Here is a 56,938-nt window from a genome sequence, read left to right as displayed (position 1 = left end):
GCGACGTCACCGACGACGCCCTCACGCGCGGCACGGACGGCATCAAGGCGTCGTACGACAAGTTCGTGAGCAAGGGCCGGCTCGCGGCCGGGGACGCCGAGGCGGCCCTCGCCCGCATCACCCCGACCACCGATCTGGACGCGGTCGCGGACGCCGATCTCGTCGTCGAGGCGGTCTTCGAGAAGCTGGAGATCAAGCACGAGATCTTCCGCGCGCTCGACAAGATCGTGCGCGACGACACGGTGCTCGCGTCGAACACCTCCGCCATCCCGATCACCAAGATCGCGGCCGTGACGGACCGTCCGGAGCGCGTCGTCGGCGCCCACTTCTTCTCGCCGGTGCCGATGATGCAGCTGTGCGAGCTGGTCCGCGGCTACAAGACGAGCGACGAAACGCTCGCCGTCGCGCGGGAGTTCGCCGAGTCCGTCGGCAAGACCTGCATCGTCGTCAACCGGGACGTGGCCGGCTTCGTCACCACCCGGCTCATCTCGGCCCTCGTCGTCGAGGCGGCGAAGCTGTACGAGTCGGGCGTCGCCACCGCCGAGGACATCGACATCGCCTGCAAGCTCGGCTTCGGCCACGCGATGGGCCCGCTCGCCACCGCCGACCTCACCGGCGTCGACATCCTGCTGCACGCCACCAGCAACATCTACACCGAGTCGCAGGACGAGAAGTTCGCCCCGCCGGAGCTGATGCGCCGGATGGTGGACGCCGGTGACATCGGCCGCAAGAGCGGGCAGGGCTTCTACAAGCACGGCTGAACCGGCAAGCGGGCCTGGACCGGGCCCGCCTGACGCGACATCACCCCTCAGGGTGAATTCGATATCGGTTCGCTTACAGACGGCAACTTCTGGCGCCTTCGGCCAGTCAGTTGCAGTGACATACCCAGATCACCTGGAAACCTCTCGTCACTACTGATCGCACGGGGAGCGCATATGCACATCAGGGGCGACCACGCCGAGCTGGTCGTCGGGGGCCGCCTCGACGTCCGGAGCGCGGCGGACGCCCGTACGGTCCTGCACACCGCCGTCGACGACGGCCTCGGAGACCTGGTCCTCGACCTGTCCGAACTGGACTCGTGGGACGCGACCGGACTCGGTGTCATCATGGGCGCCCACCGGCGGGCCGGCCGCTGCGGCCGCCGGCTCGTGCTGCGCGGGGTCCCGGACCGCATGCAGCGCCTGCTGGTCGCGACCCGGCTGCACCGCATCCTGGCCATCGAGGGCGGCATCGGGGTCGAGTCCCTGCCCCGCGTGTGAGGCACGTTCCCTGCGCCACCGGGTGAATCCCCCGTTCCCGCGGAAGCGCCCACAATCCTCACGAGACTGTGACGTCTCGGGCGGCGCGGCACCCCGGCTGTTCGGAGATACTGCGACAAGGTCTAGGGTTCGGTCGCCCGCGGTATGACGTACCCGCCTCGCGGGCACCGGACCAGAAGCGACAGCGCAGTGTGCACAGGCCGGGAGGGGCAAGCGGCACACCACGCTTTTGGGGGGCTTTGACCATGGACCCGACGACCCGGGGACCCGAAGACTTCGGCCAGGACCGGCGCGCCGACGCCACACCCGCGCAGGGCGCCCGCCAGCGCCCGCCCCGCGATCCGCTCACCCAGGACTTCGGCCAGCCGGCCCCCGCCCTCGCACGCACCGTGCGGCTCGTGTCCGGCGACCACCTGCTGACCGTCAACCCCGTCGACGGCAGCGAGATCGAACCCTGCCCGCCGGGCGAGCGCCGGGGCACGCCCGCCAAGTACGACGACGCCACCCGCGCCGAGCTCGCGCGCGCCGCCCGCCCGCCGCTGCCGCCCGGGCCCGCACTGCCCCGGCTGCCGCTCCTGGAGCGCCAGGACGACCGCGAGAGCCTGGTGCGCCTCCTGGCCCGCGGCCGCTCCGTGCGGCTCACCGGACCGTCCGGATCCGGTCGCACCGCCCTCCTCGACCAGGTGGCCGAGGACTGCCTCGGCCTCGCGCCCGACGGCGTCGTCCGGCTCTCCGGACACCGCCGCTCCGCCGACGACCTCCTGCACGACCTGTTCGGCGCGGTCTTCGACGCGCCGCTGCACCGCCCCGACCGCGCCCTGATGCGCGCCCTCGTCCACGAGGTCGGCGCCGTCGTCGTCCTCGACGACCTGGAGTTCGGCGGCGCCCAGCTCGACGAACTCCTCGACGCCACCCCCGAGTGCGCCTACCTGCTCGCCTCGACGCCCGACGTCCCGGCTCCGTCGGCCGGCGCCCACGTCGAGCAGGTCGTCCTCGGCGGTCTCGGCCGCGGCGCCGGCCTGGAACTCCTGGAGCGCGTCGTCGGCCGGGTGCTGACCGACGACGAGGCCCAGTGGGCCGGCGACCTGTGGTTCGAGTCGGAGGGCCTGCCGCTGCGCTTCGCCCAGGCCGGCGCCCTGCTGCGGCAGCGCGACCAACTGCGCGCGGACCCCGACGTCTTCGAGGACTACGACTACTTCTCCGAGACGCCCGCCGACGCGCCGGCCGACTCCGCCGACGGCGACGACGTCCCGCTGCCCTCGCTCGCCGAGGGAGCCGCGCCCGCCGCGCTGCTCGCCTCCCGGCTCAGCGCCTCGGCCCGCGCCACCCTGCGGTTCGCCGTCGCGCTCGGCGGCGAGATCCCGCACCAGGCGCACCTGCCCGCGCTCGTGGGCGACCAGCACGCCGACGCGGCCCTGGCCGAGCTGGTCTCCAGCGCGCTGGTCACCGCGGTCGGCGCCCGCTACCGCCTCGCGGCCGGGGTCCAGGTCCAGCTGGAGGCCGTCGGGTTCGGCGACGAGAGCGTCGAGCGGGCCCGCGCCGCGGCCCGGCACTACGCCTGGTGGGCCGGCCACCCGTCGGTCGGGCCCGGGCGGGTCGCCGCCGAGAGCGACGCCCTGCTGGCCGCGCTCGCCGTCCTCGTACCGGTGACGGCCGACGACGGGGAGACGCCCGCCTCCGTGGAGCTGGCCCGCGCCGCCGCCCCCGCGTTCGCCGCCGGGCTCGCCTGGAGCGCCTGGGAGCGCGCGCTGCGCTCCGGGCAGGAGGCGGCCCGGCTCGCCGGACTGGTCTCCGACGAGGCCTACTTCCACCACGAGCTGGGGATCCTCGCCCTGCTGGAGGGGCAGCTCGACCGGGCCCGCGCCGAGCTGGAGGCCTCCATCGGCCTGCGCGGCGCCCTCGCCGACAAGCGCGGCACGATCGCCGGCCGGCGCGCGCTCGCGCTGGTGGCGGACCGTTCCGGCGGCGCCCTGCCGGGCGACCGCACGACGGCCGGTGAGGAAGTCCCCGACGCCACGTACGAGGAGTCGCAGTCGCCGCCCCGCGGCGTGCCGACCGCCTTCCCGCAGCTCGAAGCGGCGCGCGGGGCCGAGACGCTGGTGAGCCGGCCCCCGGCGCCGCCCGCCCCCGCCCCGACGGTGATCGGCGGCGGCCGGGCGCCCTCGCGCGCGTCGCTCGTCAGGGGCACCCGGCGCAATGTGGCCGCGGCCGGTGCGGGCGCCCTGCTCGTCGCGGTGCTGGGCACGGTCGTCACCCTCGGCCTCACGTCGGACAACGACCGGCCGTCCTCCGACCGGGTCGACACCAACCCGTCGGCCACGGCGGGGGAGAGCGGCGGGGAGCTGGGCGCGGGCGAGGCCGAGGGCGGCGCCGCGGGCGGTGCCGGGCCGGGCTCCTCCGCGCTGCCGGGCGACCCCGGCGCGGACGGCATCCCGGGGACGGCGGACGATCCGTCGCCGTCGGCCACCGGCTCGCCGTCGGACGGCCCGAGCGGCAGCACGTCGCCGGACGGCCCGACGGGGTCGCCGTCCGACGAGCCGTCGAAGTCGCCGAGCAGGACGCCCTCGAAGACGCCGACCAAGCCGTCCACGAAGCCGCCGACGCCGAGCGACGACCCGACCTCCACATCGCCCTCGCCGGACCCGACGGAGCCGTCGCCGACGGACACGGAGTCGACCACCACGGCGGGCGACCCGGTCGCCCCGAGCGTCTCCCGCACCGTCGTGTAGCGCGACGGCCCGCCCGTCCGGGCGGGCCGTCGTCCGGACGGGCGGGGCTAGAACAGCCGCAGCTTGTCGTCCTCGATGCCCCGCATCGCGTCGTAGTCGAGCACCGCGCACCCGATGCCGCGGTCCGTCGCGAGGACCCGGGCCTGCGGCTTGATCTCCTGCGCCGCGAAGACGCCCCGGACCGGCGCGAGGTGCGGATCGCGGTTCAGCAGCTCCAGATAGCGGGTGAGCTGCTCCACGCCGTCGATCTCGCCGCGCCGCTTGATCTCCACGGCGACGGTCCCTCCCTCGGCGTCCCGGCACAGGATGTCGACCGGACCGATCGCCGTCATGTACTCGCGGCGGATCAGCGTGTAGCCCTCGCCGAGGGTGTCGATGCGGTCGGCGAGCAGCTCCTGGAGGTGCGCTTCCACGCCGTCCTTGATGAGCCCCGGGTCCACGCCGAGTTCGTGCGAGGAGTCGTGGAGGATCTCCTCCATCGTGATGATCAGTTTCTCGCCCGCTTTGTTGATGACGGTCCAGGTGCCTTCGTCGTCACCCGTGCCCTCCTTCAAGGTGCAGGGCGGCGACATCCAGTTGAGGGGCTTGTAGGCCCGGTCGTCCGCGTGGATGGAGACGCTGCCGTCCGCCTTCACGAGGATGAGGCGGGGGGCCGACGGAAGATGGGCGGTGAGCCTGCCCGCGTAGTCCACGGAGCAGCGGGCGATGACGAGACGCATGGTGGGCAACGCTACTCGACTGCCGCCGCTCCCCGCACTTCGCCCGCCCGTCGCGCGGCACCACCCTGTCCGGGCCCTTTCGGGTGCCCCTTTTATTAAGAAGAACCCCGTTCGTTATTGGCTGGTTGTGTGCGACCGCCGCCTTGTACGCCCTGTTGCGCTCCGGACGCGTTGCATACCGTAGAAGCAGGAGGTCGCGGTGCGCGCACGCTGAGTGTTCGAGGAACCGCGTGTACCGGGGACTCCCGGCCTGTCCGTCAACCCCCGCTCCCCGGGGGTGCGAGAGGAGAACCCATGTCGCTCGACGTCTCACCGGCACTGTTGGAACAGGCCGAGCGAGGCGAGGTCGACGAAGCGGACTTCGTCGATTGCGTCCGGACCTCCCTGCCTTACGCATGGGAGATGGTCAGCTCGCTGGTGGCCCAGCTGAAGGTCGACGGCGGAGACTTCGCCGACAACCAGACGCCGCCGCCGGACGAGCAGGCACGTGGACAGCTGTTGCGCGCGCTCGCGAGCGACGCGATACGCGGCGCTCTGCAACGGCACTTCGGTGTGCGGCTCGCGTTCCAGAACTGCCACCGGGTCGCGGTGTTCCCGCTGACTCCGGAGGTGGACGACACGCTGACCCGCTTCACCTCGGCCCGCAACCAGCTGCTCAACCAGTCACCGGAGTTGCGTGACTGCTGACGGCTCACGCCGTGGCTCCGGCCTGCCTGCCGTCCCGTGCGCGGGAGGTGCTTCTGTACGGGCGGCAGGCACCGGACCCCGAGGGTGACCGACGGGCGGGATCAGCCGAGTTGCGGGAGGACCTCGGCTCCCAGCCGCCGCACGTTCTCCTCCGTGGCCGCGAGATCCCCGGAGCCCTCGACGAGCAGTGCGTAACGCCCGATGCCGGTGCGCTCCGCCGTGGCGGCGAGCCGGTCCGCGGCCAACTGCGGTGTCCCGACCGGGTGCAGACCGCACAGCAGCTCCGTGTAGGCGCGCGCGTCCCGCATCGAGCGGACCCGGCCGTCCACCGTCACATGGGCGTCCAGCCCCTGTTTCAGCCAGCCCGGCATCGCCTTCAGGAGCGTCTCGGTGGCGTCCGCGGTGCTGTCCCCGATCTGGGCGACGCCGGCGGAGACATGGGGCGCGGAGAGGATCTCGTCGGGCGCGCGTCCGGCCTCGCGCGCGTAGCGCCGCCACAGCGCGACCATCTCCGCCTTCTCCTCGTCCCCGCAGTGCATCCCGAGCAGCATCGGCAGGCCGCGCTCGGCGGCGGTGCGCACGCTCTTCGGGGACGTGCACGCGACGACGACCTCGGGGCCCGCCGGGTCCGTGTCGCCTATCGCCTCGGCCGGACGCGGCACCACGGGCACCTCGCGGAACGGGAACCGGTCGCTCCCGCCCGCCACCCGTGACTCGCGCAGCCAGCGCAGCAGCAGGTCCAGCGCGTCCGGGAACCCCGACTCGTACGCCTCCAGACCGGCGCCGAAGACCTCCAGGTCCACCCACGGCCCGCCGCGTCCGACGCCGAGCGAGAACCGGCCCCCCGAGGTCAGGTGCAGCAGCGCCGCCTGCTCGCCGAGGGCCACCGGGTGCGCCGTCGGCAGCACGCTGACGGCCGTGCCGACCCGCAGGGTGCGGGTGCGGCCGAGCAGCAGCCCGGCCAGGGTGACGGCCGACGGGCAGGTCCCGTACGGCACGAAGTGATGTTCGGCGAGCCAGGCCGTGTCCAGGCCGGCCTCCTCGGCGACCTCGGCCGACCGCACCGCCCGGTGCAGCGCCTCCCCCTGCCCCTGACCCGGAAACTGTGCCGCCAGTACAAACGTTCCTACGCGCATCGCGTTTTTGCCTCCTTGGCGCCGACGCGGGCACTCCCCATACAGGCATGAACGATTGGCAAGTGCCAAGGACACGGCTCCGCAGGAAGATTGGCAGATTTTCTCCGGAGCCCGGTGCCGAGGAGGCCGGCGCGGGCCGTGGTGAGGGCCGATCGCCCCAGCTCCGTCGGCGTACGCTGGTCGGGTTCCCTTTTCCTGAATTTCCCGAACCAGCACCCCACGAGGTGATCCGTGTCCCCGCGTCGCAACCGCCCGAAGACCGGCGGATCGTTCGGCAGCAGCTTCGGCGGCGAGGACGAGGGGCGGCGCTACGGCGGGTTCCAGTCCACCGAGACGTGGCGGGGCGAGGCGTGGAGCGTGCGCCACGTCGCGGGCGCGAGCGCGGTCGGCAAGACCTACCGCTGCCCCGGATGCGACCAGGAGATCGCCTCCGGGGTCGCCCATGTGGTGGCCTGGCCGGAGTACGGCGGCGTGGACGACCGGCGCCACTGGCACAAGGCGTGCTGGAACGCGAAGGACCGCCGCACCACGAAGGTGCAGCGGTCCCGGAACGCGCCGCGCTACTGAGGGCCCCGGGCCCTACACGTCACGGCTGTTGAGGCTCGCGAACGCGGCGGCCAGCGCCACGCCGGTGACACCGAGGATGATCCACAGCGGGTCCCAGCCGGACGGTCCCGAGCCGCCGGCCACCGAGTTGTCGTAGAGCACGGCGAGCTGGCTCGGGATCGAGTACTCCAGCAGGGCCTGCTGGAGGTCCTTCAGCGACTCCGCGAACATGAACAGCGCGAGGACCAGGGGCAGCAGCACCACGCCGATCATGATGGTGATCGCGCCCGCCGAGTGCCGCACGAGGGTGCCGAGCGCCAGTCCGAGCAGGCCGAGCAGCGCCACGAACAGGCCGACGCCGACGGTCGACTTGAACCACATGGCGCCGGTCGGCGACTCGCCGCCCACGATCCCCACCTGGATCGCGCCGACCAGCGCGGCGACCACCGTGGTCAGCACGAAGACCAGCGCGAAGAACACGATCGCCTTGGCGGCGAGCACCCGGTTCCGGCTGGAGCAGGCCGTCATCGTCGTGCGGATCATGCCGGTGCCGTACTCGGACGCGATGGTCAGCACACCCAGCGTGATCACGCAGATGACACCGAGCAGCACCCCGAAGAAACCGAGGCCCAGCGTCGCGTCGCCGTCCGTCGACGGGGTGTCCGCGGAGGCGACCACGGCGGCCGACGCGATGCCGATGCCGACCATGAGCACGATCATCACGCCGAGCGTCCACATCGTGGAGCGCACCGATCTGATCTTCGTCCACTCCGACGCGAGCGCGTCGCCGAGATGGGCACGGCGCACGGGGATGGGGGAGTGGTACGAGGCGCCGGGCGGGGCGTAGGGCGGGGGCGGCGTGCTCATCGGGCGTCGTCCTTCTGCGTCTCGTCCGTCGTGTTCGTCGTGTTCACCGTGTTCGCCGTGTTCGCCGGGCTCGGCGTGCTCGGCTTCCGCAGGACGGCCGTCGCGTTCACCGGGAGGGGCTCGGCGGGCGGTGCCGCCGGGGGAGCGGCGGGCGGTGCCGCCGGGGCCTGCGGGGTGGCGTACGGGTTCGCGCCGGGAGCCGGCTGCTGCTGCGGTGCGCCCTGGGGCGGCGGCGGGGCGTACCAGCCGGGCTGGTCCTGGCCGGGAGCGGGCATCGGCGGTGCCTGCGGCGGCAGCATGCCGGGCGCCGGCTGCTGCTGGAGGCCCGCACGCTGGTCGACCGTGGAGCGGTAGTCGACGGCGCCCTGCGTCATCCGCATGTACGCCTCCTCCAGCGAGGCCTGGTGCGGGGACAGCTCCCACAGCCGGACGTCGGTCTCGTGCGCGAGGTCGCTGATCCGCGGCAGCGGCAGGCCGGTCACCCGCAGCGCGCCGTCCGGCTCGGGCAGCACCTGGCCGCCCGCCCCGGTCAGCGCCGCGCTCAGCTTCTCGCGCTGCGCGGGCTCGGTGTCGGGGGTGCGCACCCGGGCGAAACCGGCCGAGTTGTGGGCGATGAAGTCCCGCACGCTCATGTCGGCCAGCAGCTGTCCGCGGCCGATCACGATGAGGTGCTCGGCGGTCAGCGCCATCTCGCTCATCAGGTGCGAGGAGACGAAGACCGTCCGGCCCTCGGCGGCCAGCGACTTCATCAGGTTCCTCACCCAGAGGATGCCCTCCGGGTCCAGGCCGTTGACCGGCTCGTCGAAGAGCAGCACCTGGGGGTCGCCGAGCAGCGCCGCCGCGATGCCGAGCCGCTGGCCCATGCCGAGCGAGAACCCGTTCGACCGCCGCTTCGCGACCTCCTGGAGGCCGACGACACCGAGCACCTCGTCGACCCGGCGGGCCGGGATGCCGGAGAGCTGGGCCAGGCTGAGCAGGTGGCTGCGGGCGGTCCGGCCGCCGTGCACGGCCTTCGCGTCGAGCAGCGCGCCGACCTGGCGCGGCGCGTTCGGCAGCTCGTTGTACGGGTGTCCGCCGATGGTCACCCGGCCCTGCGAGGGCTTGTCGAGGCCGAGGATCATCCGCATCGTCGTCGACTTGCCCGAGCCGTTCGGTCCCAGGAAGCCGGTGACGGTGCCCGGCCGGACCCGGAAGGAAAGGTTGTACACGGCCGTCTTCGCGCCATAGCGCTTCGTCAGGCCGACTGCCTCGATCATTCTCCGCACCCATCGGAAGGTCTGAACGGTTCTGAACGGTTCAGGACGTCGGGGCGGACGCCCCCGTAAGGGTTAGGAGCGTATCCGAGCGCTGACGGTTCCGGCCAAGAGTGAGCAAAGAGCGGGCAGGGGCTGGTGGGGCGCCTGGTAGCGGCGGTCGCGCGGAGGTCTACGCGTCCCGCTTCTTCAGCAGCGCGTAGGCCACGATCAGGGCCACGGCCACCCACACCAGCAGGATCGCCAGGCCGCCCCACGGGCCGTACGCCGTGTCGTCGTCGGCCGGGGTGATCACCTGCATGATCCGGGAGCCCGCCTGGTCGGGGAAGTACTGGGCGACCTTCTTCGTCGCCGAGACGCTGCCGAGGATCGGCGAGATCAGGAAGAAGAACGGCATGAGGATGCCCAGCGACAGCATCGGCGAGCGGAGCATCGCGGCGATGCCCATGGAGAACATCGCCACCAGCGTCATGTAGACGGCGGCGCCGAGCACGGCGCGCAGCACGTTCGGCGCGCCCAGGTCCGTGCTGTGGTCGCCGAGCATCAGCTGGCCGAGGAAGAACGACGCGAAGCTGGTCACCAGGGCGACGGCCAGGACCAGCAGCGAGGCCACCGCGATCTTGCCGAACAGGAACGTGCCGCGCTGCGGGACCGCCGCCAGCGAGGTGCGGATCATGCCCGTGCTGTACTCGCCGGCCACGACCAGCACCCCGAACACCACCATCGCCAGCTGCCCCAGCGAGAGCCCGGAGAAGGAGATGAACGTCGGGTCGAAGGTCAGCTTGCTCTGAGTGGAGAGGTTCTTGAAGTCGTTTGCGGACAGCGCGCTGACGAGCATGCCGAGCCCGGCCGAGACGACGACGGCGAGGCTGAGGGTGAGGGCCGTCGAGCTGACCGACCTGATCTTGGTCCACTCGGAGCGGAGGACCTGTGCCACGGCCATCTCAGGCGCCCTTCCCTTGGTTCTTGTCGCGGTTCCAGGACGCGCCCCAGCCCTGCTGCGGGCCCTGCTGCTGGTCGAGCGGGGGCGGTGGCGGCGCCGTCTCGCCCGAGTGCGCGTGGTACTCGACGGAGCCGGCGGTCAGCTGCATGAAGGCCTCTTCGAGGGACGCCTGCTGCGGGCTCAGCTCGTGCAGCACCAGTTGGTGGCTCGCGGCCAGCTCGCCCAGCTGCTCGGCGGAGCCGCCGTCGACCTCCAGCGTGCCGTTCCCGGACTCCACGACCGTGATGCCGTTCTCGTGCAGGACGTCCAGCAGACGCTCGCGCTGCGGCGAGCGCAGCCGCACGAACGACCGCGAGTTCTCCCGGATGAAGTCCGCCATGGAGGTGTCGGCGAGCAGCCGGCCCTGCCCGATGACCACGAGGTGGTCGGCGGTGAGCGCCATCTCGCTCATCAGGTGCGAGGAGACGAAGACCGTACGGCCCGCGGCCGCGAGGGACTTCATCAGATTGCGGATCCAGTGGATGCCCTCGGGGTCGAGCCCGTTCACCGGCTCGTCGAACATCAGGATCTGCGGGTCGCCCAGGAGCGCGCCGGCGATGCCGAGCCGCTGCCCCATGCCGAGCGAGAAGCCCTTCGACTTCTTCTTCGCCACCGCGGTCAGGCCGACGGTGTCCAGCACCTCGGAGACCCGGCTGCTCGGGATGCCGTTGGACTGGGCGAGACAGAGCAGGTGGTTGTACGCGCTGCGGCCGCCGTGCATCGCCTTCGCGTCGAGGAGCGCGCCGATGAACTTGAGGGGATCCCTGAGCCGGGCGTACTGCGACCCGTCGATCCGGACCGTCCCCGCGGTGGGGTTGTCGAGCCCGAGCATCATGCGCATGGTCGTCGACTTGCCCGCGCCGTTCGGACCGAGGAAACCGGTGACGATGCCCGGCCGGACGCTGAAGGTGAGGTTGTCGACGGCGGTCTTGTCGCCGTACCGCTTCGTCAGCCCCTCGAGCTCAATCATGGAGGCCACGCTAGAGCGCGGACAAGCCCCCTGCCACTTGTTTGGGGCAGGGGGCTGACAGAGCTGCGCAAGGGGCGCGGACTCAGCGGGACTGCTGCGCCGGGACCCCACGCGAGATGGGCTCGTCCTCGACGGGCGCGCCGGCGGCGGCGACCGCCGCACCGGTGAGCGTGGCCAGCATCTCGCGCACGTTCGTGAGCTGCGCGTTGATCGAGTCGCGGCGGTTGGTGAGCGCCGCCAGCTCGCGCTCGGACTCCGAGCGGATGCGGTCCGCCTTGGCGTTCGCGTCGGCCACGATGTCCTCGGCCTGGCGCTGGGCCGTCTCCACCGTCTGCCGGGCGCGGCGCTCGGCGTCCGTGCGCAGCTTCTCGGCCTCCAGCCGGAGCTGCTCCGCACGGTGCTCGATCTCCGCGAGGCGCTTCTCCGCCTTGGCCTGACGCGAGGCCAGGTCGCGCTCGGACTGCTCGCGGCGCTTGGCCAGGTTCGTCTCGAAGTCCGCGGCGGCCTGGGCGGCCTTGGCGCGGGTCTCCTCGAAGAGGGCGTCCGCCTCCTCACGCTTGGACTGCGCGTCCTTCTGCGCCTCGGAGCGCAGCGTGGACGCCTCGCCCTTGGCCTTCTCGACGATCCGGACGCCCTCGTCCTCCGCCTTGGCCTTGCGCTCGGCGGCGAACGACTCCGCGTCGTTGCGCACCTGCTGCGCCGCCGACTCGGCGAGCTCGCGGTGCTGCTCGGCGGCCCGGCGGGCCTCCTCGCGCAGGTCCTTGGCCTCCTCCTCGGCGAGGCGGAGGATCTTCTCGACGCGGGCGCCGAGACCGGCGTACGACGGCTCCGCGTCGTTCACCTGGGCCTGGGCGTTCTGCGTCTCGAGGTGGAGTTCCTCGATGCGCTTTTCCAGAGCAGTGATGCGAGCGAGAGCGCTGTCACGGTCGGAGACGAGCTTGGAGATTCGTTCGTCCACCTGAGCGCGGTCGTACCCACGCCGCACAAGCTCGAAGCCGTAGGGGGAAGTGTCGCTCATGGGGTTCCTGTCGAATGAGACCGGGTGAGGTGATAGAGGGAATCCTAGGGGCCAAAGCGGCGTGTCATCGAGCAGATGCCTGTTTGATCTGGAGAATGACACCCCTTTTGAGTGGCGTAGCTGCTGAGCACTTGCCAGGAGTAGGGCCGAACGACCTTTTCAAGCACGTTACTTGGTCTCCTGGCTAGCCCTCTGCCCCCTTGCCACCCGATCGGGTAGCCCCTGCCGCAGCGCCGGCCTTGACGCCGCCGTCCTTGCCCGGTCCGGACGGAGCCTCAAAAGACTCCAACGCTTCCAACACGTCCTGGACACGGGAGATTTCGGCGTTGATGTCCTCGCGGCGTCTGACCAGCACGTCCAGGTCCCGCTGCCCCTTCTCGATCATGGCGGCGGACTCCTCCTCGGCGTCGGCCCTGATCTTCTCCGCCTCGCGCGTCAGCACGGCCTTCTTCTGCTCGGCCTCCTTGAGCAGACCCTCGGCCTTCTTGACGGCGGCGATCCGGACCTTCCCGGCCTCCGAGTTGGCGTCGTTGAGGATGTCCTTGGACTTGGCGGTGGCCTCGGCCAGCTGCTCCTCGGCGGCCTTGACCAGGGCGTCGCAGCGCTCGCCCGCGTTCTTCATCGTCTCCGCGGACTCGCGGCGCGCCCGCTCGTGCAGCTCCTCGATCTCGCCCGTGATCCGGTCGCGCAGCTCCTCGGCCCGCTCCCTTATCTGCGTGGCGTCCCGGCGGGCCCCGACCAGCAGCTCGTCCGCGTCCGTGCGGGCCCGCTCCACCGTCGTATTGCCCTCGACGGTCGCCTCCGCGATCAGCCGGTCGGCCTCGGTGCGGGCGGCGCCGACCATCGTGTCCGCCTGCGCCTCGGCGTCGGCGGTCGTCTTCTGCGCCGCCTCCTGCGCCTCGCGCGTCAGCTTGTCGGCCTCGGCGGCGGACTCCGTGATGAGCGTGTCGACCTGCTCGGCGGCCTCCGTGCGGCGCTTGTTCGCGTCCTTGCGGGCCTCGTCCAGGGTGCGCTCGGCCTCGTCGCGCGCGGCGGCGGTGACCCGCTCCGCCTCCTCGGCGGCCGCGGCCTTGACCCGCTCGGAGTCGGTACGGATCCGCTCCGCGTGCTGCTGCGCCGAACCGACCGTCTCGGCGGCCTCGGCCCGCAGCCGCTCCGCCTCGCCCGACGCGTCCGCGACCAGCTTCTCCGCCTGCGCGGCCGACTCGGTGCGCAGCCGCTCGGCCTCGGTGGTGGCGTCGGTGACGCGCTGCTCGGCCGCTGCGGCGGACTCCGCGCGGACCCGCTCCGCCTCGGCGTTCGTCTCCGCCGTGAGCCGCTCGGCCTCGGCGTTCGTCTCCGCCGTCAGCCGCTCGGCCTCGGTGCGGGCCTCGCCGATCAGGGTGTCGGCCTGGGTGGCGGCGTCCGACCGGATGCGGTTGGCGTCCTCGCGGGCCTCGGCGCGGGTGCGCGAGGCGTCCTGGTCGGCCGCCGAACGCAGGTCGGAGACCTCGGTGCGGACCCGCTGGGCGTGCTCGGCGGCCTCGCCGCGCAGCCGCTCGGACTCGGCGATCGCCTCCGAGACCGTGTGCTCCGCCAGGGACTTCGCGGCCTCCGTCTCGGTGGACGCCTCGGACCGCAGCCGGTTCGCGTCCTCGGCGGCCCGCTCGCGCTCCGCGTACGCGTCGGAGCGGACCCGGTCGGCCTCCTCCTGCGCCTCCTGCCGGGTGCGGTCCGCCGCGTGCTCGGCGGCCGAGCGCAGCCCCGCGATCTCCTCCTGGGCCTGCTCCTGCATCCCGGACACGGAGTCGCGCACCTGCTGCGCGGTCTGTTCCGCGGCGGAGACCAGCTCGGTGGCCCGCCGGTCCGCCTCCTCGACCAGCCGGGTGGCCTCGGTCTGCGCCTCCTCGACCCGGGCGCGGGCGACGGCCAGCAGCTCCTCGCTCCGCTCGCGGGCCCGCTCGCGCTCCTGGTCGGCCTCCTGGCGGGCGCTGCCGAGCGTCTCCTCGGCCTCGCGGCGCCGGCGGGCGGCCTCCTCGGTCGCGGCGGCCAGCGTCTCGGCGGCCTCGGCGGAGATCCGCTCGGCGGCCGTCTGGGCCTCGGCGCGCAGCCGGTCGGCGGACTCCTGCGCCTCGGTCTTCAGCCGCTCGGCCTCGGCCGCGGCCTCGGACCGCAGCCGTACGGCGATGTTCTCGGCCTCGGAACGGGTCGTCGAGGCGTCGGCGGCGGCCTCGGTGCGCAGCCGCTCGGCCTCCGTCTCGGCCTGCGTCTGGAGCGTGCGGGCGCGCTCGGCGGCCTCGGCGCGCAGCCGGTCGCCCTCGTCGCCCGCCTCCCGGCGCAGCCGCTCGGCCTCCGCCCGGGCGTCGGTGAGCGTCGTCTCCGACGCCGTGAGGCGCTCCTCGGCCTCGGTGTGCAGCCGGGTCAGCTCGCGGGCGGCCTCGTCCTGCCGGTTCCTTATGGCCTCCTCGGCCTCGTCCTTGAGGGTCTGCGCGGCGCGCTCCGCCTCGGCGCGGGTGGCCTCGGCCCGCTCGTCGGCCTCGGCGCGCAGCCGCTCGGCCTCGGCGCGGGTGCGCTCCAGGGTCTCCTCGGCCTGCTTGCGCAGGCCGGTGGCGCGCTCGATGGCCTCGGTGCGGACCCGCTCGGCCTCGGCCGTGGCCCCGGCGCGCAACTCGTCCGCGTCGGCCTTCGCCTTGGCGAGCAGCTGCTCGGCGGTCCGCGCCGCCTCCTCGATCTGCTGGACGGCCTCGCGGCGGGCCTCGGCCCGGATCCGCTCGCCCTCCTCGACGGCCTCGGCGCGCAGCTGCTCGGCCTCGCCGCGCAGCCGGCGCGCCTCCTCCTGGAGCTCGACCGTCTTGGCCCGGTACTCCTTGGTGTCGTCCTTGGCCGCGCCCTTGAGCTGCTCGGAGATGTCGTGCGCCTCGGCGCGCAGCCGGTCCGCCTCCGCCTCGGCCTCGGAGCGGATCCGCTCGGCCTCCTCGGTGGCGGCCCGCGTCGTCGACTTGGCCTCCTCGGAGGCCTTGTTCAGCACGTCCTCGGCGGTGCGGGCGGCCTTCGCCAGCTCGCCCGCGGTCTCCTCCGCGGTGACCGTACGGGCCTTCTCCGTGGCCTGCGCGATCAGCTGCTCGGCCTCGGCCTTGGCGTCGGCGACGATCTGCTCGGCCTCGGACCGGGTGGTCTCGGCCTCCTTGGTGGCCTCCTGGACGAGCCGGGCGACCTGCTCCTTCGCGGTGCGGGTGCGCTGCTCGTTGGCCGACTCGGCGCTCGCGAGCTGCTTGGCTGCGGCGTCCTTGGCCTCCGTCAGGACCTTGTCGGCCTCGGCGCGGGCCTCGCGCAGGGCGCTGTCCGCCTCGGCGATCTTCTGCTCGGCGGCCCGGCTCAGCTCGCCGGCCTGGCGGCGGGCGGCGTCCGACTCGGCGGTGGTGCTGGTGCGCAGCTGCTCGGCGTGGTCGGTGGCCTCCTGGGCCTGCGCCGACGCCGCGTTGAGCAGGCGCTCCGCGTCCTGGCGGGCGCGGGCGAGCAGCGCCTGGGCCTCGGCGCGCGCGGTCTCCGCCTCGCCGGTCAGCCGGCGGCTGGCCTCGGCGGCGACCCGCTCGGCCTCGGCGCGGGCGGCGGCCAGCGACTGGTCGGCCTCGGCGCGGGACTCGTCGAGCAGCCGGCGGGCCTGCTGCTCGGTGCGGGCGCGCAGCTGCTCGGCCCACTGCACGTTCTCGTTGACGTGGGTCTCGACCGTGCGGCGGCGCTCGGCCAGCTCCTGGTCGAGCTGCTGCCTGCGGTTGACCGCCTCGGTGTGCAGCTCGGACTGGAGCCGGGACTGCTGCTCGGCGTGCTCCTGGAGGATGCGCTGGGTCTGCGCCCGGGCCTCGCGCAGCTCGCGCTCGGCGTCGGCGCGCAGCTGCTCGGCCTGGATCTGGGCATTGCGGAGCAGCTGTTCGGCCTGATAGCCGATGTCCGCCCCGTCATAGGCAGGCCGGGACGCGAGGCTGCGGCGCGCCTCGTGCAGCTTGGCGCGCAACACCTCCACCTGGTAGCCCAGGTCCTCGGCGTGCTGGACGGCCTTCTCCCGCTCGGTCTTCAGCCGCTCCATCTCGGCTTCGAACCGCGAGAGATGGTCGGTCTCAGCCGGCCGCCGGCCGTCCTGGCTCTCGTAGCCCCGCACTGCGCGGTCCCATCCGTCCCCTGGTCGCAAGTTCTTCCTGACGAGCTCCGTCCGTCCGCCGGACGGGGCCCCCGGGGAATGGTGTCAGATCGACAAGGAGTACGCAGTCGGCGCTGGGGGCCCACACGCTCCGGCCCTGCCGCTCCGACCCTCGTCCCCCGATACCCGGACCCCGGCCCGCGACTGTCCGCCGGTGACGGCAGTCGCTCCCCAACCCTACCGGCCCGAGTATGCGGAGGTCAGTGGTCGGCCGACTCCTGGGGTGCGGAGGTGACCAGTTCGGTCAGTACGCCGTGGCAGTCCTTGGGGTGCAGGAACGTGATGCGCGACCCCATGGAACCCCGCCGGGGCTCGTCGTACAGGACGCGTACGCCCTTGTCCCTGACGGCGTCGGCGTCGGCGTCGACGTCCGCCGTACCGAAGGCGATGTGGTGCACGCCCTCGCCGTTCTTGGCCAGCCACTTGCCCACCGCGGAGTCCTCCCGGGTCGGTTCCAGGAGCTGGAGGTAGGAGGCGCCGCCGTCGCCGGTCTCATTGATCTTGAGCATGGCCTCGCGCACGCCCTGTTCCTCGTTGACCTCGGTGTGGAACACCTCGAAGCCGTACGTGGCCCGGTAGAACTCGACGGTCGCGTCGAGGTCGTGACAGGCGATCCCGATGTGGTCGATTCGCGTCAGCATGGGTCAAGTGCAGCGCGGTCCGCCGTGGTTACGCAACGTGCGCGCGATCACATTCACTGGCCGGTGACGGGCGGCGTACCGCTCAGTACATTCGAGTAAACCCTCGTTCACTCCTCATCTCCCAAGGGGCCGTGCCTCATGTCTGGAACGACCGGTACCACCTCAGTGATCGTCGCGGGCGCCCGGACGCCCATGGGCCGTCTGCTGGGGTCCCTCAAGTCCTTCTCCGGAGCCGATCTGGGCGGCTTCGCGATCAAGGCCGCCCTCGACCGTGCGGGAATCGGTGGCGACCAGGTGCAGTACGTGATCATGGGCCAGGTGCTCCAGGCCGGGGCGGGGCAGATCCCGGCGCGCCAGGCCGCCGTCAAGGCGGGCATCCCCATGGACGTCCCGGCGCTCACCATCAACAAGGTGTGCCTGTCCGGCCTCGACGCCATCGCGCTCGCCGACCAGCTGATCCGTGCGGGTGAGTTCGACGTCGTGGTCGCGGGCGGCCAGGAGTCCATGACGAACGCCCCGCACCTGCTGCCGAAGTCCCGCGAGGGCTACAAGTACGGCGCGGTCGAGATGCTCGACGCGATGGCGCACGACGGCCTGACCGACTCCTTCGAGAACATCCCCATGGGCGCCTCGACGGAGAAGCACAACACCCGGCTCGGCATCGCCCGCCCCGAGCAGGACGAGGTGGCCGCGCTCTCGCACCAGCGGGCCGCCGCGGCGCAGAAGAACGGCCTGTTCGAGGCCGAGATCGCGCCGGTGGAGATCCCGCAGCGCAAGGGCGACCCGGTGCTGTTCGGCACGGACGAGGGCATCCGCGCCGAGACCACCACGGAGTCGCTGGGCAAGCTGCGTCCGGCGTTCGCCAAGGACGGCACGATCACGGCCGGCACGTCCTCGCAGATCTCGGACGGCGCCGCCGCCGTCGTCGTCATGAGCCGCGCCAAGGCCGAGGAGCTGGGCCTGGAGTGGATCGCGGAGATCGGCGCGCACGGCAATGTGGCGGGCCCGGACAACTCGCTCCAGTCGCAGCCCTCGAACGCGATCCGGCACGCCCTGAAGAAGGAGGGCATCGGCGTCGAGGATCTTGACCTGATCGAGATCAACGAGGCGTTCGCGGCCGTCGCCGTGCAGTCCATGAAGGACCTCGGCGTGTCCTCGGAAAGGGTGAACGTCAACGGTGGTGCCATCGCCCTGGGTCACCCGATCGGGATGTCCGGCGCGCGCATCGTGCTGCACCTCGCCCTGGAACTGAAGCGGCGCGGCGGCGGGGTCGGCGCGGCCGCGCTCTGCGGCGGCGGCGGCCAGGGTGACGCGCTCGTGGTGCGGGTACCCAAGGCGTGACCGGTTCGAGGTACGGGTCTGACGGAACGGAGCTGTGATGCAGGACGTCCCCACGCTGGTCGCCCAGGCGAGAGAGGGCAGGCCGCGGGCCGTCGCCCGGCTGATCTCGCTGGTGGAGGGGGCGTCCCCGCAGCTGCGCGAGGTCATGGCCGCGCTCGCCCCGCTGACCGGGAACGCGTACGTGGTCGGGCTCACCGGATCGCCCGGGGTCGGCAAGTCGACCTCCACGTCGGCGCTGGTCGGCGCGTACCGGCGGGCCGGGAAGCGGGTCGGGGTGCTGGCCGTCGACCCGTCGTCGCCGTTCAGCGGCGGCGCGCTGCTCGGCGACCGGGTGCGGATGTCCGAGCACGCCTCCGACCCCGGGGTGTACATCCGCTCCATGGCCACCCGCGGGCACCTGGGCGGGCTCGCGTGGGCCGCGCCCCAGGCGATCCGGGTGCTGGACGCCGCCGGGTGCGACGTCGTCCTGGTCGAGACCGTGGGCGTCGGCCAGTCCGAGGTGGAGATCGCCTCGCAGGCCGATACGAGCGTGGTGCTGCTCGCGCCCGGGATGGGCGACGGGATCCAGGCGGCCAAGGCCGGGATCCTGGAGATCGGCGACGTGTACGTCGTCAACAAGGCGGACCGGGACGGCGCGGACGCCACCGCCCGCGAGCTGAACCACATGCTGGGGCTCGGGGAGTCCCGGGCGCCCGGTGACTGGCGCCCGCCCATCGTGAAGACCGTCGCGGCGCGGGGCGAGGGCATCGACGAGGTCGTCGAGGCGCTGGAGAAGCACCGGGCGTGGATGGAGGAGCACGGGGTGCTCTCCGGGCGGCGGGTGGCGCGCGCGTCCCGCGAGGTCGAGACGATCGCGGTCACCGCCCTGCGCGAGCGGATCGGGGACCTGCGCGGCGACCGCCGCCTGGACGCCCTGGCCGACCGCATCGTCTCCGGCGACCTGGACCCCTACCGGGCCGCCGACGAACTCGTCGAGGGCCTCACCCGGGGCTGACCGGGGGACGGGGGTCAGTCGTCGTCACCGTGGTCGTCGTCGCCACCCCGGTGGTCCGCGGTGACGGCCCCCGACCGCAGGTCCACGTGCCACTCGTGCTCCGTGCCGTCCGCCGACGCCGTCTCGACCTCCCAGAACGTCACCGGGCCGTCGTCGTCGGCCTCCACCGAGGTCACCGTCCCCTTCGCGGCACCGGCCCGCGCCGCGTCCGAGGCCGAGGTCGGCGCCTTCTTCAGGGCGGCGGCGGCCCGCGCCGGATCGTCGTCGTCCTCCTTCTTCTCGACGTGCGAGCCGAGCACCTCGCCCGTGCCGGGGTCGATCTCGACGTGGTGCCGCGCGGAGCCGAGCACGTCGACGTCCCAGACGAGCCGGCCGTCGTCGGAGTCGAGGTCCGCCTCGGCCGCGACCCCCGGGGTGTGCTTGAGGGCGGCGGCGATCGCCTCCCCGGCCGTGATCCTGGCGCTCCGGGCCTCGGCGGCGTTCTCCCGCGCGTCACCGGCGCCGTCGTCCCTGACGGCCACGCTCGACCGGGAGGCGGCGGTGTCCCGGCCCGAGTCGTCGGAGAGGGCGACCGCCGTGGCGGTCCCCCCGCCGATCAGCGCGACGGCGGCGATGGCGGAGATGACGGTCGTACGGCGCTTCATGGGGTCCGTCCCTTCGTGGAGTGCGTCGCGTGGAGTGCGACGGGGACCAACCTGCCCGAACGACCCTGAAGCCCCGCTGAAGGAACCTGAAGAAGCCTTCAGGAACCACCTGCGACCCTGAACCCCATGCGCCTGTTGATCGTGGAGGACGAGAAGCGGCTCGCCGTGACGCTCGCGAAGGGGCTGACCGCCGAGGGGTACGCCGTCGACGTGGTCCACGACGGCCTCGAAGGACTGCACCGCGCGAGCGGGTCGCCGTACGACCTGGTCGTCCTGGACATCATGCTGCCGGGCCTGAACGGCTACCGGGTCTGCGCCGCCCTGCGCGCCGCCGGGAACGACGTGCCGATCCTGATGCTCACGGCCAAGGACGGCGAGTACGACGAGGCCGAGGGCCTGGACACGGGCGCCGACGACTACCTCACCAAGCCGTTCTCGTACGTCGTGCTCGTCGCGCGCGTGAAGGCGCTGCTGCGGCGGCGCGGCGCCGCGGGCCGGGCCAACCCGGTGCACACCGTCGGCCCGTACGCCGTCGACACGGCCGCGCGCCGTGTCACGCACGCCGAGGACGGCGAGGTGCCGCTCACCGCGAAGGAGTTCGCGGTGCTCGAACAGCTCGTCGCGCGCGCCGGTGAGGTGGTCTCCAAGGCCGACATCCTCGACCACGTGTGGGACTTCGCCTACGACGGCGACCCGAACATCGTCGAGGTGTACGTCAGCGCCCTGCGCCGCAAGCTCGGCGCGTCCCTCATCCGGACCGTGCGCGGCGCCGGCTACCGGCTGGAGGCCCCGCGGTGAGGCGGCGCCTCCTCGGCTCCGTACGCGCGCGTGCCGCGCTCGCCGCCACCCTCGTCGTCGCCGTCGCCCTGGTCGCGGCCGGGGCCGCCGTCCTGCTCGCGCTGCGCGGCAACCTCGGCGGGCAGACCGACGCGGCCGCCGACTCCGCCGCGCGCCGCGTCGCCACGTCCCTGGTCGGCAGGGTCGCACCGGACCGGCTCGACCTCGACGACGAGGACCACCCGGTGCAGGTCGTGGACGACGACGGCCGGCTGATCGCCGCCACCGAGGACCTGGAGCGGATCGCCGGGACCGGCACCACCGCCGTCGAGCCCGTCGCCGCCCGGCGCGACGACGACGGGGACGGCGACCGGCACGGCGGTGGCGGCGGTGGCGGTGGCGGCGGTGGTGACGACGACGCCGGTGGCACGGTGTCCGGCTCGACCGACTACCACGACGGCAGCGCCACCGTGGACGGCGACGCCGCCGACTACCGGTTCGCCGAGGTGGAGGTCGACGACACCCCGTACGGCGACCTGAAGGTCTACGCGGGCGCCTCGCGGGCCGCCGAACAGAGCGCGGTGACGACGACGTCCACCGCGCTGCTGACCGGCTTCCCGCTGCTGCTCGTCGTCGTCGGCGCCGTCACGTACCTGGTGACGCGGCGCGCGCTGCGGCCCGTCGAGGGCATCCGCGCCGAGATGGCCGCCATCACCGCCTCGCAGGACCTCGGGCGCCGGGTGCCGCAACCGGACACCCACGACGAGGTGGCCCGGCTGGCCGCGACCACCAACGAGACGCTGGCCGCGCTCCAGGAGTCGGTCGAGCGGCAGCGGCGGTTCGTCGCCGACGCCTCGCACGAACTGCGCAGCCCCATCGCCTCGCTGCGCACCCAGCTGGAGGTCGGCGCCGCCCACCCGGACCTCCTCGACGTGGCCGGCGCCGTGGAGGACACGGTGCGGCTCCAGGAGCTCGCCGCGGACCTGCTGCTGCTCGCCCGGCTCGACGCGGGGGAGCGGCCGGGCGGCGGCGACGTGGACCTGGCGGCCCTGGCGCGCGAGGAGCTGTCGCAGCGCACCGGCGACCGGGTGCCCGTCACCGTGGACGCCGGGCGCCCGGCCCCGGTCACCGGCTCGCACGGGCAGCTGGCCCGGGTGCTCGGCAATCTCGTGGACAACGCGCAGCGGCACGCGGCCGGCGCCGTGGAGGTGCGGGTGGGGCTCGACGCGGGGACGGCGGTCCTCACCGTCGCCGACGACGGCGCGGGCGTGCCGCCGGGAGAGCGGGAGCGGATCTTCGAGCGGTTCGTCCGGCTCGACGACGCGCGGTCCCGGGACGGCGGCGGGGCGGGGCTCGGCCTGGCCATCGCGCGGGACGTGGCCGCGCGGCACGGCGGCACCCTGACGGTGCGCGCCGCGCCGCGCGGCGGGGCACTGTTCGAACTGCGGTTGCCCGCGGACTGAGCGCGGGTGTCCACGGGGGAGGTCGGCGGTCCTCCGCGGGCGGCCGCCTCAGCCGTTCGCGGACGTCACGGTTTGCCGCGTTGCGAACGCAGGTGTTCCGCGATGGGCGCGAGCGCCGTGCGGAGGTCGGCCAGCTCCTGCGGCGAGACGAGGTCCACGAAGTTCTGCCGCACGGACGCGACGTGGAAGGGGGCGACCTTCCGCATGGTCTCCAGGCCGAGGTCGGTGAGGACCGTGTACAGGCCGCGCCGGTCCGACTCGCAGTTCTCGCGGCGGACCAGCCCCGCGTTCTCCATCCGGGTGATCTGGTGCGAGAGCCGGCTCTTGGACTGAAGGGTCGCCGCGGCCAGGTCGCTCATCCGCATCCGGTGCTCATCCGCCTCGGAGAGGTTCACCAGGATCTCGTAGTCGTTCATCGTCAGGCCGAAGGGCTGGAGGTCTTTCTCCAACTGGTAGTTCAGCAGTCTGTTGACCTCCAGGTGGGTGCGCCAGGCGCACTGTTCCTCGTCGGTCAGCCACCGCGTGGCCGTATCGGTCTCCATGGAATCGATTCTACCTAAGAAGTTGAAAGGCGAACGAATGTGAGGATGGTGACATCGATCGCGCCGGTGACCTGGCGGTACGGAAAAGGGTCACGCGTTCGACGTCACACTCCGCAGACTACCGCTCACAGCCCGAAGCGACGCTGGAGGTCCCCGAGCTGTCCGGGAAGCCTCGGTGCCGGTGACTGACCTGCGCCGGGTCCCGGACCGCCGCCCGGTACGCCCGCCTGGTGAGGCACGTCACCCGTGGCCGTCTCCGGCATCAGCGCCTCGCTCGACTGCAACAGCACCGTGCCCGCGCCCACGAACTCGAACTGGTGCTCCTCGCCGCTGACCCCGCCGATCCCCGTCATCGCACGTAGACCGCCGATGACGCCGGTCAGATAGCCGTGGTCGTAGTGGTGGCACGGGGACGGGCAGTCCGCCCACCCGACGAGGGCCTGTGGATCTACGCGGATGGGCGGTTCCATGAAGACCACCGGACCGTTTGAAGCCGCGACGAATTTGCCGGTGCCAATGAGTGTGAGGAACCCCGGCACGATGGACTGCTTCAGCGAGAGAGTTGGCTGAAAAGCGAGCAGATTGCCCGCCCGGATGGTCAGGTTGCCGTCGTCCAGGTCGTAGGAGTTGACATCGAAGGCCCGGTCCGCGAGCAGCATCTTGCCGCTGCCCTCCGCCACCACCCAGTCGCTCGCGTGCAGCGGCGAGTGGAACGAGGTGCGCACCAGCCGGTCCAGCCGGCCGTGCCCGATGCCGTTGAACTCCATCCGCCCGTAGTAGGCGATCATCTTGCCCTTCTGGAGGAACCACTGACTGCTCTTCAGTTCCACGCAGAAGGTGTACGCGTTGACGTTGTCGTCGACCGGCAGCGTCCTGGGGTCGAAGATCACCGGACCGGTCACAGCTTCTCCTCCGACGCCTGGACGTACACCGCGCCGCTCCCGCTCAGCTCCAGCTGGAACGCCTCGCCGCTGCCGCGGCCCACCATGTCCCGCCAGCCGAGCGCCGTCGACAGCCTGTTGCGGACGTCGCCGTGATGGGCGACGTACGCCTGCGGGTCGACGTGCACCGGCCGCTGCGGGGTGATCGGCACCTCGATGACACCGCCGTGCGCCATCACCGCGACCGCGCCGTGCCCCTTGAGTGTCGTCGTGAACAGTCCCTGTCCGGTCACCTGCCCGCGCACCATCCCCATCACCCCGCCCTGCGAGCCCATGAACATGGTCCCCTGCCGCAGCGCCCCGTCGAAGGCGAGCAGCCGGTCGGCCTCCACATAGAGGGTGTCGCCGGACAGCCGGATCACCTGCACGTGGTGGCCGCCGTGCCCGAACAGCACCGTGCCGCTGCCCTCGACCGTCATCAGCGGCGTCGCCTCGTTCGCCACCCGCCGTCCGACCATCGACATCAGTCCGCCCTGCCCGCCCCGCACGTCGGGCGTGAAGGAGACGTCCCCCTTGTAGGCGAGCATCGCGCCGCGCTGGCTGTAGAGCCGCTGCCCCGGCACGACGGTCGCCTCGACCATCTTCGAGTTGATCTCGCGGAAGTCCGCCGGCATCACACATCCCCCGCGATCGTGTTGCGCTCGCTCGGCTGTACGTAGACCAGCCCGTCGCCCTCGAAGAGGATCTGGAACGCCTCGCCGCCGCCTTCCCCCAGGAAGGTGCGGAAGGTGACGCCCGACTGGAACGACTGCCGCAGGTCGCCCTGGTGCGCCACGTACGCGCCGGGGTCGACGGTCAGCGGGTGGTCGCGGCTGACCCGCAGCACCACCGCCGGGCCGTCGCTCATGATCGCCGCCTGGCCGTGGCCCTCGACGGTCGTCGTGAACAGCCCGTTGCCCTGCGAGGCGCCGCGCATCCCCGTGAAACTGGTGCCGGTGCGCAGGCCCGCGTCCGTGCACAGCAGATTGCTCGCCTCGACCCAGAGCCGGTCGCCCCGCAGCCCGACCAGGTTGATCTCCGCCGCCCGGTCCGCGAACCAGCAGGTCCCCTCGCCCTTCACCTCCATCACGGTCATCTGCTCACCCGTGATGCGGCGGGTCACCATCCCGCGTATCCCCTCGCCACCCCCGCTCAGCTTCTTGAACGCCATCCGGCCGTCGTAAGCGACCATCGACCCGTTCTTCGCCTTCACGCCGTCGCCCGTCATGTCGACGGCGAGCACCTTGCTGCCCTGGAGCCGGAACGTTGCCACGGGGTCGACGGTAGCGGGGGCGGGCAGCCCGCCGACAGGGCGGTGGGCGGACGGTGCCACAATGGGGAACGCTTGTGCGCGCTTTCACAAGATCACTGCCCGCCCCGTCGACCACTCCAGTCAAAGGTGCCCCGTGGACATCAAGACCGCCTCCGCCATCCGCCGCCTCCGTCTGGTCTCCGCGCCCGAGGCCGTCTCCTTCATCCTGCTGCTGGTCTGCTCGGTGCTGAAGCGGACGTCCGACTTCAACGCCGTGCCCGTCATGGGCATGGTGCACGGCGTGCTGTTCGTGCTGTACGTCCTCTTCTGGCTGGACGCCTGGAACCGGGCCAAGTGGGGCTTCGGCCGGGCCGCGCTCTACTTCGTCCTCTCGGTCCTGCCCACCGGCGGGTTCTTCGCCGAGCGGAAGCTGAAGCGGGAGTCGGAGAGCGCCGTGGACGCGGCGATCGCGGCCCGCGCCCGTCAGGAAGGGATCGTCAACGCATGATCATCGCTTTCTCCGTGACGCCGCTCGGGGTCGGTGAGGACGTGGGGGAGTACGTCGCCGACGCCGTGCGCGTCGTCCGTGCGTCCGGGCTGCCCCATCGCACCGACGCCATGTTCACGTCGATCGAGGGGGAGTGGGACGAGGTGATGGACGTCGTGAAGCGGGCCGTCGCCGTGGTGGAGGCGCGGGCGCCCCGGGTCTCCGTGGTCATGAAGGCCGACATCCGTCCCGGGGTCACCGACGGGCTGACCTCGAAGGTCGCCACCGTGGAGCGCCACCTCACCACCTGACCCACCCCGGCCCGCGGTCCGGTGGGGGCTGGTCGCGCAGTTCCCCGCGCCCCTGGGTGGTTCGTCGCCTGCGGGCCGGTGGCCGCGTCTCGCGCAGTTCCCCGCGCCCCTGGGTGGTTCGTCGTCTGCGGCCCGGTGGGGGCTGGTCGCGCAGTTCCCCGCGCCCCTGAGATGCGCACTGCGTGCGCCATCTCATCAGAGAGGCGCGCCCCCGTCCCGCCTCCCGGCAGAGGCGCACCGTCGTGCCCTTCAGCAGAGGCGCGCCATCGTGTCGCCTCCCGGGAGAGGCGCACCGTCGTGCCCTTCAGGAGAGGCGCGCCATCGTGTCGCCTCCCGGGAGAGGCGCACCGTCGTGCCCTTCAGGAGAGGCGCGCCGCCGTGTCGCCTCCCGGGAGAGGCGCGCCATCGTCCCGCCTCTCCGGAGAGGCGCGCGGAGCGCAGCCTCGGGGGGAGGCTGCGCGTAGCGCATGCCTCAGGGGCGCGGGGAACTGCGCGAGAAGCCCCACCGGCCCGCGGACGAACAACTACCCGGCAGCGCGGGGAACCCCGCGCCAGTGCCCGATTCACCCGCCCCCGTGAATCGACACGCCCTACCTCACTCGTACGCCCCTTCCGGTTCGACACGCCCACGAAAGTCACCTTTTGTGAGGGTATCGATACGCTCGGTCACCAGCGGCCGGGCGACGACGGGAACCTGGAGGGCGCTGTGCGGCCTGAGGGCTATGACTACGACACCTACAGCAGACTCGCCGGACCGCTCACCGAGCCGCCCGCCGAGGGCTACCGGGTGCAGTACACCTCACTCCTCTCCCGCGAGCCCCACCGAATACGCGCGGTCCTCCTGATGACGCTGGCCCCGGTGCTCACCGGGATCCTGCTCGTCTACCTGGTGTGGCCCAGCCACTGGGTGGAACGCGAGGGCGGCGCCCGCTGGCTCGTCCAGCTCGACATCGTGATGCTCGTGTCGATCGGCCTCATCGAGCTGTTCATGGTCGTCAACGTCGTCTCCATCGCCCACGCGACACTGGTGGCGCGGGACCCCGTCCCGGTCCGGCCCGAACCGGGCACCCGGGTCGCGTTCCTGACGACGTACGTCCCCGGCAAGGAACCCCTGTCGATGGTCCGCGCCACCCTGGAGGGCGCCGTCCGCATCAGCCACGACGGCCCGCTCGACGTGTGGCTGCTCGACGAGGGGGACGACCCCCGCGCCCGTGCCCTCTGCGCCGAGCTGGGCGTCCGGCACTTCACGCGCCACGGCGTCGAGGAGTGGAACCGCGCGAAGGGCGCCCACAAGACCCGTACCAAGCACGGCAACTACAACGCCTGGCTCGCCGCGCACCACGCCGACTACGACTTCTTCGCGTCCGTCGACACTGACCACGTACCGGTGCCGGAGTTCCTGGAGCGGATGCTGGGCTACTTCCGCGACCCGGACGTCGCGTTCGTCGTCGGGCCGCAGGTCTACGGCAACTACGACTCACCGGTCACCAAGGCCGCCGAGTCCCAGCAGTTCCTCTTCCACGCGCTGATCCAGCGGGCGGGCAACCGCTACCGCGCCCCCATGTTCGTCGGCACCAACAACGTCGTGCGGATCAGCGCCCTGAAGCAGATCGGCGGCTTCGCCGACTCGATCACCGAGGACATGGCGACCGGGTTCGAGATCCACCGGCACGCCAACCCGGCCACCGGCGTCAAGTGGCGCTCGGTCTACACCCCCGACGTGCTCGCCGTCGGCGAGGGGCCCGCCTCCTGGACGGACTTCTTCACCCAGCAGCTGCGCTGGTCGCGCGGGACGTACGAGACGCTGTTCAAGCAGTACTGGAAGGCGCCGTTCAGCATGCCGGCCGGCCGGCTCTTCTCGTACACGATGATGCTCGTCTACTACCCGATGACGGCCGTCAACTGGCTGCTCGGCGTGGTGAGCTGCGTGCTGTTCCTCTGGTTCGGCGCGTCCGGCACCCAGGTCTCCGCCTCCGTGTGGCTGATGCTCTACAGCGACGCAGCCGCCCTCCAGATCGGCCTCTACCTGTGGAACCGGCGGCACAACGTCTCGCCGCACGAGCCGGAGGGGTCCGGCGGACTCGCGGGCATGGGCATGTCGGCGATCTCCGCGCCGATCTACCTGAAGTCGCTGGGCGCCGCGCTGCTGCGCCGCCCGTCCCGGTTCGTCGTCACGCCGAAGGGCGGCGACGCCACGGCCGACCGGATGCTGACCTTCCGCGTCCACCTCTTCTGGGCGGGCGTGCTCGCCCTGTCGCTCGCCGCGTCCGTCGTCCTCGACCACACGCACGTGGCGATGCGGACCTGGGCGGTGCTCGCCCTGTGCATCGCCCTCGCGCCCCCGGTGGTGTGGAGCGTGGCGCAGCGCCGTGCGGCGGCCGCGGCCGCCGAGCCCGCGATGTCCGAGAAGCCGGAGCCCGCCCTCGCCGGGCCGCGCGTCTCCAGCACCAGCACAGGAGGGAACTGACCCATGGCCTTCAACGGTTACCGGCCTTCCCAGCGGACGAAGAAGACGGTCCTGGGCGCGGGCGGCATCGCCCTCCTGGTCGGCCTCAACGCGCCGGCCGCCTGGAACCTCGCCTCCGAGAAGTACGAGGCATGGAAGATCGCCCAGCCCGAATACCAGGCCAAGTACGGCTCGTGGACGGCGGTCGACATCCCCGAGCGGTTCCGCACCAACGCCATCCACGCGGCGCTGCTGCACACCGGCAAGGTGCTGATCGTGGCGGGCTCCGGCAACGAGCAGAAGAAGTTCGACGCCGGCTCGTTCGACACCGTCCTGTGGGACCCCGAGGCGAACACCTTCAAGAAGATCGCCACCCCGGAGGACTTCTTCTGCTCGGGGCACGCCGCGCTCCCCGACGGCCGGATGCTGGTGGCGGGCGGCACCGCCCGCTACGAACTCCTCGACGGCGAGGTGAAGCGGGCCGGCGGCGGGATGCGGGTCAAGAACGAGAGCCCCGACCGGCCGGTGGTCCTGAAGAAGGGGACCAGGTTCCGCTCCCCGGACGGGGTCGAGTACGTGTCCCGGTTCGACGTGACCGTGCCCAAGGCCAAGCGCTCCTACGACATCAGCTACAACGCGGCCGGTGTCATGCAGCCGTGGAAGACGAAGATCAAGGCGAGCGAGGCCCGCGTCTTCGTCGAGGCGGCGGCCGACGGCAAGCAGTACGAGACGGCCGAGCAGGCCCAGTACGAGATCGAGGGCCTCAAGGGTGAGGACGCCGACAACGCGTACGGGCTCTCCGAGAAGATCACCATGGACAAGCAGGACTTCCAGGGGATCAGGGCCGCGTACGAGTTCGACCCGGTCGCCGAGAAGTACGTGCCCGTCGACCCCATGCAGAAGGCGCGCTGGTACCCCACGCTGGTGGGCCTGGCGGACGGCAAGGTGCTCGCCGTGTCCGGGCTCGACGACGTCGGCGTCATCGACCCCGGGGACAACGAGATCTACGACCCGCGGACCAAGAAGTGGTCGATGGGCCCCAAGCGGTACTTCCCGACCTACCCGGCGCTGTTCCTGACCAAGGGCGGCAAGCTCTTCTACCCGGCGTCCAACGCCGGGTACGGGCCCGCCGAGAAGGGCCGGGCGCCGGGCCTGTGGGACGTGCGGACCAACACGTTCGAGAAGGTTCCGGGGCTCACCGACGAGGACGAGACGGAGACGTCGGCGTCCCTGCTGCTGCCCCCGGCCCAGGACCAGAAGGTGATGATCCTGGGCGGCGGTGGCGTCGGCGAGTCGGAGCGGGCCACCTCGCGCACCGCGGTCGTGGACCTCAAGGAGGACAACCCGCGGTTCAAGGAGGGGCCGCGGCTGCCGCAGGGCACCCGGTACCTGAACAGCGTGATCATGCCGGACGACTCGGTCTTCACGTCGAACGGCTCCTCCGACTACCGCGGGCGCGGCGCCAGCAACATCCTCGCGGCGCAGTTCTACGACCCCGCGCGGAACGCCTTCCGCGAGGCGGCCTCGCCCAAGGTCGGCCGCAACTACCACTCGGAGGCGCTGCTGCTGCCCGACGGGCGGGTGGTGACCTTCGGTTCCGACCCGCTCTTCGACGACCAGCAGAACACCAAGCTCGGCCACTTCGAGCAGCGCATGGAGATCTTCACCCCGCCCGCGCTGCACAAGGGCGGCGACCGGCGGCCCGTCCTCGGCGCCGGCCCGCGGACCCTGCCCGGCGACCACAAAGCGACGTACCGGACGGACGCCGCCGACCGGATCGTCAAGGCGCGCCTGATGCGGCCGTCCGCCGTGACCCACACGACGGACGTGGAGCAGCGCTCGGTCGAACTGGGCCTGACCCGGTCGAAGGGCGCGGTCACGGTGGACGTGCCGACCGACCGGGCCCTGGTCCCGCCGGGCTGGTACATGCTGTTCGTGACGGACAAGGACGGGGTGTCGTCCGAGGCCACCTGGGTCAAGGTCGGCGACGACTGAGCCGCGCGGCCCGCGCCGGCCCGCGTCAGGTGTGGGCGGCGCGGGCCAGGCCCAGCGCGTACTCCGCCCACCAGGTGCCTGCCGCGGGCCCGCCCCGGCAGGTACCGTCCGACTCCCCGGGCCGCTTGACCCACAGGTACGCGTCGGCCAGCGGGTCGCCGGTCCTGGTGGTCGGGGCGGTGCCGAGGGCGCGGCCCGGCGGGTTGCACCAGGCGTCGGCGCCGGCCGCCGGGTAGGGGCCCGCGCCGTTGCGGCTGGTGTCCACGACGAAGTGGGCGCCGCCGAGCAGCCCCGAGAGCCGCTTGCCGTAGGCCGAGCTGGCCCGTTCCGTCTGGAAGTTCGAGACGTTCAGGGCGAAGCCGTCGGCCCGCTCGACGCCCGCCCTGCGCAGCGGCTCGACGAGTTTGGCGGCGTCGGGGATCCAGGCGGGGTTGCCGGCGTCCACGTACACCTTCGTGTTCGGCTGCCGCTTCAGCCGGTCGATCGCCGAGCCGATCAGCTGGTAGCGCTCCTCCCGGTACTCCTCCGGGGTGCAGCCGTCGACGATGTGGCCCAGCGCGTCCGGTTCGAGGACGACGAGGGCCTTGGTGTCACCGATGCCGGTCGCGAACGCGTCGACCCACTGGTGGTAGAAGTCCGCGCTGTGCGCGCCGCCCGCCGAGTGCTGCCCGCAGTCGCGGTGCGGGATGTTGTACGCGACCAGGACCAGCGTCTTGTCGGCCTTCCTGGCCTGCTCCCCGGCCTCGGCGATCGCCGGGCGCGGATAGTCGCCCGGCGCCCACATGCCCTGCGGGTGCTCGGCGATGCGCCGCACCGCGGCGGCGTCGGAGGTGCGGCCCTGCCGCTGCCACCGCGCGGCCTGGGCCGCGGCGGCGGAGCCGGGGTCGACCCAGAACGGCGAGGTGTCGGCGGCGGCGGCCGACGGCGCGGTCCGCCCGGGCTGCTCGGCCTCGCGTGCGGAGCCGCCGTCGCCACCGCCGCCGGAGCAGCCGGTGGTGAGCGCGGACAGGAGAAGGGCGGCGGCCGCGGCGCGGGTGAGCGTGCGGGCCGAAGGACGGACGGACGGGACGGGCATCCTGCCCCCTGGGTCGGGACGCGGGCAATTCCGGCAATCGTTGCATAAGGGAGGCTTGTCGCCGGGTACCCGGCGCCGCCGCGGCCCGCCCTGTCGCGCGCCCGGCGGCAGCCGTCCCGGCCTGCGCCGCGCGGGCCCCGCCCCGGCCGCGGGGGCGGAACGGCCAAAGGGCGAGACGGGGCTGACCACCATATGACCGGCCGGTAAGGTCGAGGGGTGCCGAAGCCGCTCAGTCTTGCCTTCGATCCGATCGCGCGCGCCGATGAACTCTGGAAGCAGCGCTGGGGATCCGTGCCGTCCATGGCCGCGATCACCTCGATCATGCGCGCGCACCAGATCCTGCTCGCCGAGGTCGACGCCGTCGTCAAGCCGTACGGGCTCACCTTCGCGCGCTACGAGGCCCTGGTCCTGCTCACCTTCTCCAAGGAGGGCGAGCTGCCGATGTCGAAGATCGGCGAGCGGCTGATGGTCCACCCGACCTCGGTGACCAACACCGTCGACCGGCTGGTCAGGTCCGGCCTCGTCGACAAGCGGCCCAACCCGAACGACGGCCGCGGCACCCTCGCCTCCATCACCGCCAAGGGCCGCGAGGCCGTCGACGCGGCCACCCGCGACCTGATGGCGATGGACTTCGGGCTCGGGGTGTACGACGCCGACGAGTGCGGCGAGATCTTCGCGATGCTGCGCCCGCTGCGGGTGGCGGCGCACGATTTCGCCGACGAAAGCTGACGGGGGCCGACGGGGGCCGGCGAGGGCCGGGCACGCCGGGCCCGCCTGAAGATCGCGCAAAACGGGCGGTTAGGCTCGACTCATGAAGAAGAGCGTCCTGACTCGCTACCGGATCATGGCCTATGTGACCGGTGTCCTCCTGGTCGTCCTCTGCCTCGGCATGATCGCCAAGTATGTGCTGGGTATCGACGGTGCCGCGGACTTCACGCGGGTCGTCGCCATCGCCCACGGCTGGCTCTACGTGGTGTACCTGGTGGTCGCCTTCGACCTGGGCTCCAAGGCGAAGTGGCCGGTCGGCAAGCAGCTCTGGGTGCTGATCGCCGGCACCATCCCGACCGCCGCGTTCTTCGTGGAGCGCAAGATCTCCGCGGAGCTCGACGCGAAGGTCGCCGACGACGGCAGGAACCTCGCCAAGGCGTGATCCCACCGCTCGCACGAGGTGCGGGCGGTTTCGCCATCGACATTTACTAGGACGTCCTAGTAAATTTGAAGCATGGGAACCAGGGACGCTGACGCCACGGCCGCCGCCATCGAGGAGGGCCGCCGTCGCTGGCAGGCCCGGTACGACACCGCCCGCAAGCGGGACGCCGACTTCACCACGCTCTCCGGCGACCCGGTCGACCCGGTCTACGGGCCGCGGCCCGGGGACACCTACGAGGGGTTCGAGCGGATCGGCTGGCCGGGGGAGTACCCGTTCACGCGCGGCCTGTACCCCACCGGGTACCGGGGGCGCACATGGACGATCCGCCAGTTCGCCGGGTTCGGCAACGCCGAGCAGACGAACGAGCGCTACAAGATGATCCTGGCCGCGGGCGGCGGCGGCCTCTCCGTCGCCTTCGACATGCCGACGCTCATGGGCCGCGACTCCGACGACCCGCGCTCGCTCGGCGAGGTCGGGCACTGCGGCGTCGCCATCGACTCCGCCGCCGACATGGAGGTCCTGTTCCGGGACATCCCGCTCGGCGACGTCACCACCTCCATGACCATCAGCGGCCCGGCCGTCCCCGTCTTCTGCATGTACCTGGTCGCCGCCGAGCGGCAGGGCGTCGACCCGGGCGTGCTCAACGGCACGCTCCAGACGGACATCTTCAAGGAGTACATCGCCCAGAAGGAGTGGCTCTTCCCGCCCGAGCCGCACCTGCGCCTGATCGGCGACCTGATGGAGCACTGCGCGCGGTCCATCCCCGCGTACAAGCCCCTGTCGGTCTCCGGCTACCACATCCGCGAGGCGGGGGCGACGGCCGCGCAGGAGCTGGCGTACACGCTGGCGGACGGCTTCGGCTACGTCGAACTGGGCCTCAGCCGCGGCATGGACGTCGACGTCTTCGCGCCCGGCCTGTCCTTCTTCTTCGACGCGCACGTCGACTTCTTCGAGGAGATCGCCAAGTTCCGCGCGGCCCGCAGGATCTGGGCGCGCTGGCTGCGCGACGTGTACGGGGCCCAAACCGACAAGGCGCAGTGGCTGCGCTTCCACACCCAGACCGCCGGTGTCTCGCTGACCGCCCAGCAGCCCTACAACAACGTCGTCCGCACCGCCGTCGAGGCGCTCGCCGCGGTCCTCGGCGGGACGAACTCGCTGCACACCAACGCGCTGGACGAGACCCTGGCCCTGCCCTCCGAGCAGGCCGCCGAGATCGCGCTGCGCACCCAGCAGGTCCTGATGGAGGAGACCGGCGTCGCCAATGTCGCCGACCCGCTCGGCGGTTCCTGGTACGTCGAGCAGCTCACCGACCGCATCGAGGCCGACGCCGAGAAGATCTTCGAGCAGATCAAGGAGCGCGGGCTGCGGGCGCACCCCGACGGGCAGCACCCCATCGGCCCGGTCACCTCCGGCATCCTGCGCGGCATCGAGGACGGCTGGTTCACGGGCGAGATCGCCGAGTCGGCGTTCCGGTACCAGCAGTCGCTGGAGAAGGGCGACAAGCGGGTCGTCGGGGTGAACGCCCACCACGGGTCCGTCACCGGTGACCTGGAGATCCTGCGGGTCAGCCACGAGGTGGAGCGCGATCAGGTACGGGTCCTGGGGGAGCGGCGCGCCGCCCGCGACGACGCCGCCGTACGGGAGGCGCTGGGCCGGATGCTGGGCGCGGCCCGCGACGGGTCCAACATGATCGTCCCGATGCTCGACGCCGTGCGGGCCGAGGCCACGCTCGGGGAGATCTGTGACGTGCTGCGGGACGAATGGGGCGTGTACACGGAGCCGCCCGGGTTCTGATCCCCGGCGGTTGTTCCGCGCGCGGCCGGTTCGTTCGCCGCGCGCGGGCCCGGTGGCCGCGTCTCGCGCCGTTCCCCGCGCCCCTGGGCGTACGTCGTCCGCGGGCCCGGTGGGGCTTCTCGCGCCGTTCCCCGCGCCCCTGAGATGCGCACTTCGTGCGCCATCTCATGGGGGAGCTGCGCGTAGCGCATGCTTCAGGGGTGCGGGGAACTGCGCGGGAAGCGGCCACCGGGCCGCGGGCGCTAGACGGGCGGGGCCGCCGCGGTGAAGGCGAGACGGAACAGCGCCCCGCCACCGGGAGCCCGCTCGGCGGAGAGCCGCGCCCCGTGCGCCTCGGCGATCTGCCGGGCCATCGCCAGCCCCAGCCCGGACCCGGGCAGCGCCCGAGCCCCCTCGGCGCGGTAGAAGCGGTCGAAGACATGGGGGAGATCCTCGGCCGCGATCCCCGGCCCGTGATCGCGCACCGTCACCCCGCCCGCCGACACCACGACCTCCACCCGCGCCCCCGCCGGACTGAACTTCGCCGCGTTGCCGAGCAGATTCGCCACGAGCCGCGACAACCGCGCGGGCACCCCGGGCAGCGTGACCCCCGCCGCCCCCGGCGCCACCTCCAGACCGAACCGCACCCCGGGCCAGTGCGCCCGCGCCGCCTCCACCGCGTGCGCGACGAGCGGCACCAGCGCCACCTCCTCGACGAGCGCCGTCGGCTCCTCGTCACGGGCCAGCTCGATCAGATCGTTGACCAGCGAGGTCACCTCATGGATCTGGCGGCCGAGCGCCGCCGACGCCCGATCCCGCTGAGCGGGCGTCAACCGCTCCGACCGGGCGAGCAGCTCGGCGTTGGTGCGCAGCGCCGTCAACGGCGTACGCAACTCGTGGGACGCGTCGGCGACGAGCCGCCGACGGGCCGTCACCGAGTCCTCCAGCTCACCCAGCATCGTGTTGAACGACGCGGCGAGCCGCGCCAGCTCGTCCCTGCGCCGCCCCGCCGGCACGTCGATCCGGGTCCGCGCGTCGCGCGTCGCCGCGATCCGCTCCGCCGTCGCCGTCAGCCGGGCCACCGGCGCGAGCCCGCGCCGCGCGACGCCGTACCCGCCGAGCGCCGCCAGACCGACCCCGGCCACGCTGATCGCCGCGAACAGCGCGGTCGCCTGCCGCACCCCCTTCGCCGTCGTGTCCGACCGCAGCGCCACCTGGAGCGCCTTCCCCCGGCCCGCCGGGTACGGCGTCGTCAGCATCCGCACCGGATGCCCCTGGAGCGTGAGGTTCGTGTAGTACGGGGCGTGCGCGCCGGCCGCGACCGCCCGGGCGGCGTCCGCGACGGGCAGCAGGTAGGGCCGCCCGGCCGGGTCGTCCGCCGGGTCGGCCGGGACCAGCTGGGCGCAGGCCGGAGCGGCCAGATAGCGGCACTCGCCGGACAGCACCCCGGGCGGCTCGCCCCGGCTCTGCCGGGCGGCCAGGGTCGCCGACTGCGCGAGCTGGAGATCGAGCTGGTGCCCCAGCTCGTAGCGGATGACGGCATACGCGGCCGTGCACACGCCCACCGTGATCAGCGCGACCGTGACGGTCGCCAGGAGCGCGAGCCGGGTGCGCAGCGGCAGCCGGGTCACGGGGTGCCCAGCCGGTAGCCGACGCCGTGCACCGTGTGCAGGAGCCGGTCCTCCCCGGCCGTCTCCAGCTTGCGGCGCAGATACCCCACGTACACGGCGAGCGAGTTGGAGTCCGGACCGAAGTCCCGCCCCCACACCGCCTCCTGGACCACCTCGCGCGGCAGCACCTGCCCGGCGTTGCGCACCAGGACCTCCAGGAGCGCGAACTCGGTGCGGCTGAAGTCGATGGTCCGCCCGCCGCGCCGGCCGGTGCGCGTCGCCGGGTCGAGCACCAGGTCGCCGTAGGCCAGCGGGTCGTCCGGCTCCGGTCCGGGCGCGGCGCGCCGCAGCAACGCCCGTACGCGCGCCGTCAGTTCGTCCAGCGCGAACGGCTTGACCAGATAGTCGTCGGCGCCCGCGTCCAGACCGTCCACCCGCTCGCTCACCGAGTCGAGCGCCGTGAGGACCAGGACCGGGGTGCGGTCCCCCAGGGCGCGCATCCGGCGGCACACCGCGAGCCCGTCGAGCACCGGCATCCGCACGTCGAGGACGACCGCGTCCGGCTCGGAACGGGCCAGCGCGGTCAGCGCCCGCTGCCCGTCGGCCGCGGCCGTGACCCGATAGCCCTCCACGGCCAGCGCGTCCGCGACGGCCGAGCGGACCTCGGGGTCGTCGTCCACGACCAGGATCCGGGCCGGCGCGGGTGTGTTCGCTGTCGTCATGGCACAAAGGTGCCAAATCCGGCTCTTAAAACCCTCTTAGACCGCTCCGCGACGCTCTGCCGTCATGCGAACACCTCTCTCCGTCGTCATCGGCGCGGGCGGCACCGGGGGCCACATCTACCCGGGACTCGCCCTCGCCGACGCCCTGCGCCGGGCCGTCCCGGGCGCGGCGATCTCGTTCGTCGGCACGGAACGCGGCCTGGAGACCCGGCTCGTCCCGGACGCCGGGTACCGGCTGCACACCGTCGACATGATCCCCTTCGACCCGGCGCTCGGGGCCCGCCGCTACCTGCTGCCCGCCGCCCTGATGAAATCCGGCGCCCAGTGCCGGACCATCCTGCGCGCACAGGGCGCCCACATCGCGGTCGGCATGGGCGGCTACCCCAGCGCACCCGTGATCGTCGGCGCCCGGATGACGGGCCTGCCCAGCCTCATCCACGAGTCGAACGCGGTCCCCGGCCGCGCCAACCGCTTCGCCGCCCGCCTCACCCCGCACATCGCCGTCGCCTTCGACCGCAGCCGCGCCCACCTGCCGGGCGGCACCCGGGCACTGACCACCGGCATGCCGATCGCCGCGGCCCTCGCCGGACTCGACCGGGCCGCCCTGCGGGACCCCGCGCGCCGCGCGCTCGGCGTCCCCGACGGCGCCCGGCTCGTCCTCGTCAACGGCGGCAGCCTGGGCGCGGCCCGCCTGACGGACGCCGCGGTCGGCCTCGCCGCGCGCTGGCGCACCCGCGACGACGTCCACCTGCTGATCAAGACCGGACCGGCCGCCCTGGACGACACCCGCCGCCGCCTCCTCGGCACCCCCGCCGCCGCCGTCCCCTACCTCGACCGCATGGACCTCGCCTACGCCGCCGCCGACCTGGTCGTCTGCCGGGCCGGATCGGCGACGGTCGCCGAACTCGCCACCACCCGCGTCCCCGCCGTCCTCGTCCCCTACCCGCACGCGCCGGGCGACCACCAGACCCACAACGCGCGCGTCCTCTCCGACGCCGGCGCGGGCCTGCTGCTCCCCGACGGGCGGGCCACCCCCGAAGCGCTCGCGGCCCTCGTCGAACCGCTGCTCGCCGACCCCGCCCGGCTGGCCGCGATGGCGGCGGCCGCGCCCGGCGGCCCGCACGCCGGGGCGGCCGGCCTCCTGGCCGACCACGTCATCGAACTCGCGGACCAGCACAAGGAGTTGCAGCACATATGACCACGCACACCTGGACCGGACGCACCGTCCTCGTCACCGGCGCCGAGGGCTTCATCGGCTCCACGCTGGTGGACCTGCTGCTGGAGCGCGGCGCGCACGTCCGCGCCTTCGTCCACTACAAGCCGTACGCCGAGAAGGGGCACCTGGCGCACCTGCTCGACGACCCGCGCGTGGAGCTGCTCGCGGGCGACGTCCGCGACCCGGGGCGGGTGTCCGACGCCGTCGCGGGCTGCGACACCGTCTTCCATCTGGCCGCGCTGATCGGCATCCCGTACTCGTACGACTCGCCCGGCGCCTACGTCCAGACCAACGTCGTCGGGACCGAGAACATCGCCGAGGCCTGCCGCCGGCACTCCGTGCGCCGCCTCGTCCACACCTCCACCAGCGAGGTCTACGGCACCGCCCTGACCGTCCCCATCTCCGAGGACCACCCGCTCCAGCCGCAGTCCCCGTACTCCGCGTCGAAGATCGGCGCGGACATGACGGCGCTCGCGCACTGGCACGCGTTCGAGCTGCCGGTGACCGTGGTGCGGCCCTTCAACACCTACGGGCCGCGCCAGTCCGCGCGGGCCGTGATCCCCACCATCCTGGCCCAACTGCACGCCGGGGCGCGGGAGATCAGGCTCGGGTCGCTGACGCCGACCCGCGACTTCACGTACGTCACGGACACCGCGCGCGGGTTCCTCGCGGTCGCCGGGTGCGAGCGGGCGCTGGGGCAGGTGGTCAACCTCGGTACCGGGCGCGAGATCTCGATCGGGGAGCTGGCGCGGGCGCTGGTCGTCGCGGCGGGCAGTGACGCGCGCATCGTCTCGGACCCGGCCCGGCTGCGGCCTGCCGGCAGTGAGGTCCAGCGGCTCCTGTCCGACAATCGCCGGGCCCGTGAGTGGGCCGGCTGGCATCCCGAGGTCTCCCTCGCCGAGGGCCTCAAGCAGACGTCGTCCTGGATCTCCGAAAACCTCCACCACTTCGCCCCCACCCGCTACCAAACCTGACCCCCCCGGGCCCACTGACGGTTCCCCACGCCCCTGGCCACCCTTCCGAGCGCACCACCGCCGTGCCCGATCGCGCAGTTCCCCGCGCCCCTGGCTGGTTTTTCGGGGTGCGCCACGGTGGTGGCTGGCCGCGCCCCTGGGTGGTTCGTCATCTGCGGCCCGGTGGCCGCGTCTCGCGCAGTTCCCCGCGCCCCTGGGTGGTTCGTCGTCTGCGGCCCGGTGGCCGCGTCTCGCGCAGTTCCCCGCGCCCCTGAGATGCGCACTGCGTGCGCCATCTCATCAGAGAGGCGCGCCACCGCCCCGCCTCCCAGGAGAGGCGCACCGTCGTGCCCCTCAGGAGAGGCGCGCCACCGCCCCGCCTCTCCGGAGAGGCGCGCCACCGCCCCGCCTCCCAGGAGAGGCGCGCCACCGTCCCGCCTCTCCGGAGAGGCGCGCGAAGCGCAGCCTCTGGGGGAGGCTGCGCGCAGCGCATGCCTCAGGGGCGCGGGGAACTGCGCGAGAAGCGGCCACCGGCCCGCGGACGAGAACGGACCCAGGGGCGCGGCCAGCCCCACCGGCCCGCGCGTGAAGAACCCCCCAGGGGCGCGGGGAACTGCGCGACCAGCCCCCACCGGCCCGCGGACAAGAACGGACCCAGAGGCGCGGGGAACTGCGCGAGAAGCGGTCACCGGCGCGCGGGCGGGAAAAGATCCAGGGCCCCGGGAAAGGGGCGCCCGGTGCGTGGCCCGGAGCTCAGCCGGAGGCGGTGGCGGACAAACCCCCGAGCAGCAGAGCCGTGAAGCGCCGGACCCAGTCGGGATCCACCGGCTCGGCGCTGACGAGCGTCCGGTGCACCACGGCCCCGGCCGCGACGTCGAAGATGAGATCGGCGGTGGCGGCCGCCACCGCCGGATCGTCCGCGACGGGCAACTCCCCCCGCAACTCGGCCCGCGCCCGCCCCTCCAGCACCAACCGCTTCTGCCGCTCCACGATGGAGGTCCGGATCCGCTCCCGCAGCGGAGCGTCCCGCGTCGACTCGGCGACCACCGCCATCAGCGCCGTCTTCGTCTCGGGCCGGTCGAGGATCGCCGCGAACTGGAGCACCACACCCCCGATGTCGGCGGCCAGGGACCCCAGGTCGGGCAGTTCGAGTTCGTCGAAGAGAACGGCGACCGCGTCGACCACCAGCTCGTTCTTGCCTGCCCACCGCCGGTACAGCGTGGTCTTGGCGACACCGGCCCGCGTCGCCACGTCCCCCAGCGTCAGCTTGGACCACCCCAGCTCCACCAGCGCCGCCCGCGTCGCCTCCAGGATCGCCTCGTCCGCCGCGGCGGACCGGGGCCGGCCGGGTCGGCCCGTGCGAGGAGGGATGCGGCTCTGCATGAACGCGACCATACCGGCCGGTAGGCCGGTACCGGATCGACCGTTCCGGGTGAGCCAGATCACCGGAGAGTCCACCCCGCGCGCCACCCGTGGCAGTTACGCTACGACTCGTAGCGAAAGCTCATCCGCGTACGGCTGCCCGGACCCGCGTCCCGGCCGGCGCGACGAGCGACAACCACGCTCGCCGGGTGGGGACCCGGCACCGAGGAAGCACCCGGCCCGAGTCCGCGTCGAGCCTCCGGTCACGCCCCGCAATCCGGCGGGGGACGATCGGAGCCGGACCCGGCCCACAACCGTCCGCGGAAGGGGGAGACTGTACGCATGCAGCCACGGAACATGTCCATGAGCGGAGTCGTCGACCTCGCCGCGGTGAAGGCGGCCCAGGAGGCCAAGGCGAAGGCCGAGCAGGCCCGCGCCGAAGCGGCCCGGAACGGCGGGGGCGGTGCGGTGTCGCCGTCCAGCCTCGTCATCGACGTCAGTGAGGCGGACTTCGAGCGCGATGTCCTTCAGCGCTCCACAGAAGTGCCCGTCGTCATCGACTTCTGGGCCGAGTGGTGCGAGCCCTGCAAGCAGCTGAGCCCGCTCCTGGAGCGCCTCGCCACGGAGTACAACGGCCGCTTCGTGCTCGCCAAGATCGACGTCGACGCCAACCAGATGCTGATGCAGCAGTTCGGGGTCCAGGGGATCCCGGCCGTCTTCGCCGTCGTCGCCGGGCAGGCCCTGCCCCTCTTCCAGGGAGCCGCTCCCGAGTCCCAGATCCGGGGCACCCTCGACCAGCTGATCCAGGTCGGCGAGGAGCGCTTCGGACTCACCGGCATCGCGGTCGACCCCGGCGCGGAGGGCCCCGCCCCCGTCGCGGAGGTCCCGGCCGGCCCGTACGACGCGCTCCTCGAAGCCGCCGTGCAGGCCCTCGACGCCGGTGACATGGCGGGCGCCGTCCAGGCGTACAAGAACGTGCTGTCGGACGACCCCGGCAACACGGAGGCCAAGCTCGGCCTCGGCCAGGCCGAACTGCTCCAGCGCGTCCAGGACCTCGACCCGCAGAAGGTGCGCGCGGACGCCGCGCAGCACCCCGGTGACGTGCGCGCCCAGATCGCGGCCGCCGACCTCGACCTCGTCGGCGGTCATGTCGAGGATGCTTTCGGCCGTCTTGTCGACACGGTGGCCCGCTCGGCGGGCGACGACCGGGAGACGGCACGCGTCCGTCTGCTCGAACTGTTCGAGGTCGTAGGGGGCGACGACCCCCGGGTGACCGCCGGGCGAACGGCCTTGGCGCGGGTCCTCTTCTGAGCCGTCGGTGAGCCGTTCCTCAACGCCACGGCATGTGCCGCCGGGGTGAAAGTTCCGCCCCGAGGGGCACACAGCGGCCGCGCTTTACCAAAACTTGGTAATCGCGGCCGCTGTTACTTGGAGTAAGTCGAACCCTTCGTTCCATCCGATTGTGTACCGGATTCAACCGGTTTGGATGGGCGAACAGGGGCACCCTGCGTCGTCGGCCGAGTCCAGCCGGTCGTGGTTCGGTTATCCGTCCGTTACCCGTGAGTAACGAACCCCCTTGTGCCAGCGCCGGGAATGCACCACGATCGGGCACGCTCGGTCCACTCCCCACTCGTCCGACAGCCACTCGGACCGCGGGGCTCAGGGGTCCCCACCGGGCAGGTCGACGGTGAACCAGGGGAGCGCCGTCGGTCTGGGACAGGGGGGTCTCAGCCGGTTCCGGCTGAGCCTGTCCGGCAGGTTGCGCGTGATGGCTCAGGTGCGACCAGTGGTTGTCGCTCGGGGGTGATCGCCGGTGATCAGGTGCGGTGGACTCGATCCGTTCCCGATGCGGGCGCTCTCCTTCCCGAGGACGTAGCACTTCTCCCATCCCTGCCCGGCTGAGCCGCCGTAAGGGGCAGTCAGGGCCGGAGATGTACGTCCGAGAAGGAGGAACAGTCATGAAGTCCGTGACTCGTGGCGGAACCAGATGGAAGCGGTTCGCCGTAGTCATGGTGCCGAGCGTCGCGGCGACTGCCGCGATAGGCGTCGCCCTGTCCCAGGGTGCGCTCGCGGCATCGTTCAGTGTGTCGGGTCAGTCGTTCAAGGTGACGGCGGACTCTCTCGACGGCAAGGGTTTCGTCCAGTACGGAGCCATTGACGCCGGCAAGACGGGTGCCCACCCCGTCGCCGTCGTCGGCATGAAGTCCGCGACGATCAACAACCTCTGCCAGTCGGTGGTTGTCCCCGTCCCGGTCTTCGGCGACGTCTCGATGAAGCTGTCGGCCGGCTCCGACAAGAACAACCCGGTCGAGGCCAAGACCCTCTACATCGACGCCGATGACCTGAAGGCCGACGCGACCTTCAAGAACATCGACATCGGTGTGGCGGCGGGTGACGCGGCCAAGGGCCCCGGTATCCACCAGGGCGACAAGGCCGACCCGAACGCGTTCGCCCAGCAGGCCGACTCGGTGCACTTCGAGAACGTCCAGCAGCGCGCGTGGGCCACGACGGCCGGCACCTTCAAGCTCTCGGGCCTCAAGATGAGCGTCCAGAAGGGCCAGCACGAGTGCTACTAGGCCACCTGGACCCGAACGTGGGTCCGAGGGCCGGCACTTGATGCGCTGAACGGCCGGGCGCGGGGACGCACGGGATCGCTCCGGACACCCCCGCGCCCGTCACCGGACAGCGCTCATCACCACAGAACAACGCCATTCCCGAGGAGCTGTACGACATGAGCGCCGACGCGCACGCAGGATCGGGCAGCAAGCTTGATCACACGCGCCAATCGTTCCGAGGGTGGCGCGGTCAGCGCCCGTTCTGGGGTGGTCTGCTGGCCATCCTCGGCGGCATCCCGATCATGTACTTCCCGTACGCGAACCTGACCCTCGGCTCCATGACGATCCGCATGGCGACGACGGCGGGCGCGGGATCGCTCATCATCGGCGTACTGCTGGTCGTGCTCGGTCTGACGATGTGGTTCCAGCCGCACTCCCGGGTGTTCGCGGGTGTCGCGGCGATTCTTCTCGCCCTTGTCTCCCTGGTGGTCTCCAACTTCGGTGGCTTCGTCATCGGCTTCCTGCTCTCCCTGATCGGCGGTGCCCTCGGCATCTCCTGGGCGCCGGGACGGCCTGGCGAGGGGACCGGGACGACGGCCGCGGCGGGCGGTGAGCACGCGACGGAGCCCGATCTGGGAGCCCCCGTCGCGCCTCCGGCCCCGCACGCCACCTACCAGGTCTCGGGCGCAAACGACGACGGGTCAGGGACGAGCCCGGACAACGGGACGAACGGGAGGCACCGTGCCGGCTGACGAGGTGCACCACGAGGACTCCTTCGGGGAGTCCCGTGCGAGAACCGGGCCGCGGCATGCAGCACCGAGAAAGCATCTGTTCACCAGGCTGCACATGCCCGCGGGCAAGGCGATAGCCATCGCGGCCATGCCCACGGCCGTACTCATGGGCCTCGGCCTGACGCCCACGCTCGCCGCGGCCAAGGACAACCCCACCGGGATATCCGCGGACGACTACAAGGCGTGCGCGGACGCGGTGGAGGCCCAGCAGGACGCGAAGGACGGCAAGGACACCGCGCAGGACACTCCCACGCCGTCCCCGTCGGCCTCGCGGTCCGCGGACGCCGACGCGTCCACGGACGACAAGGGCTCCGACGACAAGGGTTCCAGCGACAAGGGCTCCGGCGGTTCCGGGGACGGCACGGCGCGACCGACGCCGTCGCCCTCGGCCTCCGCGTCGAAGGAGGCCTCCGGCTCCGCCGCCAAGGAGGCGGCCACGCCGTCGCCCTCCGCGTCGGAGACGAAGAACCCGCTCGACCCGCTGGGGGTCGGCGAGGCGCTCAAGGACCTCTTCACCCCGAAGGACAAGGAGTCGGCCACCCCGACCCCGAGCCCCTCCGCCTCGGCGACCAAGGCTCCCGAGGGCGCCGACGACGCGGCGAAGGACACGGCCGGCACGTCGGGCGACACGGCCGAGGGCACGCCCGACACGGCCGATAAGGCCGATAAGGCCGATAAGCCCGACAAGGCCGGCAAGGCCACCGAGAGCGACGCCGACAAGGCGACCGACAAGGCCGCCAAGGCCCTGGAGGACGCGTCATCGGCCACCCCGTCGCCGAGCTCCACCGAGCTGCCGGACGACTGCGAGGCGGCGACCGACGCGGCGGGCGCGAACGAGGACACCCCCGCCCAGCTCCCGAACTCCACCTGGAAGCTCCAGGCCAGCTCGCTCCTGCTCAAGGGCGCGGACTACCAGGGCCTGGTCGACGTCCGGATGGCCGACGGCAGCACCAAGCGCGTCATGAAGTACGTCATCTCCAACGGCACCGACATCGGCGATCTGCACCAGATCTCCTCGGGGCCGAACGGCAAGTTCTTCCACATCCGCGCGGACAAGGGCTCCACGTCCACCATCCGCGACGGCAAGACGGTCATGTACACGGAGGAGCTGTCGGGCAATCTGCTCGGCCTCATCCCCATGACGTTCAACGCCGACAACCCGCCGCCGATCAACCTGCCGATCCTGTACTTCACCAATGTGAAGGTCACGCAGGCCGCGCAGTTCGGCGGCACGCTGCACGTCCCCGGGCTGCACACCACGGTCGAGGACAGCTGACCGCACCCGGGCCGCGAACCCCTCCGGGAGCCGCACAGACGCCGAGGGCGCCCCCTGTTCCGTACAGGGAGCGCCCTCGGCGCATTGCGGTGCGGGACCGGCTAGTTGGCGCCACCCAGCTGGTGCACCCGGACCATGTTCGTGGTGCCGGGCACGCCGGGGGGCGAACCGGCGGTGATGACCACGGTGTCGCCGTCGTTGAAGCGGGAGAGCTTGCGCAGCTCGGCGTCGACCAGGTCGACCATCGCGTCGGTGGAGTCCACGTGCGGGACGACGTAGGTCTCCACGCCCCAGGTCAGCGCGAGCTGGTTGCGGGTCGCCTCGTCCGTGGTGAAGGCGAGGATCGGCTGGCAGGCGCGGTAGCGGGACAGGCGGCGCGCGGTGTCGCCGGACTGGGTGAAGGCGACCAGCGCCTCGCCGTCCAGGAAGTCCGCGATCTCGCACGCGGCGCGGGCGACCGAACCGCCCTGGGTGCGCGGCTTCTTGCCCGGGACGAGCGGCTGGAGCCCCTTGGAGAGCAGCTCCTCCTCGGCCGCCTGGACGATCTTCGACATCGTCTTGACGGTCTCGATCGGGTAGGCGCCCACGCTCGACTCGGCGGACAGCATGACCGCGTCGGCGCCGTCCAGGATCGCGTTCGCGACGTCGGAGGCCTCGGCGCGCGTCGGACGCGAGTTGGTGATCATCGACTCCATCATCTGGGTCGCGACGATCACCGGCTTGGCGTTGCGGCGGCACATCTCCACGAGGCGCTTCTGCACCATCGGGACCTTCTCCAGCGGGTACTCGACGGCCAGGTCGCCACGGGCGACCATGACGGCGTCGAACGCCGCGACGACGCCCTCCATGTTGGCGACGGCCTGCGGCTTCTCCACCTTGGCGATGACGGGGACCCGGCGGCCCTCCTCGTCCATCACCTTGTGGACGTCCTTGACGTCGCTGGCGTCGCGCACGAAGGACAGGGCGACCATGTCGCAGCCCATCTTCAGGGCGAACCGCAGGTCCTCGACGTCCTTCTCGGACAGCGCCGGCACGTTGACGGCCGCGCCGGGCAGGTTGATGCCCTTGTGGTCGGAGACGACACCGCCCTCGATGACGATGGTCCGGACCCGCGGGCCCTCGACGTCCATCACCTTGAGCTCGACGTTGCCGTCGTTGATCAGGACCTGGTCACCGCGCGAGACGTCGCCCGGCAGCCCCTTGTACGTCGTGCCGCAGATCGACTTGTCGCCCGGGACGTCCTCGGTGGTGATGGTGAACTCGTCACCGCGCACCAGCTCGACGGGTCCCTCGGCGAAGGTCTCCAGTCGGATCTTGGGGCCCTGGAGGTCGGCGAGCACACCCACCGCGCGGCCGGTCTTCGCGGCGGCGGCGCGCACCCGGTCGTAGCGACCCTGGTGTTCGGCGTGCGTGCCGTGGCTGAAGTTGAAGCGGGCCACGCTCATGCCGGCCTCGATCAGCGAGACGAGCTGCTCTTCGGAGTCGACGGCGGGGCCCAGCGTGCAGACGATTTTGGAACGGCGCATGGGGGCGATCCTATCGGTTTGTTTCGCTACGGAATATTCCGTCTGGCGGAATCTACAAATGGGCGGAGTGGCGCTCAGGCGTTGCGGTCACCGGCGTCCCCGACGAGCGCGTAGGTCTGCTGCGCGATCTCCAGCTCCTCGTCCGTCGGCACCACGGCGACAGCGACCCGGGCGTACTCCGGCGAGATGATCCGCGCCTCGTCGGAACGTACGGAATTCAGCTCGCCGTCGACCGCGAGGCCCAGCTCCTCCAGGCCCGCCACGGCGGCCTCGCGCACCGGCGCCGCGTTCTCCCCGACCCCGGCCGTGAAGGCGATCGCGTCCACCCGGCCGAGCACCGCGTAGTACGCGCCGATGTACTTCTTCAGACGGTGGATGTAGATGTCGAAGGCGAGCCGCGCGGCCTCGTCGCCCTCGTCGATCCTGCGGCGGATCTCCCGCATGTCGTTGTCGCCGCACAGCCCGATCAGGCCCGACCGCTGGTTCAGCAGGATGTCGATCTCGTCCGGCGACATCCTGCCCACCCGCATCAGATGGAAGATGACCGCCGGGTCGACGTCTCCCGAACGGGTCCCCATCACCAGGCCCTCCAGCGGCGTGAGCCCCATGGAGGTGTCCACGCACTCCCCGCCGCGCACGGCCGACGCCGAGGCGCCGTTGCCCAGGTGCAGCACGATCAGGTTGACCTCGGCGGGGTCCTTGCCGAGCAGCTCGGCCGTCCTGCGGGAGACGTACGCGTGCGACGTGCCGTGGAAGCCGTAGCGGCGCACCCGGTGCGCGTCGGCGGTCTCCCTGTCGATCGCGTAGCGCGCCGCCGACTCCGGCATCGTCGTGTGGAACGCCGTGTCGAAGACGGCCACCTGCGGCAGGTCGGGGCGCAGCCCGGCGGCCGTCCGGATCCCGGTCAGGTTCGCCGGATTGTGCAGCGGCGCGACCGGGATCAGCCGCTCGATCTCGGCGAGCACCGCGTCGTCGACGACCGTCGGCTCGGTGAACTTCAGGCCGCCGTGCACCACCCGGTGCCCGATCGCGGCCAGCTCGGGGGAGTCCAGGCCGAGGCCGTCCGCCGCCAGCTCCTCGGCCACCGCGTTCAGCGCCTCGGCGTGGTCGGCGATCCGCCGGTCGCGCTCGCGGGCCTCGCCGCCGGTGGCCAGCGGCGTGTGCTTCAGACGGGACGTCTCCTCACCGATCCGCTCGACCAGGCCGACCGCGAGCCGCCGCCGGTCCGCCATGTCGAGGAGCTGGTACTTGACCGACGAGGAGCCGGAGTTCAGGACGAGGACGCGGGTCGCACTCACTGGGCGGAAGCCCTTTCGGTGGGGGTCTGGGCCTGGATCGCCGTGATGACGACCGTGTTGACGATGTCCTGCACGAGCGCGCCGCGGGACAGGTCGTTGACCGGCTTGCGCAGCCCCTGGAGGACCGGGCCGACGGCGATCGCGCCGGCCGAGCGCTGCACGGCCTTGTAGGTGTTGTTGCCGGTGTTGAGGTCGGGGAAGATCAGCACGCTCGCCTGCCCGGCCACCTCGGACCCGGGCAGCTTGGTCGCCGCGACCGACGGCTCGACGGCCGCGTCGTACTGGATCGGCCCCTCGATCCGCAGCTCGGGGTGCTGCTCCTTGACGAGCCCGGTGGCCTCGCGGACCTTGTCCACGTCGGCGCCGGAGCCCGAGGTGCCGGTCGAGTAGGACAGCATCGCGATCCGCGGGTCGACACCGAACTGGGCGGCCGTCGCGGCGGACTGGGCGGCGATGTCGGCGAGCTGGCGCGCGTTCGGGTCCGGGTTCACCGCGCAGTCGCCGTAGACGAGGACCTTGTCGGCCAGGCACATGAAGAAGACGGACGACACGATCGCGGCGTCCGGCTTGGTCTTGATGATCTCGAACGCCGGGCGGATGGTGGCCGCCGTGGAGTGCACCGAGCCCGACACCATCCCGTCGGCCAGCCCCTCCTGCACCATCAGCGTGCCGAAGTAGTTCACGTCCGCGACGACGTCGTGCGCCAGCTCGACGGTGACGCCCTTGTGGGCCCGCAGCTGCGCGTACTCCTGGGCGAAACGGTCCCGCAGTTCCGAGGTGACCGGGTCGATCAGCTCGCTGTCGGCGAGGTCCACCCCGAGGTCGGCGGCGCGCTTGCGGATCTGCTCGACCGGGCCGAGCAGCGTCAGGTCGCACACGCCGCGGCGCAGCAGCACGTCCGCCGCGCGCAGCACGCGCTCCTCGGTGCCCTCGGGCAGCACGACGCGCCGCTTGTCCGAGCGGGCCTGCTCCAGCAGCTTGTGCTCGAACATCATCGGCGTCAGCCGGTCCGAGGAGGGGGCCTGGATGGTGCGCAGCAGCGCGGCCGTGTCGGCGTGGCGTTCGAACAGGCCGAGCGCGGTCTCCGCCTTGCGCGGCGTCGCCGCGTTCATCTTCCCCTCCAGCGCGAAGAGTTCCGCCGCGGTGGGGAAGGAGCCGCCGGTCACGGCGACCACGGGGGTGCCGGGCGCCAGCCGGTCGGCCAGCTTGAGGATCTCCGGGCCCGGCCGCTCGTCCAGGGTCAGCAGCACCCCGGCGATCGGCGGGGTGCCCGCGCTGTGCGCGGCCAGCGCGCCGACCACCAGGTCCGCCCGGTCCCCGGGGGTGACGACCATGCAGCCCGGCGTCAGCGCGTTGAGGAAGTTCGGCAGCATCGCGCCGCCGAACACGAAGTCCAGGGCGTCCCTGGCCAGGCCCGAGTAGTCGCCGAGCAGCACCGTGCCGCCCAGCGCGTGGGTGATCTGGGCGACGGTCGGCGCGGAGAGCGCGGCCTCGTCGGGCAGCACGTAGCAGGGCACCGGCAGCCGGTTGCCCAGCCGCTCGTCGATCTCGTCGCGGTCCTCGGGGCGCACCCGGTTGACCACCATCGCGAGGACGTCGCAGCCCAGCCCGTCGTAGGCGCGGAACGCGTTGCGGACCTCGGCGCGCACCGACTCGGCGGTCTGCTTCCTGCCGCCGACCACCGGGATCACCGACGCGCCGAACTCGTTCGCCAGTCGCGCGTTGAGGGCCAGCTCATCGGGGAGCTGGGTGTCGGCGAAGTCGGTGCCGAGCACCAGCACGACGTCGTACTCCCGGGTCACCGCGTGGAACCGGTCGACCAGCAGCGACACCAGCTCGTCCGTGCCCTGCTCGGCCTGGATCGTGGACGCCTCGCCGTACTCCATCCCGTACACGGTCGCCGGGTCCTGGGAGAGCCGGTAGCGCGCCCGCAGCAGATCGAAGAGCCGGTCGGGACCGTCGTGGACGAGCGGACGGAAGACACCCACCCGGTCGACCTGCCGGGTCAGCAGCTCCATGACTCCCAGCTCCACGACCTGCCGGCCGTCTCCCCGGTCGATCCCGGTCACGTACACGCTGCGCGTCACGTGGGCACTCCGTTTCCTCCATAGGGCCCCTGAGCAGGACCGGAGGGTCCACGCCGGGAGCCAAACATGGCCGTATCGATAGCTCTGCCCTCTTGACAATACCTCCGGGGATGGCTAGGTCGCCCGCCGGACAAAGGGCCCGAACACCAGGGTCTCAGTGCCCGTCCCGACCGTGCCGAACCGCCTCTCCCACGGTCGCGCGAACGCGTGGTCGCGCCGGGCGTGGAAGAATCGCCATGGCTCAGACGAACCAGAAGCGAGCAGGAGACACAGCACGATGCGCATCGGAGTTCTCACCGCAGGCGGCGACTGTCCTGGTCTCAACGCAGTGATCCGGTCGGTCGTGCACCGCGCCGTCACGCACTACGGGGACGAGGTCATCGGCTTCGAGGACGGCTACGCCGGCCTGCTCGACGGCCGCTTCCGCCCGCTGGATCTGAACGCGGTCAGCGGCATCCTGGCCCGCGGCGGCACCATCCTCGGCTCCTCCCGGCTGGAGCGCGACCGCTTCCGCGCGGCGTGCGACAACGCCAAGGAGCTGATGGACAAGAGCAGCCTCGACGCGCTCATCCCCATCGGCGGCGAGGGCACCCTGACCGCCGCCCGCATGCTGTCCGACGCGGGCGTCCCGGTCATCGGCGTCCCGAAGACGATCGACAACGACATCTCGTCCACCGACCGCACCTTCGGCTTCGACACGGCCGTCGGTGTCGCCACGGAGGCGATGGACCGCCTCAAGACCACCGCCGAGTCCCACCAGCGGGTCATGGTCGTCGAGGTCATGGGCCGGCACGCGGGCTGGATCGCGCTGGAGTCCGGCATGGCCGGCGGCGCCCACGGCATCTGCCTGCCCGAGCGCCCCTTCGACCCGGCCGACCTGGTCAAGATGGTCGAGGAGCGGTTCTCGCGCGGCAAGAAGTTCGCCGTCATCTGCGTCGCCGAGGGCGCGCACCCCACCGACGGCACCATGGACTACGGCAAGGGCGCCATCGACCAGTTCGGCCACGAGCGCTTCCAGGGCATCGGCACCGCGCTCGCCTACGAACTGGAGTCGCGCCTCGGCAAGGAGGCCCGCCCCGTGATCCTCGGCCACGTGCAGCGCGGCGGCACCCCGACCGCGTACGACCGCGTCCTCGCCACCCGCTTCGGCTGGCACGCCGTGGAGGCCGCGCACCGCGCCGACTACGGCAGGATGACCGCGCTGCGGGGCACCGACATCACCATGGTGCCGCTCGCCGAGGCCGTCACCGAGCTGAAGACGGTGCCGAAGAACCGGATGGACGAGGCCGAGTCGGTCTTCTAGACCACCGGGGCCGTCCGCCCGAGCCCTCCCGCTCACGGGAAGCGGATCCTGGACCAGAACTCGTCCAGGATCCGCTCCATGAAGTCCCGCCCGGCGTTCCCCGACCCGGACGCGGTGCCGCCCCAGGTCAGCGTCGCCGACATCACCGCCTGGTACTCCAGGTGCATCTCGTGCAGCACGTCCTCCAGCTCCCGCCGGGGTACGGGGATCAGCCGGCTCAGCGGCTTGGTGTACGCCTGCCAGCGCGTCGTCGCCGCCCGGCGCAACAGCTCCGCCAGCTGCCCGTCCCGCCCGGTGACGGTCGCGAAGGCGCGCGGAGCCAGCCGCAGCACCTCCGCCAGGGCCGACGACTGCCGCTCGGTGCCCCGCCAGTCGCCGGTCTCCTCCATCCGCAGATACGACTGGATCTCCAGCCCCACGAAGCGGGCGATGTCCTCCGGCGCAAGGCCGAGCGCGAGCCGGTGCTCCCGCAGCGTGCGGGGCGCGCCGATGAGTTCACCCGGCGAACACCACAACGCCCCGGCCAGCGCGGTCAGTTCACCGGCGGTCGGCGTCGTGTCACCGTGCTCCCAGGCGATGACGAGCTCAGGGGTGATGTACGCCAGCCCGTAGGAGGCGCGCATCCCGTACGCGACATGGCCCGGGGCCATCCCCAGCGCCTCACGGAGGCGGCGGGCGGCGGGGGCGTTGAACGGCGGGGTCGGCTGGTTCGCCGGAGCCTTGTGCTGCACGGCCACAAAGTAGGGGCCCGAGACGCGCTTGGCTACGGTGCGTTCGCACTCCGTGACATGTCGTAGGAACGTACAGTCCCCTCGGACGGCACACGGCACGCCACACCCTGGGCGATTTCCCGGGTGGCTGATCGCACAGTGCCCCGCACCCCTGGGTGGTCTTTCGGGCGCGCCACGGTGGTGGCTGGCCGCGCCCCTGGGTGGTTCGTCGTCTGCGGCCCGGTGGCCGCGTCTCGCGCAGTTCCCCGCGCCCCTGAGATGCGCACTGCGTGCGCCATCTCATCAGAGAGGCGCACCACCGTCCCGAGCCGCAGGAGAGGCGCGCCACCGTCGCACCTGGAGTGGCGCGCTACCGTCCCGCTTCCCAGGAGGGGCGCGCCACCGTTCTGTCTCTCAGAAGTGGCGCCCGACCGGCCTGCCTCCCGGTAGTGGCGCGCCACCGTCCCGCCTCTCCGGAGGTGAGCCCCCGTCCCGCTTCCCCGGGAGGCGCGCCCCCGTCCCGCCTCTCAGTGAAGGCGCGCGGAGCGCAGCCTCAAGGGGAGGCTGCGCGGCAGCGCATGCCTCAGGGGCGCGGGGAACTGCGCGGCCAGCCACGACGGTGGCGCGCGTGACAGACGGCCCAGGGGCGCGGGGAACTGCGCGAGAAGCGGCCACCGGCCCGCGGACGACCGACGACCTAGGGGCGCGGGGAACTGCGCGACCAGCCCCCGCCGGGCCGCAGATGACGAACTGCCCGAGATGCGGTCGCCAGGGCGGACTCGGTGACGCGGCGCGCGACGCGAAGAGACACAGCGGCCCGGCCCACCGCTACTTCCAGGAGTACACCAGCTCGGGCCGCCCCACCTGCCCGTACTGCGGACTGCGCCCAGCCCGCCCCGAATCCACCAGATGCTCCAGATACCGCCGCGCAGTGATCCGCGAAATCCCCACGACCTCGGCCGCCACCGCCGCGGTCACCCCCGCAGGCGCGGCCTCCCGCAACGTCCGGGTCACCCGCTCCAGCGTCGGCCCGCTCAACCCCTTGGGCAGCGCGGCAGGCGCGGGCGACCGCAGATTGGCCAGCGCCCGGTCCACCTCGTCCTGCCCGGCCGCCTCCCCACTACTGGTCCGGTACTCCGCATACCGCACCAGCCGATCCCGCAACGTAGCGAAGGTGAACGGCTTCAGCACGTACTGCACCACCCCCAACGACACCCCCTCCCGCACCACCGCCAGATCCCGCGCCGACGTCACCGCGATCACATCCGCCCGATGCCCGGCGGCCCGCAACGAACGCGCGAGCGCCAGCCCGTGCCCGTCGGGCAGGTGCAGGTCCAGCAGGATCAGATCGACGGCGACCCGGTCCAGCGCCCGCCGCGCCTCGGCGGCGGTGTGCGCCTTCGCCACGGTCGTGAACCCCGGCACCCGGTCGACGTAGAGGGTGTGGGCGTCGGCCGCCACCGGATCGTCCTCGACGACCAGGACCCGCACCCGCCCCGACCCGGACCCGGCACCGTCGTCACTCATGAGCTGCTGCCTCTCTCCTCGGAAGCCGTCATCCCCGTACCCCCGGCCCCGGCCCCGCGCGCCCCCGGCACCCCGTCGCCCCCCGCACCGCCGGCGAACGGCATCCGCACGGTGAACGCGGCACCCCCACCCGCATCCCGGTCCAGCGCGAGCGTCCCGTGCCCGCGTGCCACAGCCTGCCGTACGAGGGCCAGCCCGAGCCCCCGCCCCCCGGGCCCGGCCGGCTTCGTCGACCAGCCGCGCTCGAACACCGCGTCGGCATGCTCCGGATCGACCCCCGGCCCGGAGTCCGCCACCCGCAGCAGCAGCCCGCCCGCCTCCGTACGCGCCGTCACCGTGACCCGGGCCCGCGGCGAACCCTGCGCCGCGTCCACGGCGTTGTCGATGAGATTGCCGAGCACGGTGACGAGGTCCCGCCCGGACAGCACCCGCGCCAGCGCCCCGGCCGCCCCCTCCTCGACCTCCACGACCCGGGTGTCACCGGAGACGACCAGCTCGACACCGCGCTCGTTGGCCTGCGCGGCCTTGCCGAGCAGCAGCGCGGCGAGCACCGGCTCGCTCACCGCGCCCACCACCTGGTCGGTCAGCGCCTGCGCCAGCTCCAGCTCGGCCGTCGCGAACTCCACCGCCTCGTCCGCGCGCCCCAGCTCGATCAGCGACACCACGGTGTGCAGCCGGTTCGCCGCCTCGTGCGCCTGCGACCGCAACGCCTGCGTGAACCCCCGCTCGGAGTCCAGCTCACCCATCACCGCCTGGAGTTCGGTGTGATCGCGCAGGGTCACGACGGTGCCGCGCCGCTCCTCGCTGGTGACCGGGGAGGTGTTGACGACCACCACCCGGTCGGCGGTCAGGTGCAGCTCGTCGACCCGCGGCTCGGTGGCCAGCAGCGCCCCGGTCAGCGGCGCGGGCAGCCCCAGCTCGGCGACGGACCGCCCGACGACCTCGTCCCCGTCGCCCACCCCGAGCAGCACCCGCGCCCCGTCGTTCATCAGTGCGACCCGCCGCTGCCCGTCGAGCATCAGCAGTCCCTCGCGCACGGCGTGCAGGGCGGCCTGGTGATAGGCGTGCATCCGGCTCAGCTCCCCGGCGTTCATGCCGTGCGTGTGCCGCCGCAGCCGCGCGTTGACGACGTACGTCCCGATGCCGCCGACCACCAGCGCGGCCCCCGCGACCCCGGCCACCGCCAGCACCTGCCCGCGCGCCTGCGCGGTGATCTCGTCGATCGTTATGCCGGCGCTGACCAGGGCGACGACCCGGTGCTGACGGTCGTACACCGGCGTCACCACCCGCACGGACGGCCCGAGCGTCCCGGTGTACGTCTCCGAGAACGTCCGGCCCTTCAGCGCCGGCCCGATGTGCCCGAGGAACCGCTGCCCGATGTAACGGGCCGTGGGGTGAGTCCACCGGATCCCGTGCGTGTCCATGATCGTCACGAAGTCGACGCCGGTGTGCCGCTGCACGGCGAGCGCGTACGGCTGGAGCCGCACCGTCGGATCCGCGTCCCCGGTGACCGCGTCCCGCACCGAACCGGCGTCGGCGACCGCCGTCGCCGCGGCCGTCGCCTGCCGCCTGGCCGACGTCTCCGCCTGCTTGCGGTCACTGAGGTACGTGAACAGCGCGCACCCCGCGACCACGGCGGCGACCAGCACGACCTGCATGGCGAAGAGCTGTCCGGCCAGGCTGCGGGGGCGGGGAAGACGCAGGGAGCGCATGCGGGTCAGTCTGCCCGGCGCTTCGAGCGGGAACTAAATGAACGGAAGGGTGACGGTGCTCACGGCCTGGGAGATAGTCACCGGGATCCGCAGCCGCAGGACGTGAGCCGCACGCACTGCCGCGTCCGGGACAAGCCCCAGTACGCCGACACCGTCGTCAGCAGCCAGGAGGGAACCGTGGCCGAGAACGGGACCGCGACCACCGACCAAGCCCCGCAGCCCGCCGAGCCCACCGCGAAGCGGGACCGCACGCACTACCTGTACATCGCCGTCATCGTGGCGGTCCTCCTCGGCGTCGCCGTCGGCTTCATCTGGCCCGACTTCGCCACGGAGCTCAAGCCCGTCGGCACGGGCTTCGTGAACCTGATCAAGATGATGATCTCGCCCATCATCTTCTGCACGATCGTGCTGGGCGTCGGCTCGGTCCGCAAGGCCGCCAAGATCGGCAAGGTCGGCGGTCTCGCCCTCGGCTACTTCATCGTCATGTCGATGGTGGCGCTCGCCATCGGCCTGATCGTCGGCAACATCCTCGACCCCGGCAGCGGCATGCACCTGACCGACGCCACGAAGGACGTCGGCCAGGCGGCGGCCAAGGACGCGAGCGAGGGCCCGGTCGACTTCGTCCTGGGCATCATCCCGACGACCCTCGTGTCCGCCTTCACCGAGGGCGAGGTCCTCCAGACGCTCCTGGTCGCCCTCCTCGTAGGGTTCGCCCTCCAGGCGATGGGCCGCGCCGGCGAGCCGGTGCTGCGCGGCATCGAGCACATCCAGAAGCTCGTCTTCCGCGTCCTCGGCATGATCATGTGGGCCGCCCCCGTCGGCGCGTTCGGCGCCATGGCCGCCGTCATCGGCGAGACGGGCGTCGACGCCCTCAAGGCCCTGGCCACCATCATGATCGGCTTCTACGTCACCTGCGCGCTGTTCGTCGGCATCGTGCTGGCCGCGATCCTGCGGATGGCGACGGGCTTCAACATCTTCGCCCTGCTGAAGTACCTGGGCCGCGAGTTCCTGCTCATCCTCTCGACCTCCTCCTCGGAGTCGGCGCTGCCGCGCCTGATCGCGAAGATGGAGCACCTCGGCGTCTCCCGCCCGGTCGTCGGCATCACCGTGCCGACCGGCTACTCCTTCAACCTCGACGGCACCATGATCTACCTGACCATGGCGTCCCTCTTCATCGCCGACGCCATGGACCAGCCGATGAGCATCGGCCAGCAGATCGGCCTGCTCCTCTTCATGATGATCGCGTCGAAGGGCGCGGCCGGTGTCTCCGGTTCCGGCATCGCGGTCCTGGCGAGCGGCCTCCAGTCGCACAAGCCGGGCCTGGTCGACGGGGTCGGCCTCATCATCGGCATCGACCGCTTCATGAGCGAGGCCCGCGCCCTGACGAACTTCGCGGGCAACGCGGTGGCCACGCTGCTGATCGGCACCTGGACCGGAGAAGTGGACCGGGACCGGGTCCGGCGGGTCCTCGCCGGCGACCTCCCCTTCGACGAGCGCACGCTCCTCGACTCGGGACCGGACGAACCCCGCGAGGACGTCCCCGCCCCGCGCGAGGGCGGCGCCAAGGAGCCCGTCGGAGCCTGAACGCCCCTCCAGGCACCGCTCTGACCTGCGGCGGGGCCCGTGCGCGCCAGCGCACGGGCCCCGCTTTTGTCCTACCGGCCTCGGTGGCGTAGAGTCTCGCGAGTTGTCCGGGCCAGCACGGCCGCGGACAGCACCTCCGCCGCTGACGCGGCACCCCACCACCAGCACGATCTCCCTCGGGATTGATTTCGGCACGCCCGAATTCACATTCCACCTCGATTAGTCATCGAAGAGGGAATCCGCTAAAGTCTGGGACGTCGGAACGGCCCAACAGCCGCAAAGGCAAAGCCCGCTGACTGGGAATCAGGCCCGAAAGGATCTGATAGAGTCGGACTCGCCGGAAAGCCGAAAGGCCGGAAAGCGAAGCAGGACCCCGAGGAAATCGACCGGTTAAACGGTCTGATAGAGTCGGAAGCAAGAAAGACCGAAGGGAAGCGCCCGGAGGAAAGCCCGAGAGGGTGAGTACAAAGGAAGCGTCCGTTCCTTGAGAACTCAACAGCGTGCCAAAAATCAACGCCAGATATGTTGATACCCCGTCTCCGGCCATCAGGTCGG

Annotated in this window: 48 protein-coding genes (1 of these 48 cut by a window edge); 24 read left to right on the top strand and 24 right to left on the bottom strand. The window is 72.2% G+C overall.

What is annotated here, in order from left to right:
* From ACIP5K_RS00240 to ACIP5K_RS00230, 3 genes are all read left to right on the top strand, one after another.
* On the top strand, window positions 1-761 hold the 3' portion of the coding sequence (locus tag ACIP5K_RS00240; RefSeq protein ID WP_401403298.1) for a 3-hydroxyacyl-CoA dehydrogenase family protein. 91 nt of this gene lie to the left of the window's left edge; only the last 761 of its 852 coding nucleotides appear in the window; its start codon lies beyond the left edge, outside the window; its stop codon occupies window positions 759-761.
* A gap of 174 nt (window positions 762-935) precedes the next feature.
* Window positions 936-1,259 (top strand): STAS domain-containing protein, encoded by a 324-nt coding sequence (locus tag ACIP5K_RS00235; RefSeq protein ID WP_401403295.1) that lies wholly within the window; start codon window positions 936-938, stop codon window positions 1,257-1,259.
* 245 nt (window positions 1,260-1,504) lie between these two features.
* Complete coding sequence (locus ACIP5K_RS00230; protein WP_401403292.1) at window positions 1,505-3,988, top strand: ATP-binding protein; 2,484 nt, start codon at window positions 1,505-1,507, stop codon at window positions 3,986-3,988.
* 47 nt (window positions 3,989-4,035) lie between these two features.
* Here the strand turns inward: ACIP5K_RS00230 and nucS are convergent, their stop codons facing one another.
* On the bottom strand, window positions 4,036-4,707 hold the full coding sequence (gene nucS, locus ACIP5K_RS00225) for an endonuclease NucS (protein WP_401403289.1): 672 nt from the start codon (window positions 4,705-4,707) through the stop codon (window positions 4,036-4,038).
* A gap of 294 nt (window positions 4,708-5,001) precedes the next feature.
* Between nucS and ACIP5K_RS00220 the strand changes: the two genes are divergently transcribed.
* Window positions 5,002-5,394 (top strand): SCO5389 family protein, encoded by a 393-nt coding sequence (locus ACIP5K_RS00220; RefSeq protein ID WP_401403286.1) that lies wholly within the window; start codon window positions 5,002-5,004, stop codon window positions 5,392-5,394.
* A gap of 101 nt (window positions 5,395-5,495) precedes the next feature.
* On the opposite strand, the gene ACIP5K_RS00215 is transcribed toward ACIP5K_RS00220, so the two are convergent.
* Window positions 5,496-6,530 (bottom strand): LLM class flavin-dependent oxidoreductase, encoded by a 1,035-nt coding sequence (locus tag ACIP5K_RS00215; protein WP_401403284.1) that lies wholly within the window; start codon window positions 6,528-6,530, stop codon window positions 5,496-5,498.
* 231 nt (window positions 6,531-6,761) lie between these two features.
* Here ACIP5K_RS00215 and ACIP5K_RS00210 point away from each other — a divergent pair, with 231 nt between their 5' ends.
* Entirely contained in the window at window positions 6,762-7,097 is a 336-nt protein-coding gene (locus ACIP5K_RS00210) for an ATP/GTP-binding protein (protein WP_401403281.1), read from the top strand.
* 12 nt (window positions 7,098-7,109) lie between these two features.
* Here ACIP5K_RS00210 and ACIP5K_RS00205 read toward each other — a convergent pair whose 3' ends face one another.
* The 7 genes from ACIP5K_RS00205 to mce form a co-directional block, all read right to left on the bottom strand.
* A complete protein-coding gene (locus ACIP5K_RS00205) occupies window positions 7,110-7,943 on the bottom strand; it encodes an ABC transporter permease subunit (RefSeq protein ID WP_401403278.1) in 834 nt (277 codons plus the stop codon).
* Window positions 7,940-9,199 (bottom strand): ABC transporter ATP-binding protein, encoded by a 1,260-nt coding sequence (locus ACIP5K_RS00200; protein ID WP_401403275.1) that lies wholly within the window; start codon window positions 9,197-9,199, stop codon window positions 7,940-7,942. Before ACIP5K_RS00200 ends, ACIP5K_RS00205 begins: the two co-directional genes overlap by 4 nt.
* Before the next feature lie 169 nt (window positions 9,200-9,368).
* Window positions 9,369-10,139 (bottom strand): ABC transporter permease subunit, encoded by a 771-nt coding sequence (locus ACIP5K_RS00195; RefSeq protein ID WP_401403272.1) that lies wholly within the window; start codon window positions 10,137-10,139, stop codon window positions 9,369-9,371.
* 1 nt (window position 10,140) lies between these two features.
* Window positions 10,141-11,148 carry an ABC transporter ATP-binding protein gene (locus tag ACIP5K_RS00190; RefSeq protein ID WP_401403270.1) on the bottom strand — a complete coding sequence of 336 codons (1,008 nt, stop codon included), beginning with the start codon at window positions 11,146-11,148 and terminating at the stop codon, window positions 10,141-10,143.
* An 82-nt stretch (window positions 11,149-11,230) separates the two neighbouring features.
* The gene (locus ACIP5K_RS00185; protein WP_111668265.1) at window positions 11,231-12,166 is read right to left on the bottom strand and encodes a cellulose-binding protein; all 936 of its coding nucleotides are present in this window, start codon (window positions 12,164-12,166) and stop codon (window positions 11,231-11,233) included.
* Between the two features lie 184 nt (window positions 12,167-12,350).
* Window positions 12,351-16,301, bottom strand: coding sequence for a polarized growth protein Scy (scy, locus tag ACIP5K_RS00180; RefSeq protein ID WP_401403267.1), 3,951 nt, complete (start codon window positions 16,299-16,301; stop codon window positions 12,351-12,353).
* 239 nt (window positions 16,302-16,540) lie between these two features.
* Window positions 16,541-16,981 carry a methylmalonyl-CoA epimerase gene (mce, locus tag ACIP5K_RS00175; protein WP_401403265.1) on the bottom strand — a complete coding sequence of 147 codons (441 nt, stop codon included), beginning with the start codon at window positions 16,979-16,981 and terminating at the stop codon, window positions 16,541-16,543.
* Window positions 16,982-17,119: 138 nt separating this feature from the next.
* Between mce and ACIP5K_RS00170 the strand changes: the two genes are divergently transcribed.
* Window positions 17,120-18,322 carry an acetyl-CoA C-acetyltransferase gene (locus ACIP5K_RS00170; RefSeq protein ID WP_401403262.1) on the top strand — a complete coding sequence of 401 codons (1,203 nt, stop codon included), beginning with the start codon at window positions 17,120-17,122 and terminating at the stop codon, window positions 18,320-18,322.
* A gap of 37 nt (window positions 18,323-18,359) precedes the next feature.
* A complete protein-coding gene (gene meaB, locus ACIP5K_RS00165; RefSeq protein WP_401403259.1) occupies window positions 18,360-19,316 on the top strand; it encodes a methylmalonyl Co-A mutase-associated GTPase MeaB in 957 nt (318 codons plus the stop codon).
* A 14-nt stretch (window positions 19,317-19,330) separates the two neighbouring features.
* Here meaB and ACIP5K_RS00160 read toward each other — a convergent pair whose 3' ends face one another.
* Window positions 19,331-19,960 (bottom strand): PepSY domain-containing protein, encoded by a 630-nt coding sequence (locus ACIP5K_RS00160; RefSeq protein ID WP_401403256.1) that lies wholly within the window; start codon window positions 19,958-19,960, stop codon window positions 19,331-19,333.
* 126 nt (window positions 19,961-20,086) lie between these two features.
* Between ACIP5K_RS00160 and ACIP5K_RS00155 the strand changes: the two genes are divergently transcribed.
* Together ACIP5K_RS00155 and ACIP5K_RS00150 are read left to right on the top strand one after the other, a co-directional pair.
* Window positions 20,087-20,758, top strand: a complete 672-nt coding sequence (locus ACIP5K_RS00155; RefSeq protein ID WP_401403253.1) for a response regulator transcription factor — start codon at window positions 20,087-20,089, stop codon at window positions 20,756-20,758.
* Complete coding sequence (locus tag ACIP5K_RS00150) at window positions 20,755-22,200, top strand: sensor histidine kinase (RefSeq protein ID WP_401403250.1); 1,446 nt, start codon at window positions 20,755-20,757, stop codon at window positions 22,198-22,200. Before ACIP5K_RS00155 ends, ACIP5K_RS00150 begins: the two co-directional genes overlap by 4 nt.
* A gap of 65 nt (window positions 22,201-22,265) precedes the next feature.
* Here ACIP5K_RS00150 and ACIP5K_RS00145 read toward each other — a convergent pair whose 3' ends face one another.
* From ACIP5K_RS00145 to ACIP5K_RS00130, 4 genes are all read right to left on the bottom strand, one after another.
* On the bottom strand, window positions 22,266-22,742 hold the full coding sequence (locus ACIP5K_RS00145) for a MarR family winged helix-turn-helix transcriptional regulator (RefSeq protein WP_401403248.1): 477 nt from the start codon (window positions 22,740-22,742) through the stop codon (window positions 22,266-22,268).
* Between the two features lie 125 nt (window positions 22,743-22,867).
* Window positions 22,868-23,644, bottom strand: a complete 777-nt coding sequence (locus ACIP5K_RS00140) for an AIM24 family protein (protein WP_401403245.1) — start codon at window positions 23,642-23,644, stop codon at window positions 22,868-22,870.
* Complete coding sequence (locus ACIP5K_RS00135) at window positions 23,641-24,297, bottom strand: AIM24 family protein (protein ID WP_401403242.1); 657 nt, start codon at window positions 24,295-24,297, stop codon at window positions 23,641-23,643. Before ACIP5K_RS00135 ends, ACIP5K_RS00140 begins: the two co-directional genes overlap by 4 nt.
* Window positions 24,297-24,935, bottom strand: coding sequence for an AIM24 family protein (locus ACIP5K_RS00130; RefSeq protein WP_401403239.1), 639 nt, complete (start codon window positions 24,933-24,935; stop codon window positions 24,297-24,299). Before ACIP5K_RS00130 ends, ACIP5K_RS00135 begins: the two co-directional genes overlap by 1 nt.
* A 133-nt stretch (window positions 24,936-25,068) precedes the next feature.
* Between ACIP5K_RS00130 and ACIP5K_RS00125 the strand changes: the two genes are divergently transcribed.
* The 4 genes from ACIP5K_RS00125 (at window position 25,069) to ACIP5K_RS00110 (ending at window position 30,153) form a co-directional block, all read left to right on the top strand.
* Window positions 25,069-25,422, top strand: a complete 354-nt coding sequence (locus ACIP5K_RS00125; RefSeq protein ID WP_401403237.1) for a DUF3817 domain-containing protein — start codon at window positions 25,069-25,071, stop codon at window positions 25,420-25,422.
* Complete coding sequence (locus ACIP5K_RS00120) at window positions 25,419-25,712, top strand: MTH1187 family thiamine-binding protein (protein ID WP_401403234.1); 294 nt, start codon at window positions 25,419-25,421, stop codon at window positions 25,710-25,712. Before ACIP5K_RS00125 ends, ACIP5K_RS00120 begins: the two co-directional genes overlap by 4 nt.
* 706 nt (window positions 25,713-26,418) lie before the next feature.
* On the top strand, window positions 26,419-28,179 hold the full coding sequence (locus tag ACIP5K_RS00115; protein ID WP_401403233.1) for a glycosyltransferase family 2 protein: 1,761 nt from the start codon (window positions 26,419-26,421) through the stop codon (window positions 28,177-28,179).
* A gap of 3 nt (window positions 28,180-28,182) precedes the next feature.
* Window positions 28,183-30,153 (top strand): galactose oxidase-like domain-containing protein, encoded by a 1,971-nt coding sequence (locus ACIP5K_RS00110; protein ID WP_401403230.1) that lies wholly within the window; start codon window positions 28,183-28,185, stop codon window positions 30,151-30,153.
* A gap of 25 nt (window positions 30,154-30,178) precedes the next feature.
* On the opposite strand, the gene ACIP5K_RS00105 is transcribed toward ACIP5K_RS00110, so the two are convergent.
* Complete coding sequence (locus ACIP5K_RS00105) at window positions 30,179-31,228, bottom strand: glycoside hydrolase family 6 protein (RefSeq protein ID WP_401403227.1); 1,050 nt, start codon at window positions 31,226-31,228, stop codon at window positions 30,179-30,181.
* 216 nt (window positions 31,229-31,444) lie between these two features.
* On the opposite strand from ACIP5K_RS00105, the gene ACIP5K_RS00100 reads away from it, so the two are divergent.
* The 3 genes from ACIP5K_RS00100 (at window position 31,445) to ACIP5K_RS00090 (ending at window position 34,172) form a co-directional block, all read left to right on the top strand.
* The gene (locus tag ACIP5K_RS00100) at window positions 31,445-31,957 is read left to right on the top strand and encodes a MarR family winged helix-turn-helix transcriptional regulator (protein WP_401403224.1); all 513 of its coding nucleotides are present in this window, start codon (window positions 31,445-31,447) and stop codon (window positions 31,955-31,957) included.
* 82 nt (window positions 31,958-32,039) lie between these two features.
* Window positions 32,040-32,378, top strand: a complete 339-nt coding sequence (locus tag ACIP5K_RS00095; RefSeq protein WP_401403222.1) for a DUF3817 domain-containing protein — start codon at window positions 32,040-32,042, stop codon at window positions 32,376-32,378.
* A 72-nt stretch (window positions 32,379-32,450) separates the two neighbouring features.
* On the top strand, window positions 32,451-34,172 hold the full coding sequence (locus tag ACIP5K_RS00090; protein WP_401403219.1) for a methylmalonyl-CoA mutase: 1,722 nt from the start codon (window positions 32,451-32,453) through the stop codon (window positions 34,170-34,172).
* Window positions 34,173-34,414: 242 nt separating this feature from the next.
* Here ACIP5K_RS00090 and ACIP5K_RS00085 read toward each other — a convergent pair whose 3' ends face one another.
* Window positions 34,415-35,782, bottom strand: a complete 1,368-nt coding sequence (locus ACIP5K_RS00085; RefSeq protein ID WP_401403217.1) for a sensor histidine kinase — start codon at window positions 35,780-35,782, stop codon at window positions 34,415-34,417.
* Window positions 35,779-36,483 carry a response regulator transcription factor gene (locus ACIP5K_RS00080; RefSeq protein WP_401403214.1) on the bottom strand — a complete coding sequence of 235 codons (705 nt, stop codon included), beginning with the start codon at window positions 36,481-36,483 and terminating at the stop codon, window positions 35,779-35,781. Before ACIP5K_RS00080 ends, ACIP5K_RS00085 begins: the two co-directional genes overlap by 4 nt.
* Window positions 36,484-36,547: 64 nt before the next feature.
* On the opposite strand from ACIP5K_RS00080, the gene ACIP5K_RS00075 reads away from it, so the two are divergent.
* Both ACIP5K_RS00075 and ACIP5K_RS00070 read left to right on the top strand, forming a co-directional pair.
* Entirely contained in the window at window positions 36,548-37,681 is a 1,134-nt protein-coding gene (locus ACIP5K_RS00075) for a UDP-N-acetylglucosamine--N-acetylmuramyl-(pentapeptide) pyrophosphoryl-undecaprenol N-acetylglucosamine transferase (RefSeq protein ID WP_401403211.1), read from the top strand.
* Entirely contained in the window at window positions 37,678-38,673 is a 996-nt protein-coding gene (locus ACIP5K_RS00070; protein WP_401403209.1) for a GDP-mannose 4,6-dehydratase, read from the top strand. The genes ACIP5K_RS00075 and ACIP5K_RS00070 overlap by 4 nt, the downstream gene beginning before the upstream one ends.
* A gap of 732 nt (window positions 38,674-39,405) precedes the next feature.
* Here the strand turns inward: ACIP5K_RS00070 and ACIP5K_RS00065 are convergent.
* On the bottom strand, window positions 39,406-40,035 hold the full coding sequence (locus tag ACIP5K_RS00065) for a TetR/AcrR family transcriptional regulator (protein ID WP_401403206.1): 630 nt from the start codon (window positions 40,033-40,035) through the stop codon (window positions 39,406-39,408).
* 321 nt (window positions 40,036-40,356) lie between these two features.
* Between ACIP5K_RS00065 and ACIP5K_RS00060 the strand changes: the two genes are divergently transcribed.
* The 4 genes from ACIP5K_RS00060 to ACIP5K_RS00045 all read left to right on the top strand — a co-directional run bounded on the left by ACIP5K_RS00060 (window position 40,357) and on the right by ACIP5K_RS00045 (window position 44,636).
* Window positions 40,357-41,325, top strand: coding sequence for a tetratricopeptide repeat protein (locus ACIP5K_RS00060; RefSeq protein ID WP_401403203.1), 969 nt, complete (start codon window positions 40,357-40,359; stop codon window positions 41,323-41,325).
* Window positions 41,326-41,972: 647 nt separating this feature from the next.
* Window positions 41,973-42,590 carry a DUF6230 family protein gene (locus tag ACIP5K_RS00055; protein WP_401403200.1) on the top strand — a complete coding sequence of 206 codons (618 nt, stop codon included), beginning with the start codon at window positions 41,973-41,975 and terminating at the stop codon, window positions 42,588-42,590.
* Window positions 42,591-42,745: 155 nt separating this feature from the next.
* The gene (locus ACIP5K_RS00050) at window positions 42,746-43,321 is read left to right on the top strand and encodes a DUF6114 domain-containing protein (protein ID WP_401403197.1); all 576 of its coding nucleotides are present in this window, start codon (window positions 42,746-42,748) and stop codon (window positions 43,319-43,321) included.
* 94 nt (window positions 43,322-43,415) lie between these two features.
* Window positions 43,416-44,636 (top strand): hypothetical protein, encoded by a 1,221-nt coding sequence (locus ACIP5K_RS00045; RefSeq protein ID WP_401403194.1) that lies wholly within the window; start codon window positions 43,416-43,418, stop codon window positions 44,634-44,636.
* A 101-nt stretch (window positions 44,637-44,737) separates the two neighbouring features.
* Here ACIP5K_RS00045 and pyk read toward each other — a convergent pair whose 3' ends face one another.
* The 3 genes from pyk to pta form a co-directional block, all read right to left on the bottom strand.
* Window positions 44,738-46,162 carry a pyruvate kinase gene (gene pyk, locus ACIP5K_RS00040; RefSeq protein ID WP_401403191.1) on the bottom strand — a complete coding sequence of 475 codons (1,425 nt, stop codon included), beginning with the start codon at window positions 46,160-46,162 and terminating at the stop codon, window positions 44,738-44,740.
* Between the two features lie 74 nt (window positions 46,163-46,236).
* A complete protein-coding gene (locus tag ACIP5K_RS00035) occupies window positions 46,237-47,460 on the bottom strand; it encodes an acetate kinase (protein WP_401403188.1) in 1,224 nt (407 codons plus the stop codon).
* Complete coding sequence (gene pta, locus ACIP5K_RS00030; RefSeq protein WP_401403186.1) at window positions 47,457-49,547, bottom strand: phosphate acetyltransferase; 2,091 nt, start codon at window positions 49,545-49,547, stop codon at window positions 47,457-47,459. Before pta ends, ACIP5K_RS00035 begins: the two co-directional genes overlap by 4 nt.
* A 277-nt stretch (window positions 49,548-49,824) precedes the next feature.
* Here pta and ACIP5K_RS00025 point away from each other — a divergent pair, with 277 nt between their 5' ends.
* Window positions 49,825-50,850, top strand: coding sequence for an ATP-dependent 6-phosphofructokinase (locus ACIP5K_RS00025; protein WP_401403183.1), 1,026 nt, complete (start codon window positions 49,825-49,827; stop codon window positions 50,848-50,850).
* 32 nt (window positions 50,851-50,882) lie between these two features.
* Here ACIP5K_RS00025 and ACIP5K_RS00020 read toward each other — a convergent pair whose 3' ends face one another.
* The 3 genes from ACIP5K_RS00020 to ACIP5K_RS00010 all read right to left on the bottom strand — a co-directional run bounded on the left by ACIP5K_RS00020 (window position 50,883) and on the right by ACIP5K_RS00010 (window position 54,799).
* Window positions 50,883-51,581 (bottom strand): helix-turn-helix domain-containing protein, encoded by a 699-nt coding sequence (locus ACIP5K_RS00020; protein WP_401403180.1) that lies wholly within the window; start codon window positions 51,579-51,581, stop codon window positions 50,883-50,885.
* An 807-nt stretch (window positions 51,582-52,388) separates the two neighbouring features.
* Window positions 52,389-53,087 carry a response regulator gene (locus ACIP5K_RS00015; RefSeq protein ID WP_401403178.1) on the bottom strand — a complete coding sequence of 233 codons (699 nt, stop codon included), beginning with the start codon at window positions 53,085-53,087 and terminating at the stop codon, window positions 52,389-52,391.
* Complete coding sequence (locus ACIP5K_RS00010; protein WP_401403175.1) at window positions 53,084-54,799, bottom strand: ATP-binding protein; 1,716 nt, start codon at window positions 54,797-54,799, stop codon at window positions 53,084-53,086. Before ACIP5K_RS00010 ends, ACIP5K_RS00015 begins: the two co-directional genes overlap by 4 nt.
* A 177-nt stretch (window positions 54,800-54,976) precedes the next feature.
* Here ACIP5K_RS00010 and ACIP5K_RS00005 point away from each other — a divergent pair, with 177 nt between their 5' ends.
* A complete protein-coding gene (locus tag ACIP5K_RS00005; protein ID WP_401405193.1) occupies window positions 54,977-56,383 on the top strand; it encodes a cation:dicarboxylate symporter family transporter in 1,407 nt (468 codons plus the stop codon).
* The last annotated feature ends 555 nt before the right edge of the window (window positions 56,384-56,938 follow it).

This window comes from Streptomyces sp. NPDC088785 (assembly GCF_044750685.1).
In the GTDB taxonomy this organism is placed as follows: domain Bacteria; phylum Actinomycetota; class Actinomycetes; order Streptomycetales; family Streptomycetaceae; genus Streptomyces.
Note: the sequence above shows the minus strand (reverse complement) of the source record. Positions and strands in the feature narration are given on the sequence as shown.

Coding starts and splice junctions, on each gene's coding strand:
- ACIP5K_RS00235 (WP_401403295.1), top strand. CDS start 936: ATGCACATCAGGGGCGACCACGCCGAGCTGGTCGTCGGGGGCCGCCTC.
- ACIP5K_RS00230 (WP_401403292.1), top strand. CDS start 1,505: ATGGACCCGACGACCCGGGGACCCGAAGACTTCGGCCAGGACCGGCGC.
- nucS (WP_401403289.1), bottom strand. CDS start 4,707: ATGCGTCTCGTCATCGCCCGCTGCTCCGTGGACTACGCGGGCAGGCTC.
- ACIP5K_RS00220 (WP_401403286.1), top strand. CDS start 5,002: ATGTCGCTCGACGTCTCACCGGCACTGTTGGAACAGGCCGAGCGAGGC.
- ACIP5K_RS00215 (WP_401403284.1), bottom strand. CDS start 6,530: ATGCGCGTAGGAACGTTTGTACTGGCGGCACAGTTTCCGGGTCAGGGG.
- ACIP5K_RS00205 (WP_401403278.1), bottom strand. CDS start 7,943: ATGAGCACGCCGCCCCCGCCCTACGCCCCGCCCGGCGCCTCGTACCAC.
- ACIP5K_RS00200 (WP_401403275.1), bottom strand. CDS start 9,199: ATGATCGAGGCAGTCGGCCTGACGAAGCGCTATGGCGCGAAGACGGCC.
- ACIP5K_RS00195 (WP_401403272.1), bottom strand. CDS start 10,139: ATGGCCGTGGCACAGGTCCTCCGCTCCGAGTGGACCAAGATCAGGTCG.
- ACIP5K_RS00190 (WP_401403270.1), bottom strand. CDS start 11,148: ATGATTGAGCTCGAGGGGCTGACGAAGCGGTACGGCGACAAGACCGCC.
- ACIP5K_RS00185 (WP_111668265.1), bottom strand. CDS start 12,166: ATGAGCGACACTTCCCCCTACGGCTTCGAGCTTGTGCGGCGTGGGTAC.
- mce (WP_401403265.1), bottom strand. CDS start 16,981: ATGCTGACGCGAATCGACCACATCGGGATCGCCTGTCACGACCTCGAC.
- ACIP5K_RS00170 (WP_401403262.1), top strand. CDS start 17,120: ATGTCTGGAACGACCGGTACCACCTCAGTGATCGTCGCGGGCGCCCGG.
- meaB (WP_401403259.1), top strand. CDS start 18,360: ATGCAGGACGTCCCCACGCTGGTCGCCCAGGCGAGAGAGGGCAGGCCG.
- ACIP5K_RS00160 (WP_401403256.1), bottom strand. CDS start 19,960: ATGAAGCGCCGTACGACCGTCATCTCCGCCATCGCCGCCGTCGCGCTG.
- ACIP5K_RS00155 (WP_401403253.1), top strand. CDS start 20,087: ATGCGCCTGTTGATCGTGGAGGACGAGAAGCGGCTCGCCGTGACGCTC.
- ACIP5K_RS00145 (WP_401403248.1), bottom strand. CDS start 22,742: ATGGAGACCGATACGGCCACGCGGTGGCTGACCGACGAGGAACAGTGC.
- ACIP5K_RS00135 (WP_401403242.1), bottom strand. CDS start 24,297: ATGCCGGCGGACTTCCGCGAGATCAACTCGAAGATGGTCGAGGCGACC.
- ACIP5K_RS00120 (WP_401403234.1), top strand. CDS start 25,419: ATGATCATCGCTTTCTCCGTGACGCCGCTCGGGGTCGGTGAGGACGTG.
- ACIP5K_RS00110 (WP_401403230.1), top strand. CDS start 28,183: ATGGCCTTCAACGGTTACCGGCCTTCCCAGCGGACGAAGAAGACGGTC.
- ACIP5K_RS00105 (WP_401403227.1), bottom strand. CDS start 31,228: ATGCCCGTCCCGTCCGTCCGTCCTTCGGCCCGCACGCTCACCCGCGCC.
- ACIP5K_RS00095 (WP_401403222.1), top strand. CDS start 32,040: ATGAAGAAGAGCGTCCTGACTCGCTACCGGATCATGGCCTATGTGACC.
- ACIP5K_RS00090 (WP_401403219.1), top strand. CDS start 32,451: ATGGGAACCAGGGACGCTGACGCCACGGCCGCCGCCATCGAGGAGGGC.
- ACIP5K_RS00080 (WP_401403214.1), bottom strand. CDS start 36,483: ATGACGACAGCGAACACACCCGCGCCGGCCCGGATCCTGGTCGTGGAC.
- ACIP5K_RS00075 (WP_401403211.1), top strand. CDS start 36,548: ATGCGAACACCTCTCTCCGTCGTCATCGGCGCGGGCGGCACCGGGGGC.
- ACIP5K_RS00070 (WP_401403209.1), top strand. CDS start 37,678: ATGACCACGCACACCTGGACCGGACGCACCGTCCTCGTCACCGGCGCC.
- ACIP5K_RS00065 (WP_401403206.1), bottom strand. CDS start 40,035: ATGCAGAGCCGCATCCCTCCTCGCACGGGCCGACCCGGCCGGCCCCGG.
- ACIP5K_RS00060 (WP_401403203.1), top strand. CDS start 40,357: ATGCAGCCACGGAACATGTCCATGAGCGGAGTCGTCGACCTCGCCGCG.
- ACIP5K_RS00055 (WP_401403200.1), top strand. CDS start 41,973: ATGAAGTCCGTGACTCGTGGCGGAACCAGATGGAAGCGGTTCGCCGTA.
- ACIP5K_RS00050 (WP_401403197.1), top strand. CDS start 42,746: ATGAGCGCCGACGCGCACGCAGGATCGGGCAGCAAGCTTGATCACACG.
- ACIP5K_RS00045 (WP_401403194.1), top strand. CDS start 43,416: ATGCCCGCGGGCAAGGCGATAGCCATCGCGGCCATGCCCACGGCCGTA.
- pyk (WP_401403191.1), bottom strand. CDS start 46,162: ATGCGCCGTTCCAAAATCGTCTGCACGCTGGGCCCCGCCGTCGACTCC.
- ACIP5K_RS00025 (WP_401403183.1), top strand. CDS start 49,825: ATGCGCATCGGAGTTCTCACCGCAGGCGGCGACTGTCCTGGTCTCAAC.
- ACIP5K_RS00015 (WP_401403178.1), bottom strand. CDS start 53,087: ATGAGTGACGACGGTGCCGGGTCCGGGTCGGGGCGGGTGCGGGTCCTG.
- ACIP5K_RS00010 (WP_401403175.1), bottom strand. CDS start 54,799: ATGCGCTCCCTGCGTCTTCCCCGCCCCCGCAGCCTGGCCGGACAGCTC.